Annotated in this window: 49 protein-coding genes and 2 pseudogenes (2 of these 51 running past the window's edge); 24 read left to right on the top strand and 27 right to left on the bottom strand. The window is 32.5% G+C overall.

Annotation, left to right across the window (positions count from 1 at the left end):
* The 5 genes in view from EAG11_RS19165 to EAG11_RS19145 are tightly spaced (at most 14 nt apart) and all read left to right on the top strand, a layout consistent with a single transcriptional unit that may run on beyond the window.
* Positions 1 to 28, top strand: the final stretch of a protein-coding gene (locus EAG11_RS19165) for a RidA family protein (RefSeq protein ID WP_129540592.1). The gene continues 440 nt to the left of window position 1, outside the view; 28 of the gene's 468 nt are visible here — the last part of the coding sequence; its start codon lies beyond the left edge, outside the window; it ends in the stop codon at positions 26 to 28.
* Positions 29 to 39: 11 nt separating this feature from the next.
* Entirely contained in the window at positions 40 to 1,071 is a 1,032-nt protein-coding gene (locus EAG11_RS19160) for a sugar kinase (protein ID WP_129540591.1), read from the top strand.
* 14 nt (positions 1,072 to 1,085) lie between these two features.
* Positions 1,086 to 1,733, top strand: coding sequence for a bifunctional 4-hydroxy-2-oxoglutarate aldolase/2-dehydro-3-deoxy-phosphogluconate aldolase (locus EAG11_RS19155; protein ID WP_129540590.1), 648 nt, complete (start codon positions 1,086 to 1,088; stop codon positions 1,731 to 1,733).
* A gap of 4 nt (positions 1,734 to 1,737) precedes the next feature.
* Entirely contained in the window at positions 1,738 to 2,853 is a 1,116-nt protein-coding gene (locus EAG11_RS19150) for a D-TA family PLP-dependent enzyme (RefSeq protein ID WP_129540589.1), read from the top strand.
* Between the two features lie 12 nt (positions 2,854 to 2,865).
* On the top strand, positions 2,866 to 3,936 hold the full coding sequence (locus EAG11_RS19145; RefSeq protein ID WP_129540588.1) for a dipeptidase: 1,071 nt from the start codon (positions 2,866 to 2,868) through the stop codon (positions 3,934 to 3,936).
* On the opposite strand, the gene EAG11_RS19140 is transcribed toward EAG11_RS19145, so the two are convergent.
* Positions 3,933 to 4,706 carry a DeoR/GlpR family DNA-binding transcription regulator gene (locus EAG11_RS19140; protein WP_129540587.1) on the bottom strand — a complete coding sequence of 258 codons (774 nt, stop codon included), beginning with the start codon at positions 4,704 to 4,706 and terminating at the stop codon, positions 3,933 to 3,935. The two genes, EAG11_RS19145 and EAG11_RS19140, sit on opposite strands and share 4 nt — an antisense overlap.
* Positions 4,707 to 4,907: 201 nt before the next feature.
* Here EAG11_RS19140 and EAG11_RS19135 point away from each other — a divergent pair, with 201 nt between their 5' ends.
* The gene (locus EAG11_RS19135; RefSeq protein ID WP_129540586.1) at positions 4,908 to 7,211 is read left to right on the top strand and encodes a family 20 glycosylhydrolase; all 2,304 of its coding nucleotides are present in this window, start codon (positions 4,908 to 4,910) and stop codon (positions 7,209 to 7,211) included.
* A 75-nt stretch (positions 7,212 to 7,286) separates the two neighbouring features.
* Here EAG11_RS19135 and EAG11_RS19130 read toward each other — a convergent pair whose 3' ends face one another.
* The 3 genes from EAG11_RS19130 to EAG11_RS19120 form a co-directional block, all read right to left on the bottom strand.
* Positions 7,287 to 8,033, bottom strand: coding sequence for a succinate dehydrogenase/fumarate reductase iron-sulfur subunit (locus EAG11_RS19130; RefSeq protein ID WP_129540585.1), 747 nt, complete (start codon positions 8,031 to 8,033; stop codon positions 7,287 to 7,289).
* Positions 8,034 to 8,125: 92 nt separating this feature from the next.
* Positions 8,126 to 10,126: a fumarate reductase/succinate dehydrogenase flavoprotein subunit gene (locus tag EAG11_RS19125; protein WP_129540584.1), complete on the bottom strand. Its 2,001-nt coding sequence runs from the start codon at positions 10,124 to 10,126 to the stop codon at positions 8,126 to 8,128.
* Positions 10,127 to 10,137: 11 nt separating this feature from the next.
* On the bottom strand, positions 10,138 to 10,803 hold the full coding sequence (locus EAG11_RS19120; protein WP_129540583.1) for a succinate dehydrogenase cytochrome b subunit: 666 nt from the start codon (positions 10,801 to 10,803) through the stop codon (positions 10,138 to 10,140).
* A gap of 319 nt (positions 10,804 to 11,122) precedes the next feature.
* Here EAG11_RS19120 and EAG11_RS19115 point away from each other — a divergent pair, with 319 nt between their 5' ends.
* Positions 11,123 to 12,484: a hydroxymethylglutaryl-CoA synthase family protein gene (locus EAG11_RS19115; RefSeq protein ID WP_129540582.1), complete on the top strand. Its 1,362-nt coding sequence runs from the start codon at positions 11,123 to 11,125 to the stop codon at positions 12,482 to 12,484.
* A 168-nt stretch (positions 12,485 to 12,652) separates the two neighbouring features.
* On the opposite strand, the gene EAG11_RS19110 is transcribed toward EAG11_RS19115, so the two are convergent.
* From EAG11_RS19110 to EAG11_RS19100, 3 genes are all read right to left on the bottom strand, one after another.
* Entirely contained in the window at positions 12,653 to 12,832 is a 180-nt protein-coding gene (locus EAG11_RS19110) for a hypothetical protein (RefSeq protein ID WP_129540581.1), read from the bottom strand.
* Between the two features lie 95 nt (positions 12,833 to 12,927).
* Entirely contained in the window at positions 12,928 to 13,281 is a 354-nt protein-coding gene (locus EAG11_RS19105) for a hypothetical protein (protein WP_129540580.1), read from the bottom strand.
* Positions 13,282 to 13,385: 104 nt separating this feature from the next.
* The gene (locus EAG11_RS19100; RefSeq protein WP_129540579.1) at positions 13,386 to 14,738 is read right to left on the bottom strand and encodes a polymer-forming cytoskeletal protein; all 1,353 of its coding nucleotides are present in this window, start codon (positions 14,736 to 14,738) and stop codon (positions 13,386 to 13,388) included.
* A gap of 524 nt (positions 14,739 to 15,262) precedes the next feature.
* Here EAG11_RS19100 and EAG11_RS19095 point away from each other — a divergent pair.
* From EAG11_RS19095 to EAG11_RS19075, 5 genes are all read left to right on the top strand, one after another.
* Complete coding sequence (locus EAG11_RS19095) at positions 15,263 to 15,961, top strand: hypothetical protein (protein ID WP_129540578.1); 699 nt, start codon at positions 15,263 to 15,265, stop codon at positions 15,959 to 15,961.
* Positions 15,958 to 16,470, top strand: a complete 513-nt coding sequence (locus EAG11_RS19090) for a hypothetical protein (protein WP_129540577.1) — start codon at positions 15,958 to 15,960, stop codon at positions 16,468 to 16,470. Before EAG11_RS19095 ends, EAG11_RS19090 begins: the two co-directional genes overlap by 4 nt.
* A 70-nt stretch (positions 16,471 to 16,540) precedes the next feature.
* The gene (locus tag EAG11_RS19085) at positions 16,541 to 16,948 is read left to right on the top strand and encodes a helix-turn-helix domain-containing protein (protein ID WP_129540576.1); all 408 of its coding nucleotides are present in this window, start codon (positions 16,541 to 16,543) and stop codon (positions 16,946 to 16,948) included.
* 711 nt (positions 16,949 to 17,659) lie between these two features.
* Positions 17,660 to 18,952 (top strand): aminopeptidase P family protein, encoded by a 1,293-nt coding sequence (locus EAG11_RS19080; protein ID WP_129540575.1) that lies wholly within the window; start codon positions 17,660 to 17,662, stop codon positions 18,950 to 18,952.
* Between the two features lie 104 nt (positions 18,953 to 19,056).
* On the top strand, positions 19,057 to 19,839 hold the full coding sequence (locus EAG11_RS19075) for an alpha/beta fold hydrolase (RefSeq protein WP_129540574.1): 783 nt from the start codon (positions 19,057 to 19,059) through the stop codon (positions 19,837 to 19,839).
* A 60-nt stretch (positions 19,840 to 19,899) separates the two neighbouring features.
* Here the strand turns inward: EAG11_RS19075 and EAG11_RS19070 are convergent, their stop codons facing one another.
* Entirely contained in the window at positions 19,900 to 20,274 is a 375-nt protein-coding gene (locus EAG11_RS19070) for a hypothetical protein (protein WP_129540573.1), read from the bottom strand.
* A gap of 16 nt (positions 20,275 to 20,290) precedes the next feature.
* Positions 20,291 to 20,620 carry a roadblock/LC7 domain-containing protein gene (locus EAG11_RS19065; RefSeq protein WP_129540572.1) on the bottom strand — a complete coding sequence of 110 codons (330 nt, stop codon included), beginning with the start codon at positions 20,618 to 20,620 and terminating at the stop codon, positions 20,291 to 20,293.
* 290 nt (positions 20,621 to 20,910) lie between these two features.
* On the opposite strand from EAG11_RS19065, the gene EAG11_RS21870 reads away from it, so the two are divergent.
* Positions 20,911 to 21,057, top strand: coding sequence for a hypothetical protein (locus tag EAG11_RS21870; RefSeq protein WP_164998740.1), 147 nt, complete (start codon positions 20,911 to 20,913; stop codon positions 21,055 to 21,057).
* A 60-nt stretch (positions 21,058 to 21,117) separates the two neighbouring features.
* Here the strand turns inward: EAG11_RS21870 and EAG11_RS19060 are convergent.
* The 9 genes and pseudogenes from EAG11_RS19060 to EAG11_RS19020 form a co-directional block, all read right to left on the bottom strand.
* Positions 21,118 to 21,855: pseudogene (locus tag EAG11_RS19060) on the bottom strand (PD-(D/E)XK nuclease family protein); the annotation flags it as partial.
* Positions 21,856 to 22,218: 363 nt separating this feature from the next.
* Positions 22,219 to 22,890, bottom strand: a complete 672-nt coding sequence (locus EAG11_RS19055) for an ATP-binding cassette domain-containing protein (protein WP_129540570.1) — start codon at positions 22,888 to 22,890, stop codon at positions 22,219 to 22,221.
* Entirely contained in the window at positions 22,887 to 23,192 is a 306-nt protein-coding gene (locus EAG11_RS19050) for a hypothetical protein (RefSeq protein WP_129540569.1), read from the bottom strand. The genes EAG11_RS19055 and EAG11_RS19050 overlap by 4 nt, the downstream gene beginning before the upstream one ends.
* Positions 23,192 to 25,954 carry a PD-(D/E)XK nuclease family protein gene (locus tag EAG11_RS19045; protein WP_129540568.1) on the bottom strand — a complete coding sequence of 921 codons (2,763 nt, stop codon included), beginning with the start codon at positions 25,952 to 25,954 and terminating at the stop codon, positions 23,192 to 23,194. Before EAG11_RS19045 ends, EAG11_RS19050 begins: the two co-directional genes overlap by 1 nt.
* Positions 25,955 to 26,018: 64 nt before the next feature.
* Positions 26,019 to 27,479, bottom strand: coding sequence for an OmpA family protein (locus EAG11_RS19040; RefSeq protein WP_129540567.1), 1,461 nt, complete (start codon positions 27,477 to 27,479; stop codon positions 26,019 to 26,021).
* Positions 27,480 to 27,591: 112 nt separating this feature from the next.
* On the bottom strand, positions 27,592 to 28,785 hold the full coding sequence (kbl, locus tag EAG11_RS19035) for a glycine C-acetyltransferase (RefSeq protein WP_129540566.1): 1,194 nt from the start codon (positions 28,783 to 28,785) through the stop codon (positions 27,592 to 27,594).
* A 70-nt stretch (positions 28,786 to 28,855) separates the two neighbouring features.
* Positions 28,856 to 32,014 carry an exodeoxyribonuclease V subunit beta gene (locus tag EAG11_RS19030; protein ID WP_129540565.1) on the bottom strand — a complete coding sequence of 1,053 codons (3,159 nt, stop codon included), beginning with the start codon at positions 32,012 to 32,014 and terminating at the stop codon, positions 28,856 to 28,858.
* Positions 32,015 to 32,100: 86 nt separating this feature from the next.
* Positions 32,101 to 32,697, bottom strand: a complete 597-nt coding sequence (locus tag EAG11_RS19025) for a lipoprotein signal peptidase (protein ID WP_129540564.1) — start codon at positions 32,695 to 32,697, stop codon at positions 32,101 to 32,103.
* An 89-nt stretch (positions 32,698 to 32,786) separates the two neighbouring features.
* The gene (locus EAG11_RS19020; protein ID WP_129540563.1) at positions 32,787 to 33,011 is read right to left on the bottom strand and encodes a hypothetical protein; all 225 of its coding nucleotides are present in this window, start codon (positions 33,009 to 33,011) and stop codon (positions 32,787 to 32,789) included.
* Between the two features lie 171 nt (positions 33,012 to 33,182).
* On the opposite strand from EAG11_RS19020, the gene EAG11_RS19015 reads away from it, so the two are divergent.
* Together EAG11_RS19015 and EAG11_RS19010 are read left to right on the top strand one after the other, a co-directional pair.
* Entirely contained in the window at positions 33,183 to 33,542 is a 360-nt protein-coding gene (locus EAG11_RS19015; RefSeq protein ID WP_129540562.1) for a roadblock/LC7 domain-containing protein, read from the top strand.
* A gap of 26 nt (positions 33,543 to 33,568) precedes the next feature.
* Positions 33,569 to 33,949, top strand: coding sequence for a hypothetical protein (locus tag EAG11_RS19010; RefSeq protein ID WP_129540561.1), 381 nt, complete (start codon positions 33,569 to 33,571; stop codon positions 33,947 to 33,949).
* A 129-nt stretch (positions 33,950 to 34,078) separates the two neighbouring features.
* Here EAG11_RS19010 and EAG11_RS19005 read toward each other — a convergent pair whose 3' ends face one another.
* The 5 genes from EAG11_RS19005 to gdhA form a co-directional block, all read right to left on the bottom strand.
* Entirely contained in the window at positions 34,079 to 34,459 is a 381-nt protein-coding gene (locus tag EAG11_RS19005) for a TraR/DksA C4-type zinc finger protein (protein WP_082001802.1), read from the bottom strand.
* A gap of 7 nt (positions 34,460 to 34,466) precedes the next feature.
* On the bottom strand, positions 34,467 to 37,868 hold the full coding sequence (ileS, locus tag EAG11_RS19000; RefSeq protein ID WP_129540560.1) for an isoleucine--tRNA ligase: 3,402 nt from the start codon (positions 37,866 to 37,868) through the stop codon (positions 34,467 to 34,469).
* Positions 37,869 to 38,126: 258 nt separating this feature from the next.
* Complete coding sequence (recO, locus tag EAG11_RS18995; RefSeq protein WP_129540559.1) at positions 38,127 to 38,840, bottom strand: DNA repair protein RecO; 714 nt, start codon at positions 38,838 to 38,840, stop codon at positions 38,127 to 38,129.
* A gap of 78 nt (positions 38,841 to 38,918) precedes the next feature.
* Positions 38,919 to 41,207 (bottom strand): T9SS type A sorting domain-containing protein, encoded by a 2,289-nt coding sequence (locus EAG11_RS18990; protein WP_129540558.1) that lies wholly within the window; start codon positions 41,205 to 41,207, stop codon positions 38,919 to 38,921.
* Between the two features lie 126 nt (positions 41,208 to 41,333).
* Positions 41,334 to 42,677, bottom strand: a complete 1,344-nt coding sequence (gdhA, locus tag EAG11_RS18985; RefSeq protein WP_129540557.1) for an NADP-specific glutamate dehydrogenase — start codon at positions 42,675 to 42,677, stop codon at positions 41,334 to 41,336.
* Positions 42,678 to 42,998: 321 nt separating this feature from the next.
* Here gdhA and EAG11_RS18980 point away from each other — a divergent pair, with 321 nt between their 5' ends.
* Complete coding sequence (locus tag EAG11_RS18980; RefSeq protein WP_129540556.1) at positions 42,999 to 43,793, top strand: glutamate dehydrogenase; 795 nt, start codon at positions 42,999 to 43,001, stop codon at positions 43,791 to 43,793.
* A gap of 71 nt (positions 43,794 to 43,864) precedes the next feature.
* Here EAG11_RS18980 and EAG11_RS18975 read toward each other — a convergent pair whose 3' ends face one another.
* Positions 43,865 to 45,007 carry a cystathionine gamma-synthase gene (locus tag EAG11_RS18975; protein WP_129540555.1) on the bottom strand — a complete coding sequence of 381 codons (1,143 nt, stop codon included), beginning with the start codon at positions 45,005 to 45,007 and terminating at the stop codon, positions 43,865 to 43,867.
* Positions 45,008 to 45,111: 104 nt separating this feature from the next.
* Here EAG11_RS18975 and EAG11_RS18970 point away from each other — a divergent pair, with 104 nt between their 5' ends.
* Entirely contained in the window at positions 45,112 to 45,855 is a 744-nt protein-coding gene (locus tag EAG11_RS18970; RefSeq protein ID WP_129540554.1) for a DUF3298 and DUF4163 domain-containing protein, read from the top strand.
* Between the two features lie 243 nt (positions 45,856 to 46,098).
* Here the strand turns inward: EAG11_RS18970 and EAG11_RS18965 are convergent, their stop codons facing one another.
* The 3 genes from EAG11_RS18965 to EAG11_RS18955 form a co-directional block, all read right to left on the bottom strand.
* Positions 46,099 to 47,241: an ATP-binding protein gene (locus EAG11_RS18965; protein WP_129540553.1), complete on the bottom strand. Its 1,143-nt coding sequence runs from the start codon at positions 47,239 to 47,241 to the stop codon at positions 46,099 to 46,101.
* A 135-nt stretch (positions 47,242 to 47,376) separates the two neighbouring features.
* A complete protein-coding gene (locus EAG11_RS18960; RefSeq protein WP_129540552.1) occupies positions 47,377 to 48,129 on the bottom strand; it encodes an SDR family NAD(P)-dependent oxidoreductase in 753 nt (250 codons plus the stop codon).
* 119 nt (positions 48,130 to 48,248) lie between these two features.
* On the bottom strand, positions 48,249 to 49,121 hold the full coding sequence (locus tag EAG11_RS18955) for an aldo/keto reductase family oxidoreductase (protein WP_129540551.1): 873 nt from the start codon (positions 49,119 to 49,121) through the stop codon (positions 48,249 to 48,251).
* A gap of 212 nt (positions 49,122 to 49,333) precedes the next feature.
* On the opposite strand from EAG11_RS18955, the gene EAG11_RS18950 reads away from it, so the two are divergent.
* From EAG11_RS18950 to EAG11_RS18920, 7 genes and pseudogenes are all read left to right on the top strand, one after another.
* Complete coding sequence (locus EAG11_RS18950; RefSeq protein WP_129540550.1) at positions 49,334 to 50,338, top strand: MoxR family ATPase; 1,005 nt, start codon at positions 49,334 to 49,336, stop codon at positions 50,336 to 50,338.
* Positions 50,339 to 50,415: 77 nt separating this feature from the next.
* Positions 50,416 to 51,279, top strand: a complete 864-nt coding sequence (locus EAG11_RS18945) for a DUF58 domain-containing protein (RefSeq protein ID WP_129540549.1) — start codon at positions 50,416 to 50,418, stop codon at positions 51,277 to 51,279.
* A 145-nt stretch (positions 51,280 to 51,424) separates the two neighbouring features.
* Entirely contained in the window at positions 51,425 to 53,056 is a 1,632-nt protein-coding gene (locus EAG11_RS18940; protein WP_129540548.1) for a hypothetical protein, read from the top strand.
* On the top strand, positions 53,056 to 54,057 hold the full coding sequence (locus EAG11_RS18935) for a VWA domain-containing protein (protein ID WP_129540547.1): 1,002 nt from the start codon (positions 53,056 to 53,058) through the stop codon (positions 54,055 to 54,057). The genes EAG11_RS18940 and EAG11_RS18935 overlap by 1 nt, the downstream gene beginning before the upstream one ends.
* Positions 54,058 to 54,131: 74 nt before the next feature.
* A complete protein-coding gene (locus EAG11_RS18930; RefSeq protein ID WP_129540546.1) occupies positions 54,132 to 55,166 on the top strand; it encodes a VWA domain-containing protein in 1,035 nt (344 codons plus the stop codon).
* Positions 55,167 to 55,217: 51 nt separating this feature from the next.
* Positions 55,218 to 55,993, top strand: a pseudogene (locus tag EAG11_RS18925) (tetratricopeptide repeat protein).
* A 103-nt stretch (positions 55,994 to 56,096) separates the two neighbouring features.
* Positions 56,097 to 57,671 carry the 5' portion of a BatD family protein gene (locus tag EAG11_RS18920; protein ID WP_129540545.1) on the top strand. 180 nt of this gene lie beyond the right edge of the window, so only the first 1,575 of its 1,755 coding nucleotides appear in the window; the start codon lies at positions 56,097 to 56,099; its stop codon lies off the right edge, out of view.

The following is a 57,671-nucleotide window of genomic DNA, read 5'->3' as shown; positions in this document are numbered from 1 at the left end:
GGTTGAAGCTATTTTTGAATTATACTAAATCCATTTGAAATGAAAACGGAATCTTCACAAACAAAAATTACAACATTTGGCGAGTTATTATTGCGGATGGGCGTAGCTCATGGCAATCGATTTACACAAGCCAAAGAAATGCAAATCCATATAGGTGGAGCCGAAGCAAATGTTTGTGTATTACTTTCACAATTAGGCATAAAAACCAATTACGTTACTCGTTTACCCAACAACGACTTATCTCAACTCGCATTAAACGAACTACATAAATACAAAGTAGACACTACAAATTGCATTTATGGAGGAGACAGAATTGGTTTATATTTCATTGAATCTGGCAACCAAATCAGACAATCCCAAGTGATCTATGACCGTAGCAATTCGGCTTTTGCAACAATCCAAGAAAATGAGATTAATTGGGACAAAGTACTAGAAGACACTACCCATTTTCATTGGTCAGGTATTAGCCCTGGTGTATCTAACGAAGCTAATTTAGTATGCAAAAAAGCAATATTAGCTGCTCATAGCAAAGGCATAACAATTTCTTCCGACTTTAACTATCGTACTAAACTATGGCAATATGGGAAAAACCCTTCGGAGATTATGCCTGAATTACTTTATTACAGTAGCGTAACTATTGCCGATTTAGATTCAACCGAAATATATTTCGGTATTAAAACAAACAAAAATGATTCAGATTCAGACCGGTTTATAAAAACTTATGAGCTGCTAAAAGAGAAAATGCCATATCTGAATACACTTGCCATGAGTTTCAGAAAATCAGAAGGTCAGACTCATTTATATTCAGGTATGTTGATACATAAAGACACATTTTATGAATCAAAACCATATTTAATACATTTAGTAACTGATCAAATCGGATCAGGAGATGCCTTCACAGCAGGATTACTCTATAGCCTTAAAAATAACCTGTCGGGACAGGAATGTATTGATTGGGCAACAGCTTGTGGCGTTATAAAACAGAGTATAACAGGGGATTTTGCCATAACTACACCAGAAGAAATAAATCATTTCATCAAGAATGGCACAAGCAATAGAATTAATAGATAAAACAAAGTTACAAAATGTACGATATTTTAAAAACGCAAGGAGTACTCCCTTTAGTTACACAAATTGGGATTAAAACTGCTGAAATAATACTAAAATCCGCTTCAGATTCAGGGATTAAAATCATCGAATTTGCAGCACGTTCACCAGATGCAAAAGAAATTTTTGCTCAAATGGTAAACTTCAGAAATACAAATAATTTAAATATTAAGTTAGCCGTAGGATCCATTTTAACTTTAAACGATGCCGAAACATACCATAAACTAGGAGCCGAATGTATAGTATGTCCACATACAGATCCTGAAATTGGTAATTATTGCTTCAAAAATAATCTATACTGGATTCCAGGAGCATCAACTTTAAATGAGATTATTCAGGCCAACAAATTAGGAGCCGAAATAGTAAAACTTTTTCCTGCAGATATGGTAGGAGGTCCAGATTATATAAAAGCGATAAAAGCCCCTTTTCCAAATTTAAAACTAATGCCAAGTGGTGGTGTAACTTTAGAAGAGAACAATTTAAAGTCTTGGTTTAAAACAGGTGTTGTTTGTGTAGGTATTGGCTCTCATTTGTTTTCGAAAGAAACTTTATCTCAGTTGGATTATAACAAATCCTATGAAGCTTTTAAAAACTTAATCACAGTAGTCGAAAAATCTAGAAAATAAAAACATGGGAAATAATTGGTGGGAAATAAATCAAAAAACACGTATCGACACTCCTTTTTTAGCACTTTATACCGACCGTGTTCGATACAATATTGAGCATTTAATTGAATCCGTAAAAGGAGATATTCAAAAATTGAGGCCACATATAAAAACACATAAATTAGGAGAAGTACTCGATCTGTACAAAACATACCAAATAAACAAGGTTAAATGTGCAACTATTGCTGAAGCAGAATTATGTGCAATTCACAATGTTTTAGACATATTATTAGCCTATCAACCCACAGGATTAAAACAACAACGCTGGATCACTTTATTACTGAAATATCCTAATCTTATTTTCTCTACTATTGTTGATAACCTTGAGACTGCAAAAGAATTATCAGAATTAGGTAAAAAGAACAATATAACATTAAAAATTTACCTAGATATAAATGCCGGAATGGACAGAACTGGTGTAAATTATAAAAGCAATTGGGATCATTTAATCTATGAAATAAATAAACTATCAAATATAGAACTTCTTGGATTGCACATTTATGATGGTCATCTAAAAGGCACAGTTGAGCAAAGAACAAAAGAAGCATCGGATACATTTAACCAAATAATCGATAAGCTTTCTATATTAGAACAAAAACTAAGTTACAAACTAAAGATAGTTGCAGGTGGATCTAATACATTCCCTTTTTATAGTAGTCAAAAAAATATCGAATGTAGCCCAGGTACATTTGTATTCTGGGATATAAATTATCAAACTAATTTATCAGAACAAAAATTCAAACCTGCGGCGGTTTTAGTTGGAACAGTAATTTCTAAACCCACAGAAAACACTTTATGTATAGATATTGGATATAAATCTGTCGCATCAGAGAATTCATTAGACAAACGCCTGACCATTTTAAACGACGACAAATTAACTCCAATATCACATTCAGAAGAACACTTAGTATTAGAAAACAAAGGAAACAAACCCTACAACTTAGGCGATACCATCTATGCTATCCCTTACCACATTTGCCCGACTTGTGCTCTTTACGAAACTGTTCAAATAGTGAATTCTCAGCAAGACATTCACGACCAGTGGGCTGTTCTTGCTCGCAACAGAAAAATAAACATTTAAAATAACAACATTATGTTCATATTTGACGCACACCTTGACCTAAGCATGAATGCTATGGAATGGAACAGAGATTTAAGAAATGATGTAGCCACATTACGCCATCTAGAAAAAGGAATGAATGACAAACCTGATAGAGAAAAAGCTACCGTTTCGTTTCCTGACTTAAGAAAAGGAAACATTGGTATTGTTGTAGCTACTCAGATTGCAAGATTTGTTAAACCCGATAGTAAAATTCCTGGATGGAACTCTCCACAACAAGCTTGGGCGCAAACTCAAGCACAACTTGCATGGTACAAAACTATGGAAGAAGAAGGAGAAATGTTCTCTATTACTGATAAGAAATCTCTTCAAAAACAAATTGAATTATGGAATGATGGGACTCCAAATGATAAGAAACCTATCGGATATATACTAAGCCTAGAAGGAGCAGATTCTATTATCGACATTTCATATGTTGAAAAAGCATATAATTATGGATTAAGAGCTATTGGACCTGCACATTATGGCCCGGGTCGCTATGCCAACGGGACAGATTCAACTGGAAAAATGGGAGCAAACGGAATCGAATTGCTTAAAGAAATGGAGCGCTTAAATATTATCCTTGATGCAACTCATTTATGTGATGATGCATTTTGGCAAGCATTAGAAAATTTTAATGGTCCTATCTGGGCAAGCCATAATAATTGCCGAAGCTTGGTAGATCACAACAGGCAATATAGCGACGATCAAATCAACGAGCTTATTTCTAGAAGAGCTGTGATTGGTGGAGCCTTAGATGCATGGATGTTAGTTCCTAACTGGCAAAGAGGTGTTTCTACTCCATTAAGCACACAATGCAATCTAGAAACTGTATTTAAACACATGGATCACATTTGTCAACTAGCAGGAAATACAAATCATATTGGTATAGGGTCAGATCTAGATGGGGCATTTGGCACAGAGCAAACACCATATGACTTAAACACTATAGCCGATTTACAAAAACTAGTTTTCATTTTTAGAAGTCATGGTTATACAGAGGAAGATTTAAAAAAAATATTCCACCAAAACTGGATCGACTTCTTATTGAAAAATTGGTCTTAAATTAGAATCAAACTCGGAACGGCCTGCTTATATAGTTTTAATTTTTCATCATCCGGATTTATCTCAGTTATAACATAATCAACCTCAGGTAAACTCGCGATTTTCATCTTTAAAACAGTATCTAATTTTTCTGATATAGTAAGTATAGCCGTTTTTCGAGAAGATTGAATCATTGCCTTTTTAACTTGAACAGTATCCCAATCTGAATCTGAAAAACCACCTTCAACATCTAGCGCATTTGTCCCTAAAATTAATAAATCAACCTTAATACTTGACAACTGATGATATACATCTCCACTAACACACATTTGACTATAAGGAGAAATACTTCCTCCAATCATAATGGCTTTAACATTTGGTTTGTCCAAAAGTTCAACAGCAGACAAAACAGTGACAGTAAAAATAGTAAGATTCAAATCATTAGGAATTAATCGAATGAACTCTCTAATAGTCGTTCCTCCACCAAGTAATAAAACCATCCCGTCATGAAGTAAATCAACTGCTTTTTTTCCGATAATTTGCTTAGATTCACCCGCATAAGTTTGTGATGCCGAAGAATGATGGTATGCTTTTGTCATAGCCCCACCTTTTACTTTTATCAATAATGACTCAGACTCAAGTTCATTTATATCTCTTCGTATAGTATCTTCTGAAACAAACAACCGATTAGAAAGTGTGTCAAAACTCACTCGGGTATGCAAATTAATCTCTTTTAAAATATGAGCTTTTCTTTCTTCCTTGGTATAATTCACCAATTCATTATCATTCATAAGATTCTATTTATTAGAACAAAAATAAGCAAATAATGCAATAATATTGCTAACCAAAATAAAAATAGAACAATAAAACAACACAATATTATCATTTACAATATATTAAATACCAAAACACACAATGCAATTTTTTTGCACAAAAATCAACTAATCCCATTATAAACTTTAAATTTGTTTTTAACCAATCAAAATCCAAACATGAAAAAAAACCTCTTATTCATTTTAATACTATGCTATTCTTTAGGAAATGCCCAAGAGTCATTAAATAATTCCACCATCATTCCAGCACCAAATTTCTACAAGGAAACGGGCGATAGCATTACTATAAAAGGTCAAATAAAAATTGTTTTTAAAAACAACAAGTACACACCTAAAGAACTTAAAACAGCTCAAATTTTTGAATCTGTTATAAACAAAAACACACCAAAAAATAAAGCTGCCATTCTAGTTCAATTTACAACAGAACCAGCTTCAACAAAAACAAACAAGGAAGCCTATAAAATAAATATTACCCCAAAAGGGATTTTTGTTACAGGTCAAGAACAAGGTTTATTTTATGCCGTACAAAGTTTACTTCAACTCTTACCAAATAATCCAACCGTTAATTCCCAGATAAAACTACCAACCGTTGAAATTATAGATCAACCCCGATATCAATACAGAGGTTTACATCTAGATGTTTGCCGACACTTTTTTTCTACAGAAGTCATAAAAGATTTCATTGCCCAAATGTCCTATTACAAACTAAATAATTTTCATTGGCACTTAACTGATGACCAAGGATGGAGAATTGAAATAAAAAAATACCCAAAACTCACAGAAATTGGTTCTAAAAGAGCACAAACACTTGTTGGAAATAAGTTTGAAAGATTTCCAAGATTTTTTGACAATATTCCATACGGAGGATATTATACACAAGAAGAAATTAAAGAAGTTGTAAAATTTGCTGAAGATCATTTTGTAAACGTAATTCCAGAAATTGAAATGCCAGGGCATGCGTCTGCTGCTGTTGCTGCTTATCCAAATTTAGCCTGTTTCCCCTCATCAGACTTAAAAGTAATTGAGTCTTGGGGCGTATTTGAAGATGTTTTTTGCGCAGGTAAGGAAGAGACTTTTGTTTTCTTAGAAGATGTTCTGAAGGAGGTAATGACACTTTTTCCTAGCGAATACATCCATATTGGTGGAGATGAATGCCCAAAATCAAGATGGGAAAAATGTCCAAATTGTCAAAAGAGAATAAAAGAACTAGGTCTAAAAAACGAACATGAACTTCAAAGTTACTTCATAAAACGTATGGAGAAATACCTTAATGCAAATGGAAGGCAAATCTTTGGATGGGATGAAATTTTAGAAGGTGGTCTCGCTCCTAATGCTACAGTTATGTCATGGAGAGGAGAATCTGGCGGAATAGCAGCAGCAAGAGAAAAACACAAAGTAATCATGACACCCGAGGATTATGTTTATTTTGACCATAATCAAGGATATTCATTACAAGAACCATTATCTGTTGGACGCTTAACAACCGTTCACGAAGTGTACAATTACAATCCCACACCAGTAGATAGCTTAACTATCGAGCAACAAAAATACATTTATGGTGTTCAAGCTAATATTTGGTCCGAATATGTTACAAGTCCAGCTAAGCTAAACTATATGCTTTACCCAAGATTATTTCCATTTGCAGAAATTGCCTGGACAGAAACAAAGAATAAAAATTACTCTAATTTAATGCTAAAAAGATTTCCACATCATATAGAAAAATTAGAATCTCAGAAAAGACTATACAAAGTCCCTACTCCATTTGGAATTCAAGATACTGCTGTTATAGCTTCCAAATATATACTGGAGATGCAACCAACTATTAAAAATGGGCAAATTTTCTATACCATTGATGGCTACAACCCTGATGAAACTGCTAGTAATTACAAAAAACCAGTTACTATTTACATCCCAAAAGGAGAATTTAGAAATATAAAAGTAGTACAAATAAGTCCAAGTGGAAGAAGAAGTTCTGTTACCACAATTTCCGTTAAAAATTCAGAAATCCAGCCTGCATTAACTATTAAGCCAACAAAAAATGGATTAAAATATTCTTACACAAATAAATTCGCGCAGCAAACACTAGAACTAGACACCATAAAATTTACTAAGTCTGGAATACATCAAGGCGTAATCGAGATGAAAAAATACAAATCAAAAGAGAATCTATATATGGGCTTAAAGTTTGACAGCTATATCTATATTCCCGAAACAGCACAATATGAATTTTCTACTATTGTAGATGATGGTGCCAAATTATTTATCGACAACCAACTTATTGTTGATAACGACGGAAGACATTGGATCAATGAAGCTTTCGGAGCAGCAAAACTCGAAAAAGGATTTCACAAAATAAACATCAGCTATTTCGATGCTGCTGGAAGTTCTGTTTTACAGTGCTTCATCCGTCAAGAAGGCAAAGAAAAACAAGAAATAAGTGCCTCTCAATTATATTACGAATAATAGGTATAACAAAAAAAACGCATTTGCCAAGGCAAATGCGTTTTTTATAAAAACTAAATTGAATTTTATTTCAGATTATCCTTTTAAACTTGCTGATAAATACTCACGGTTCATACGTGCAATATTTTCAAGAGAAATTCCTTTAGGACATTCTACTTCGCAAGCTCCAGTATTGGTACAGTTACCAAAACCTTCAGCATCCATTTGGTGAACCATGTTTAAAACACGATCCGTAGCTTCGATACGACCTTGTGGCAATAAAGCATATTGAGACACTTTAGCAGAAACGAATAACATTGCTGATGAGTTTTTACAAGTTGCAACACAAGCTCCACAACCAATGCAGGTAGCAGCATCAAAAGCCATATCTGCATCATGTTTGTTAATCGGAATTGTATTTGCATCAATCGTATTTCCTGATGTATTTACAGAGATAAATCCTCCAGCGTGTTGAATTCTATCAAAAGAAGTTCTATCAACAACTAAATCTTTAATTACCGGAAAAGCCTTTGCTCTAAATGGCTCGATAAAAATCGTATCTCCATCTTTAAACATACGCATGTGCAATTGACAAGTTGTTACACCTCTATCTGGTCCATGCGCCTCTCCGTTAATAAATAATGAACACATTCCGCAAATTCCTTCGCGACAATCATGATCAAATGCAACTGGCTCTTCTCCTTTATTGATTAATTGCTCGTTAAGAACATCTAACATTTCAAGGAAAGACATATCTGGTTCAATACCGTCGATTGGGTAATCTACGATTCCACCTTTATCTTCAGCGTTTTTCTGACGCCATATTTTTAATGTAAGTTTCATACTTTTTTAGTTTGAAAGTCATAAAGTCGAAAGTCGAAAGTCAATTAACATTCAGTCATTTAACTTTGAGACTTTTGTCTTTTAACTAATTGCTATTTATAACTACGAGTTACCAATTTAATATTATCGAAAACTAATTCTTCTTTATGCAATACTGCATCGCTAGGTTTTCCTTTGTACTCCCAAGCTGCTACATAAGCAAAGTTTTCATCATCACGTTGTGCTTCTCCATCTGCTGATTGGTATTCTTCACGGAAGTGACCTCCACAAGATTCATTTCTGTGTAAAGCATCTTTCGCAAACAATTCACCTAGCTCCAAGAAATCGGCAACACGTGTCGCTTTCTCTAATTCTTGATTAAACTCATTCGCTTTTCCTGGTACTTTTACATCTCTGTAAAATTCTTCACGTAAAGCAGCAATTTCTACAATAGCTTCATTTAATCCTTTAGCGTTACGAGCCATACCAACTTTATCCCACATAATTTTCCCTAATTTCTTATGGAAATGGTCAACAGAATGTGTACCGTTATTGTTAAGGAATTTCTCGATTTGGTCTTTTACAGCTTTCTCAGCTTCTACGAATTCTGGTAAATCTGTAGAAATAGGTCCCATCTTGATATCTGGTGACAAATAATCTCCGATAGTGTATGGTAATACAAAATATCCATCTGCTAAACCTTGCATTAAAGCAGAAGCTCCTAATCTGTTTGCTCCGTGATCAGAGAAGTTAGACTCTCCAATAGAGAAACATCCAGGAATTGTAGTCATTAAATTATAATCAACCCAAGTTCCACCCATTGTATAGTGAACCGCAGGATAAATCATCATTGGTGTTATGTATGGGTTTTCGTCAACGATTTTTAAATACATTTGGAATAAGTTTCCGTATTTATTTTCAACTACTTCAGTTCCTAATTTAATAACCAGGTTCTTATCATTAGCATCTAAACCTTTAACATAAGCTTGTTCTTTACCATAACGCTGTATTGCTGCAGCAAAATCAAGGTAAACAGCCTCACCTGTTTTATTTACTCCAAAACCTGCATCACAACGCTCTTTAGCGGCACGAGATGCAACGTCACGAGGAACTAAATTTCCAAATGAAGGGTATCTTCTTTCTAAGTAATAATCTCTTTCTTCCTCAGATAAATCTGTTGGTTTTTTCTTTCCTTCACGGATAGCTTTTGCATCTTCTAATTTTGCAGGCACCCAAATACGACCATCATTACGTAAAGATTCAGACATCAAAGTCAATTTTGACTGGTGATCTCCAGAAACTGGAATACATGTTGGGTGAATTTGTGTGTAACAAGGATTTGCAAAAAACGCTCCTTTTTTGTGAATTTTCCAAGCTGCAGTAGCATTACTTCCCATCGCATTTGTCGATAAGAAAAATACGTTTCCGTAACCACCTGAACCAATAACAACAGCGTGAGCTGAGTGTCTTTCGATTTCTCCTGTAATTAAGTTACGAGCAATAATACCTCTTGCTTTTCCGTCTACAATAACTAAATCTAGCATTTCGTGACGGTTGTACATTTTGATTTTTCCACGACCGATTTGACGGTTCATTGCAGAATATGCTCCTAATAATAATTGTTGTCCGGTTTGTCCTTTTGCATAAAAAGTTCTAGAAACCAAAGTTCCTCCAAAAGAACGGTTATCTAATAAACCACCGTATTCACGAGCCAATGGAACTCCTTGAGCCACACATTGGTCGATAATATTAGCCGAAACTTCGGCAAGACGATGAACGTTTGCTTCACGCGCACGGTAGTCACCCCCTTTTACTGTATCATAAAACAAACGGAAAACTGAATCTCCATCTCCTTGATAGTTTTTTGCTGCATTAATTCCCCCTTGTGCTGCAATTGAGTGCGCACGACGTGGTGAATCTTGAAAACAAAAAGCTTTTACGTTATACCCTAATTCAGCAAGAGTCGCCGCAGCAGAACCTCCAGCTAAACCAGTTCCAACAACAATAACATCTAAGTTACGTTTGTTAGCAGGGTTTACTAAATTAATATGATCTTTATAATCTGTCCATTTGTCCGAAATTGGGCCGTGTGGAATTTTTGAATCTAATGCCATTATAATTTATATTAATTATTGAAATGATGAAATAATGCGATTATTACGAAAAGAGCAGGAACTACTACCGCAAATCCATAACCGAATCTACTTAAAGATCTAGAGTACTTATTGTTCATCCCCATTGACTGAAGTGAAGAACTGAATCCGTGCCAAAGGTGGAAACCTAACAACACAAAAGAAATACAGTACAATCCTGTACGAATTGGATCATGAAATTTATGAACTAATTCTCCATAATACCTTGTAGCATCTGGTGCTGTACCTACTATATATTTATAGGTAACTTCAGGAAACCAAAAATCGTAAAAATGCAATACTAAAAATGCTAAAATAACAGCTCCAGAAATAATCATATTTCTAGAAGTCCATGAAGCATTAGCAGCTCCGTTGTATTTTGCATATGCAATTGGTCTTGCCGCGCTGTTTTGAAGTGTCAATACAAATCCCATTACAAAATGGAAAATTACACCGATTGCCAAAACAGGTTGCATTACATATTGAATCAGCGGATTGTATCCCATAAAGTGAGAAGCCTCGTTAAAGACATCTATACTTATAATAGAAATAAAATTTAAGGAAACATGCAGCGCTAAAAACGTGATTAAGAATATTCCCGAAAGAGCCATAGCCACTTTCTTTAAGATGGAAGCATTCAATAGTGCAGATTGTGCCATAAGAGTTTAAGTAGTTTGTTTTAAAAAATTATACAAAAATAACTTAAATACTAATGAACTACAACCATTTCGTTGTTATTTATAATGATTTTAAAGAGTTTTCGCAGACTTCTTTGCAATTAATTTAAAAACAACAAAATAAGTTTGAAAAGAATTACAGTATAGATAATTCTTGCTTTTTATGTAATTACCAAATTGCTATTTTTTTCAGCTTTTTAATTTATTTTCCTCAAAAGTGTCCTAAACCCGAATTTTATCTATTTAAAATAACCAAAGTCTGAAAGCTTAATTTTACCTTTATCGCCTCAAAAAAACCAGAATGAAAACAGGAATTGATGCTATTTCTTTTGATGTAGCCAACATACATTTGCCCATAAAAATTTTGGCTACAGCCAGAAATATCGAACCCGAAAAATTAGAAAAAGGCTTGGGTTTAATCAAAATGACCCTCCCAGACACTTATCAAGATACAGTCGTTTTTGGCGCAAATGCACTAACAAAACTAATTACTGAAAACCAAATAAACTTAAATGAAATAAGTCGAATTTACGTTGGAACCGAAAGCGCAATTGATAGTTCGAAACCTATAAGTTCTTTTTTGATTGCATTAATGGAACAAAAATTTGGTGAAGACACTTTATCTGAATGTGATGTTGTCGATTTTACTTTTGCTTGTATCGGAGGTGTTGATGCATTACAAAACTGCATTGACTTTATTAAACTAAACCCAACAAAAAAAGCAATTGTCGTTACAACCGATTTTGCTAAATACGATTTAAATTCAACTGGAGAATATACTCAAGGGGCTGGAGCACTAGCAATGTTAGTAACTTCAAACCCTAGAATTATTGCTTTCGATGAAAATTGGGCAACAAGTACAAAAGGTGTTTTTGACTTTTTTAAACCATACAGAAGCCTCTCAAAAGAAACAATTACACAAAACAAAAATAACGAATCTTGGTTTGACAACTTAGAATCTGAGATTGAGATTCATAAAGATCAACCCGTTTTTGACGGACAATACTCTAATCAGTGTTATATGGATCGTACTCGCAACGCATACTTTTCATTCAAGAAACTAAAGAATACTACAGAAACTTTATACAATACTTGGAGTAGCATTATCATGCACCTTCCCTACTCTTTTCAAGGAAGAAGAATGTTATCAGAAATTTATGCTTTAGACAGTACAGAAAAAATTATTGCAGAGAATATTGAACCCGCTGATTATCAAAACAAAATCAAAGAAGTTGGAAAATCAGATGCATACAAAACATTTGTAACTGAGAAATTGCAACCTGCAGAATTAGCTTCGTCATTAATAGGTAACCTTTACACAGGTTCTATTTTTATGGGACTATTATCGACTTTGGCTCATTTTTACGATACCAAAACAGAAATATCAGGAACCAAATTTGGGTTTCTTGCTTACGGAAGCGGTTCTAAATCAAAAGTTTTCGAAGGAACAATTCAGCCCGAATGGCAATCGGCTCTTACTGAAACCAAACTTTTTGAGACTTTAGAAAAAAGCACCGAAATTGATTTTGAAACTTATGAAAAGCTTCACAAAAAAGAACAAAAACAAAGCATCCGAACTCCTAAAAACGAATGGGTTTTAGATAGAATCGAAAAAGAAATCCCTAATTTAATTGGGGCAAGATATTATAAATGGGTTGATTAAATTATTCAAAAACCGAAGTCTTTTAAGCTTCGGTTTTTTTATATTACTTTTTTAAATCTAACCGCAAAGAGCACAAAGTTTTACGCTAAGTTCGCTAAGCTTTGCGAACTTTGCGCTTATCAGGCATTACACAAACAAACCTTGCACCCTTTGCGGTTAACCAACAAATCAATCTTTTTTATGTTGTTCTGTGTAATTTTGATTCCCTTTAAGAGCTTCATCGTGTACATTCATTCCGTTTGCCATTCCGAGCATGAATGCAGTAATGATTAAGATTATTTTTCTTTTTATCCAAAGTATTGGTTGCCTAGATTGCTCTAAGCGTATTTTATTATTACGTTTATACATTTTGTAAATGATGAATGATTAGACATTTTTTTATCATCATTATGCCTAGAATAGCATAAATGCCTAGAAAAATTCACTAAGCGTTGTATAAACTTTTAATAAGGGATATTGGAAGTTATTATTTCATTTATAAAAATAGACTGAGTTATAAATGAACTTATATTTTGATACAGAAACTTATGTTCTGCTAAAACAATCGCGACTTGAAAGCTAAAAACGACTGAAAACCCAACACATCTTAAAGGAATTAAAAAGAAAGTCTTCCCTAGAGATTTTACTTGATTGTAAACGTATAAACCAGAGTCTTTAAAATTTAATTCTCTGCTTTCGTTAATGAGCGAAGACTGATAATAATCGGCTGATTTTGATTGAAATTCCAAAGCACCATCACCTGCAATCACGACAAAAGCCAGAAAGAGATAAATCAGATATTTTAAATGCTTTTTCAATCTATTTTTATTTGAAATATTATTTTATTTCAGTCAAACGAAAATACAAATTCTGTAAGCTAAAACAATCAATTGTAACAAATCATCTTAGACAAAACACATATTTATAAATATTCACTCAACTCTAAACGCTCAAATTTAATCTTGTATTTTTGAACATATTTACTCCATTCCTCTTTGTTTTTACCACCATATACAGAAAAAGCATAATCAACTATTTCTTTACTAAAATGATTTCCAAAAACAGTATCTAAATATTCTATCCCTGAATCGATTACTTGTTTCAAAATAGATAATTTATCTATTTCATTTTCTTTACAAGCCTTATCAAGCCATAATCCTTTTCCAATTTTTACATATTCTTTGAGCAAACTTTCAGTAATAAACGCCGAAGGAACATCATTAATATCTGGTTGATGTTTTGCATTCTTAAAAACTAACAGAATCAATTCTTCAGAATAATATTCTTCTGGAATTAATCTTAACATTGTTCCATTTTCAGAGGCTTTAAAACAAAGTTCTTTAGTCATAAATTCATCCGGAATAACTTGAATTGCAAAACCATCTTTGCCAATTAATTTATCGCAGAATTCAAAAGTTATCAAACTCTTATCAATAAATGGCAAAGCGTGATAGGTAATATTTAACGCCAGATTACAAAGCTCCTCGGTTTTAAATTCTTTCGGAACCAATTTAAGATCTCTATAATTTGATAAAACACGACCGCGCCAATATTCATACGTTTTAGCAGGAGGATTATTTTGTTTTAAAATCAATTCTCCAAATTCTAATTCTCGTTTTAATTCTTCAAAAGTTTCTATTAAAGGATTATCAAGATGTTTTCGCAATTCTATCGAGATAATGTCCTCCCCAGAAACTTCATCGTATTCACATTCGTTTTCAGTATCAAAATCATCTGCTCTGTCATTATAATAAAACAGTTTGTTTTTACGCTCCGCAAATGTTGTATAATGATCTTCGACTATAAATACAGGAGCTTCAATTACACCGTCACATTTAAAATTACCGTGATTATAAGAAGTCATCACAACTTCCTGAGCCCTAACATTGCCTTTTATCTCAACATATGAACCACCTAATAACATACTTTGGCAATTAACATTACCCGCAATAAAAACGTAGGGTCCATAATCTCCTTCGGCATTTATTATAGTTCCGTTTGTAGAGAAATTTCCATTTATTAAAACACCTTCAATTCTTAACGTATCAATCCCTTTTAACAGTAGATTTAATAATTTGCACAACCATTTCTTTTCTTTATCCTCATAAAGGTCTAAATAAAAGTTGCCCTCAAAATCGACATCTTGATTTGCTACAAGAAAGAAATCCTGTTCATCCCATTCCTCAAAATAATCAAACCCTTCTCGCTCAACCAAAAAAGGATAGATTTCTTTAACTTCTTTAATGGTAACTAATTTAAAAACTGAATTATGCATTTTATGATTTATTAAGCCAAATCGCTAAGGATTTTTTCTTGTCAAGATTACGCAATTCTACTATAAAAATCAATAATCATCAGAAAAATTGCACTTTTAATCCGTTTGATAAAGTATTAAAACTATACGAATAGTTCTTACTGAAAAAGAAAAAGTTGCTCTTTTAAAGAAGTTATTGAGCGAAAAAATAATTTTACGGAAGATATATTTATAGAAAACCGAAGTTTTTATTAAGCTTCGGCTTCTTTACACTTATAGTTTAGCATAAATAATAGATTACAAATTTTACAATATTTATCTTTATTCACACATAAAAACCTTACAATTGTGTTTATTAGTAAAATTGTAATATATTTATCGTAAATATTATTTTCTCATGCTCGAATACTTTATGACAGCTACAAATCCTTAAATTAATACAAACTAACACTTTTTAGTATGTTTAGACAATCAAAAAGAAATCCATTTGATAAAAACGAATTTATGAAAGATGATATACAGGAAAGAAAAGATTTTTAGGAAAGATGCTGGAAGCTAGAAAAACTAAAAGTCGTTATGATTCTATTTTTTCTTCTCGTGATAATTTCTTTTCTATTGGTCCCAAAAGAAGTGCAACTGAAGGAGAGTTATATTTTGATAGCAATGACAATACAATTTATCGAGGAAATAGAGATGGTAGCTGGACTAAAGCTACTCAGTTAAGTGAAATTGTAGTTACAAATTTAATTGGAAGAATAGTTAAAAGCGATGGTATAAGAGTTTTTAGTTTTGGTGGAGATGCCGTTGCAGGAAGTGGAAATTTAAGAAATGATAGAGGTTCGGGATCAATTCCTTCCCCGGGACATGATTTAAATACCGCTTTTGATTTAGGTTACTTATTAGGGAAATTATTTCCAAATCCATCAATGATGATTCCCTGGCTTTTAGAATTTGAACTTCGATTAAAATATGGCGCTCCAAACAAGCAATCATCAGCTCCTAAAAATACAAATTCTACTGATCCAGAAATGATTATAATGTCATTATATAATTACAGTGCTACAGATGTATTTGGAGGAAACCATTCTCAAGTTCATGAAAAGAAAGTAAAAGATACAGCTGTAGAACCTTCTCAAAAAGGCAATATTGAACAGATGAATAGTAGAGCTTATAAAAAAGCTACACAAGAAAGAGATGCGAATAACCGTGAACTTCAAAAGAAACTAGATTATTATAAACAATGAAAAAGACAGCATTTTTTTTAATCGTAATATCTTTAATACTAATTTCTTGTAATAAAGAAAAAAAGACAGCAGGGAATAATAAAATTATTAATCATGAAATTAATATAGTTTTCCCTGATACTGTATTTCTTAATGAACTTTATAATGGAAAAATAAATTATAAAAATGATTTAGACAGTATAGATACTAGTTTAAGTAATGAAAAAAAATATAGATATATTGATTATTATTTTGTGAAAACTAAAAATATAAATTATACGGATGAACATTTAAAAAAAATAACAACCGATACCTTTACAGCTGAACATTACAAAAGCATTCCTTTGTATTCTATTCGATTTGATAGCTTAGGCATTAATTATATTGACGGCATAATTGTAGATGAAGTAAATATATCACACGGAGCCAAAGGTAAAAACAAAGAGCCTATGGATAGAATAATTACCAATGAATTTAGAGTCACCAAAAAAGTAGTAGTCATTGAGAAACCTAAAATTATAAAACCTTAGTGGCTTTTTTCTCCAAACGAAGATCAAAAATATAACTGAAATGTAAAAGAATTTTAAATATCTTTGAACTATGAGCACAGAAACAAAACCTAGACATATCGGAAGAAACATTAGCCGAATCAGAGAGCTTAGAGACATGAAACAAGAAGCTCTTGCACAAGCAATTGGCACTACGCAACAATCTATCTCTATTATTGAGGGAAGCGAAAGCGTTGATGATGAAAAACTAAAAGCAATTGCCGAAGCTTTGGGTGTTCCTGCCGAAGTGATAAAAAACTTTTCTGAAGAAGCTGTTTTTAATATTATTGGAAATACTTATCATAATGATTCTTCTTCTATAAAAAATAACAACTGTACTTTTAATCCGTTAGATAAACTTCTTGAAGCTTTTGATAAAAATGAAAAACTTTACGAACGATTGGTTCTAGCTGAAAAAGAGAAAGTTGCTCTTTTAGAAAAATTACTAAGCCAAAAATAATTTTTACGAAAATATATTTACACAAAAACCGAAGTTTTTTTTTAAAGCTTCGGTTTTTTTATGGATTTGATTATTGTTACGGGCACGGATTACAAATCCGCGCTATCGGGGGAGAATCTGAGTTACTAAGATTCTAAGAAGTCCTATTTACACGCAATTTTGTCATTTCGAGGGACGAGAAATCTTATCAAGTAGCTCGACAAAGATTGACGATTTTAATAACAGAGTTTCTCGTGAAGATTTCTCATTCCTCGAAATGACAATATTGTAGAGTTACTAAGGGAGATTGCTTCGCAAGAAACTCTGTCATCAAAATCATATAATTAATTCATCATTTTTTCTTTGCAAACAATTTTCCACAATACTGAGTTCGCGTGAGGGATTACTTCACATTATTTTATTTTAATTGGAGTTCAGTGAATTTCATTTGAGGCGTTATCCTTTTATGAAGCGATAGCGGAGTAAAAGATATAGCCGAAAGCCCGACCCGGAGGGACACGCCATTCTAAAAAGATTCTAAGATTCTAAGGTTCTGAGTTGCTATGTTGCTAAGATTTCGAAAAGAAAAAATCAGCTAAATCTCCCAAATCTGCGAGAGAAAAAGCAAAAGAAAAAACCCAAAAACAAATAAGAAAATTTTAATAAACCAATCCTTTTTAGTGTTTCTAAAATTAGTATTTTTGAGTATTCAAAGTATAAAACCAAATTAACATGAAATATCATCAAATAAACAACTCTCTTTTTATAAAAAATCGCGAAAAATTCATAGCTCAAATGAAGCCTAATAGTGTAGCGGTTTTTAATTCAAATGATATTTATCCAGTTAGCGCCGATAGCACATTACCATTTGCTCAACATAGAGATATTTTTTACCTAAGCGGAGTAGATCAGGAAGAAAGCATCTTATTACTTTTCCCAGATGCACCATATGAAAACCAACGTGAAATTTTGTTTTTAAAAGAAACCAATGACCATATTGCTGTTTGGGAAGGGGAAAAACTAACCAAACAACGTGCCTTTGAAGTTTCTGGAATCAAAACCGTTTATTGGTTACAAGATTTTGAAAAAGTCTTAAACGAAATGATGACTTATGCCGATACAATGTACATTAATACTAATGAGCATTATCGTGCAACTGTTGAAACTGAAACTCGTGAAGCTCGTTTTGTAAAATGGTGGAAAGAAAGATATCCAGCACATCAGGTTGCCAAAAGTAACCCAATATTACAACGCATTCGTTCGGTAAAAGAAAGCGAAGAAATCGATTTGATTCAGCAAGCGTGTAATATCACCGAAAAAGGTTTCCGAAGATTATTATCTTTTGTAAAACCAAATGTAACTGAATACGAAATCGAAGCGGAGCTTATTCACGAATTTATTCGCAATCGCTCTAAAGGTTTTGCTTATACTCCTATTATTGCTTCAGGAAATAACGCAAACGTACTGCACTATATCGAAAACAACCAACAATGTAAAGCTGGAGATTTAATCTTGCTGGATGTTGCTGCCGAATATGCTAATTATTCTAGCGATATGTCTCGTACAATTCCAGTATCGGGTACCTATACCGCTCGCCAAAAAGCAGTTTACAATGCTGTTTTACGCGTAAAAGATGAAGCTACAAAAATGCTTACACCTGGAACGCTTTGGAAACAATATCATTTAGAAGTTGGAAAAATAATGACTTCTGAATTATTAGATTTAAAACTAATTGACAAAGCCGATGTACAGAACGAAAACCCGGATTGGCCAGCCTACAAAAAATATTTCATGCACGGAACTTCTCACCACATGGGATTAGATACGCATGATTACGGATTGTTGCACGAACCTATGAAAGCCAATATGGTTTTTACAGTTGAACCTGGAATTTACATTCCTGCTGAAGGTTTCGGTATTCGTATAGAAGATAATGTTGTGATTCAGGAAACAGGAGAGCCATTTAATTTAATGCGTAATATTCCTATTGAAGCTGATGAAATAGAAAGCTTAATGAACGTTTAATTCAGTTCATTTTATTCATAAAAACAAACGGCTTTCAGAAATGTTAGCCGTTTTGCTTTTACATACATAACAAACTATTATTTTTGCAACATAAACTTATTTCATTGAAAAATATCCTCTTCAAAAATACCAATATCTCATATTCAGACACAGGAAAAGGCACAACCATCGTTTTGCTTCATGGTTTCTTAGAAAACAAGACCATGTGGAATCATTATGTTGATGCATTCTCTAAAAATTACCGCGTTGTCACTATTGATTTATTAGGCCATGGAAAAACAGAACCACGAGGTTACGTTCATACAATGGAGGACAATGCTGATGTGGTAAACGAAGTCCTATCTCATCTTAAGATCGAGAAGGCTATTTTAATAGGACACTCTATGGGCGGTTATGTCGCTTTGGCTTTCGCTGAATTATATACCGAAAAAGTACAAGGTTTAGTTTTATTAAATTCTACATCTAAACCTGATAATGCCGAAAGAAAACTAAACCGAACCAGAGCCATCAAAGCCGTTAAACTAAACTATACAGCTTTTATAAGTTTAGCTATAGGTAATTTATTTAGCGAAAACAACCGAGAAAGGCTTGCTACAAACATCGAACTCGTAAAAGAAGAAGCCTTAAAAACGCCGCTTCAAGGAATAATTGCCTCATTAGAAGGCATGAAGATCAGAAAAGATAAGGAGATTATTTTACATACAAATCTTTTCCCAATGTTATTGATTTTAGGAGAAAAAGACCCTGTTTTAAACTACGAAGAAAGTATTCAACAAATAGAAAATACAAATGTATCACTTGTAACTTTCCCTGATGGGCATATGAGCTCTATCGAGAACGAAACAGAATTGACTGCTGTTTTATTAGATTTTTTTAATAAGATTTAAAATAACAAAAGGCTATTTCAAAAAAAATGAAATAGCCTTTTTTATAAGTAAAAATAGAATCTATAATTTAGAAGATATATCTTTTTTAAATTTAGCCAAAACTGCTCTTGTCATACCTAAATTAGCTTTAGTTGAATCTACTGCTAAATAAATAAAATATTTTTCGTCATCAGAAACATCTATTATATGCAACTGATTCGTTAGAGTAATTAATATGTCATTGATTTTCTGGTTCAAGCCTAAAGCTTTAATAGCATTCATTTTAGCTTTAACGACTTCTAAGTTATAAGCCGAAGCTAATTCAGGATCAAAATTTGGGTCTAAAGAAAGTGAAGAATAAGACATTCCAGTTTCAACTTCTGTTACAGATACAGCGATAAAACCTGAAATGTTTTCTTTCAAATCATTTTGAAAGTTTTGTAAAAAATCTGACATGGTATTTATATTAAAATTAGTTATTATGTATAGTCTCCATCCTACGAAGCAAAAGCCCCATTTTACTAGTATCTTTTGAAAGCAAAGCAATACAATTATCATCTTGATCTTTGTTTGCAACTACAATCCCTCCGTCATTCTTAATCATGACCTGTTTAAGTCCTCCGATATTAATATCTTCCGACATTTCCAAGCACATTTTCAAAATCATACCAATCATTGCCGCAACGTTACCATCGTACTCCAGATTAACCGATTCAATTAAAATGCCGTCTATACTAAAAATCAATCCAGATTCGGCTCCCGTTTCAGTCACCAACGTGTTTAAATCAATACTTCCTTGCATATATCTTTGTTTTTTGAAGCGCCAAAGTTATTTTAATTTAAAAGAGTCGTGAACTAAACACTTGTTAAATAAAAGTTAATCATACCACCCTGATAACCCATTGTTTATACTTCAATCTTTTGGCAATAATAAATTATTTAAACCAACAAATACCAATAAAAACAACTAATAATCTCACAAAAATGACATACCAATACAAAAAATGAAATAATAATTCACGATTCGAGATAAAACTCATTACCAAATCATTATATAAGTTTTTTATATAAATTTGCCAAAAATTAAGTTCTATGAAAACAACTGATGAATTACGCTTTGACTTAAACGTCAAGCTAATGAAATTCCGAAGATTTCGCTTTATAAACGGTGAGATCACTTTGGGAGATCATAAACAAGAACAGGCTAAAAAAGGTTTTTTCAAAAAAATATTTAGCTAAAATAATTTACAACGAAAGCTTTTATCAAAACCGCCCCTTTTGATAAATCTTTTAGTATTTCTACACTATCTTTTCTTCAAAAGTTATTTCAATATTCAGAATTTCATTCAAAAGCAAAACTATTTGCTCCAGATAATCCCTCATTATCTCACTATTAATAATAGAATTAACATCTTTCTCTTCTTTAAATCCAAAAGGTAAAAAACCAGATTTTAAGTTCTTAAAGGAGATAATTCCAGCTTCAATAGGCAAGGCATATGCCAAAACCTGAATAATTTTATCATTTTTTATATCAGCTACAAGTCCATCCCAATTTTTAAGAATAACATTAGCCTTATCTACTTTACCTGTTTTATAATCAATAATCCTGATAATGCAATTACGCTGTTCAATTCTATTTACATTTCCTTTTATTAAAACCGGAAAAGCTAAACCTGGATGCGTCAATGTTCTTTCAAAGGTTTCTTCTATTGCAAGAATTTTAATTTCATCACCTTCTTTAATATTATCAAGTTCAACTTTCAAGAAATTTGTAACATTACGTTTAGCTACTTCAAAAGCCAAAAGATTACGCCCTTTTTTAATCTCACCTTCTTTATAAACTAACTTAAACTGTTTCAAGACTTCATTATCTAGTAATTTAAAACAATTTAAAATATCATTTTCAGAAATAAATTTGCCTACAAAAGGTACATAAAGCGCCTTCAAGGTTTCATGGATGATTGTTCCTAATGTATTTAAAGCAATATTCTCTTCAACTTCTTCGACCTCGCGGATTCGCAATATTTTTATGAAAAAAACTGAATCGAACCAGTGCCATTAAAGCCGTTAAACAAAACTATTCCGCATTTATAGGTTTGGCTATAGGTAATTTATTTAGCGAAAATAACAAGGACAGACTTGAAAACTCCGCTTCAGGGAATAATTGCTTCATAAAAAGGCATGAAGATTCGAAAAGACAAGGGAATTATTTCACATACAAATCTCTTCCCAATGTTATTGATTTTTAAGAGAAAAAGACCCTGTTTTAAACTACGAAGAAAGTATTCAGCAAATAGAAAATACAAATGTATCACTTGTAACTTTCTCTGATGGACACATGAGTTCTATCGAGAACGAAACAAAATTGACTGCGGTTTTGTTAGATTTTTTTAAAGATATTTAAATCATTTCAGAACTTAAATATCCTTTTTCAATGAGTTCGTTTTTATCTTTTAAATGATTTAGTTTTCCATTTTTAATTAAAACCAATCTTGTTGAAATACTAATTACATTTCTGTAATTATGGTCGGATATTATGATTCCTTTTTTACAGGAATTCATAACAATTAATTGATTAACTTTTTCAATCATCAAAGGAGATAATCCATTATAAGGCTCATCGAGTAAAACAAACTTTGATGAATTCTCTAATACAAGTTTTATTTCGAGATAACGTAATTCACCTCCTGATAAATGAGCAATCTTTTTGTCGGTTATTGCCTGTATCATTTCGTCATTACAAAATGAATTAATTCTTTCTTTTGCAATTGAGAGCCGAATCGCTTTTTTAACAGAAAAAATATTTGGAATAAAATTATCCTGACTCAAATAACTTATTTCATTCATTAATTCTTTAGTCTTTGTTTTGATAACACCATTAATCCTAACAAACTTAAAATTTGCGGATGTAATTCCGAAAATAATTTTAAGAAAAGTAGATTTACCTGAACCGTTTCTTCCCAAAAGCCCGACTATATCATTTGTTTCGCATTGTAAATAAACATCCGAAAGAATTATTCTTTCACCATAAGACTTTTGAACACTATCGATTTCTAAAACATTTCTTTTCAAAATAATCTACTTATTAGATTAAAAATAAAGATACCCACTATTAGAAACAATAGATTAAAACACCAAGAATAAAACCAAAGCCAACCTTTAGAAAGACCATTATTGAAATAAAATAAATATTCGTTTCTAGAATTATTTTCTTTTACTGCCAAGCTTATTGCAAAACCAAAACTCACAACCGAATAATTAAAAACAAGTAGCCCTCCAAAAAGTAAAGGCAAAATACTTGCTGCCAAATTAATGGCTATTGTGCTTTTAAAAAATTCAAAAGCATTCCCTAACTTCTTGATTGTTTTACTCATTATATTTTTTCTTCAAAAGGAATTGTAATATCCAATATCTCATTGAGCAACAACACAATTTGTTCCAAATAATTATGCATTATCTCATCATTAATAATCATATTAACGTCCTTTTCTTCTTTAAATCCAAAAGGTAAAAAACCAGATTTTAAGTTCTTAAAGGAGATAATTCCAGCTTCAATAGGCAATCCATTTGCATTGTTTTCATACATAAAGGCATATGCCAAAACCTGAATAATTTTATCATTTTTTATATCGGCTATAAGTCCATCCCAATTTTTAAGAATAACATTAGCCTTATCTACTTTACCTGTTTTATAATCAATAATCCGGATAATTCCATTACGTTGTTCAATTCTATCTACGTTTCCTTTTATTAAAACTGGAAAAGGTAAACTTGGATGTGTCAATGTTCTTTCAAAAGTTTCTTCTATTGCAAGAATTTTAATTGCATCACCATCTTTGATACATTCTAGTTCGACTTTTAAAAAATTTGAAACATTCCGTTTCGCTACTTCAAAAGCCAAAAGATTACGCCCTTTTTTAATCTCCCCTTCTTTATAAACTAACTTAAACTGTTTCAAGACTTCATTATCTAGTAATTTAAAACAATTTAAAATATCGCTCTCAGAGATAAATTTACCAATAAAAGGGTCATAAAGCGCTTTCAATGTTTCATGAATAATAGTCCCTAAAGTATTTAAAGCAATATTCTCTTCAACTTCTTCGACCTCGCGAATTCGCAATATTTTCTGAAAATAAAACTGAATCGGATTTCGAATATAACTCGTTAATGCTGATGGTGAAAATCCTGCACTTGCAATTTCTTTCAACCGTATCATTACAGCTTCAGATTTAGGAATAACCATTGGTTCATATGCTGTTTCTGGCAAAACTGCATTATAAATTTCATGAGTCAAATTGTGTTTTGGCTTTTTTTCGACCTCAAGCTGCGTTATAAAACGGCTTCTCTCACCTGCATCCAGTCCTTCACTTTCTGTATTATAGAGCAAGTAAATATTCTTAGCACGCTGTAATAAATGATAAAAGTGAAACGTATAAATGGCATCTTTCTCTTTAAATGTTGGCAAACCCAATTCACGTTTAACATCATAGGGAATAAACGAGTTCATAGATTTTCCCGCTGGAAATTTACCTTCGTTCATAGAAGTTACAATTACGGTATCAAAGTCCAGAACACGACTCTCTAAAACTCCCATGATCTGTAAACCGTTTAAAGGCTCTCCTTCAAACGAAACTTCGGCCACTTCTATAACTTGTTTATAAATAGCATAGAGTGTTTCTATTTTATCAATATGCTGGTGCTGAGAATAGTAATTAATCAACTTATTAATTACCTTAAAAATAGCAAAAACGAACGTCTTCGCAATTTTATCTTCTTCACTATCATTACTTAGATTCTCCTTTATCTGGAGTAAGAGTTTTGAAATATTGTTTAAAACTGCTACTGAACCGGAATCCCACTTTTGAAAAAGCAACAAAAACAAATCTGAATGATTCTCATTAAGCTCAATAATTTTAGAGTGAGTTATAAAAGTATAATTGTTTTGATTTATCTTTTTCACCAATCCTTTTACGTTGGCATATGGCTCAATCAAAGGATGTGTTAAGATATCTAAAACATCTTTATAATAAAAAACATAAGAAACACCATTTCTAGACAATGCATTAGTATGCATTTTAAACAGTTTTGCAATCAAAATTTGAGTTGGATTATTCTTACTTGAATACCCCATTGTAATATTTAAAGCTCCCACAGAAGATGGTAAAGCATATAAAAGTGGTACTAGTAAATTTTCATCACCTAATACTACAGCTACTTTATCTAATGATGAACCTGGATTATTAGTAATAATTTCTTCAATTATACTTCCTGTTATTTTTGCTTGTCCAATTGATTTTGGCGTACCAATAACTTGTATGTTTTTAGATTGAGAGAAATCATCTAATATCCATTCAAAGGGGTTTGCTTTATAATATTTCCAATCTTGTTTAAAACGTCTAACAAATAATCCTGCATCATGGTAGGGATCATTTAAAAAAGTTTTATCAATATCCCAATATATTTTAGCCTGCTCAGAAGCTATTAAATGCTGAATAATTTTTTCTTCCGCAGCATTTAAAGCATTAAATCCCGCAAAAACAAAATGCTGATTCTGAACTGAATTCGTAAAATGATCTATATTATTCACCGCTTCTCTATAAATCAATCCTTGATATCCAATTTGTTTATTAAGCAAATGAGTATATAAAGATTCGTAATAACTAGGTAGCAACTTCCAAAAATCTATATAATTCTCTAATAATTGAGTTTTATTTTCAACCTCTATTCCCCATTTTTTAATATCCTCAATATCCTTAAGATAAGAAAGTACGTGTGATGGATCTAATAAATATCTATCGATTTCATTAAAATCCTGCAATAATGTTTTCCCCCAATTAGCGAACAACTCAAAAGACTGTTGGTTTTTTTTCTCCGTAATTGACAAGTACACCTCATAAAACTCGAACAATAATTCTATTGAATCAATTGACCGTACGGAGGCTATATCCTGAATAAATTCTTCAATACTAATTATCTTCGGACTGATAACCGTATTCTGTATTTGTTTTTTTAAAGCTTCGACAAGAAAAATTTTGGCCCTTTTATTTGGTAGAACAATTGTAGTTTCAGCCAATTTGCCTAAATAATCTTCAATTATAACCTTTGCAATCTTATCTAAAAAGTAAATTTCTGTCATTGTATAAAAATAAAAAAAGCCATTCAATTAAGAATGGCTTTTTAAAATTATTTAGAAAAGTAAATTACAATTTACCTTCGTATTTAGAACCTATGTGTCTGATTTCAGTTCTTCTGTTTTCAGCTCTACCTTTTGCAGTTTTGTTACTTGCAACTGGTTGAGATGAACCAAATCCTTTTGCAACTAAATTATCTGGGCTTACACCTCTTTCGATTAATGCATTCATTACAGCATCAGCTCTTTCTTGAGATAATTTGTTGTTGATTTTAGCAGAACCTGTACTATCAGTATGTCCTTCGATGCTAAATTTAGCATTTGGATAAGCTTTAAGGATTTCTTTGATAGCATCTAATCTAGCTTGAGTAGTAGCATCTCCTTTTTTGAAAGTAGCTTTTCCAGTGTCAAAGAATACCGCTCTAGCTTGAACTTTAAGATCATCTAATACAGCAGTAGTTACTTCTGGACAACCTCTGTTACTAGCTGGACCAGCTACAGTAGGACAATCGTCATCTTTGTCAAGTACACCATCTTTATCAGCGTCTGGCCAAGGACATCCACCGTTTTCTTTAGGACCTGCAACAGTAGGACATTTGTCATCTTTATCAGCAACACCATCACCGTCAGTATCTGGACAACCTTTTAAAGCAGCTAAACCAAATGTATCTGGACAAGCATCATCTTTATCAGCAACACCATCACCATCTCTATCTGGACAACCATTTAAAGCAGCTAAACCAAATTCAGTTGGACAAGCATCACTTGCGTCAACGATACCATCACCGTCAGTATCTGGACATCCGTTGAATTGTTTTAAACCAGCAACATCTGGACAAGCATCATCTTTATCGTAGATACCATCTCCGTCAGTATCTTTACCTCCAAATTTGAAAGTAAGACCTGCTGAATGTTGAAAATGAGATGGAGCGTCTGGAATACCAGCAGCATCTTCTCTATCTCCAAAAGATTTTTTGTAAGTAGTAGCTAAAGATAAACCGATTGATTCAGAGAACCAAAAAGTCAAACCAGCTCCTGGGTTAACAGTACCAAAACTGCTATCTCCGAAGAAAGTATAACCTCCACCAACGCTTAACGAAGGATCGATTACTTTAGATTTAATTAAAGACATGAAGCTATATCTAAGTGTAGCATCAATACCATAATACATTAAGTCTCCAGGATTAGAAACTACATAACCACGAGAATCGTGACCAGGAGCAGCTGGATTAAACGTTACGTATCTATCAATTTTATTCACAGAACCTTGTAATCCTACAGAAAAATTATCACCAATGTATCTAGATACACCGATATAAGATACAGAAGGAAGAATGTTCCAGTTGTCTTTTGCTGCGAAAGCCTGAGAAAAATGTTGATCAGCCCAGTTATGTCCTCCACCAGCACTCGTTTTAGTGTCTACGGCATTAACTCCAAAAGAGATAGCCCATGGATTGTTACTGTCTTGTGCGTGAGAACTTAACCCCATCGCCATCATCACAGCAACTAAAAGTTTGTTAAGATGTTTCATACTTAATTTATTTAATTACAATTTAGTTAATTATAGACAAAAGTAATGCGTAAATTTTTAACTACAAAATGAAATGTTAAAAAAAAGCAATAAGAAATGCCAAAAGTGGGAATTATACAACTTTTAACAGTTTACCTACCTTAACAAATGCCTCTAAAGCTCTGTCTAGATGGTCCTTTGTATGCGCCGCAGACAATTGTACTCTTATCCTTGCTTTTTCCTTAGGAACTACAGGAAAGAAGAATCCTATTACATAAATACCCTCCTTTAAAAGTTCATTTGCCATATTTTGCGATAATTTCGCGTCATATAGCATAACGGGAACGATAGCCGAATCCCCATCTATTATATCAAATCCAGCTTTCTTTAAGCCTTCTTTAAAGTAATTCGTATTCCATTCTAATCTATCTCTTAATACTGTGTCTTTTTCTAGAAGCTCAAATACTTTAATAGAAGCTCCTACAATTGCTGGCGCTAATGAATTTGAAAACAAATACGGTCGTGATCTCTGACGTAATAATTCTACAATTTCTTTTTTAGCTGTAGTATACCCCCCCATAGCACCTCCTAAAGCTTTTCCAAGAGTTCCTGTAATGATATCAACTCTACCCATTACTCCTTTTGCCTCAAGAGTTCCTTTTCCTGTTGCTCCAATAAATCCAGCTGCATGGCATTCATCAACCATAACCATTGCATCATATTTATCTGCTAAGTCGCATATTTTATCCAATGGAGCTACAAGTCCATCCATAGAGAATACTCCATCAGTAACAATTAATTTAAAACGAGCTCCAGCATCATTCGCTTTTATTAGCTGCTGTTCTAAATCTTCCATATTACTATTCTCATAACGATAACGAGCCGCTTTACACAAACGAACTCCATCTATTATCGAAGCATGATTTAAACTATCCGAAATAATCGCATCATTTTCCCCCAACAAAGGCTCAAAAACACCTCCATTTGCATCAAAGGCTGCAGCATATAGTATCGTATCCTCTGTTCCATAAAAATCAGCTATCTTTTTCTCTAATGTTTTATGAATATCTTGCGTTCCACATATAAAACGTACAGATGACATTCCGAAACCATGCGTATCCATCGCATCTTTTGCAGCCTGAACAACTTCTGGATGTGAAGACAATCCTAAATAATTATTAGCGCAAAAATTCAAAACTTTCTCTCCAGTAGAAATAGTTATTTCAGCATCCTGAGCAGAAGTTATTATTCTTTCTTTTTTAAAAATTCCGTTTTCTTCAATCGTTTGCAATTCATTCTGCAAATGCTCCTTAATTTTTCCGTACATCTCTACTTATTTAATATGTTAAATTTTAACAAGTTAGTCAGTTTTAATTCTTAACACCTGACTAATTTTTTCACAAATTTACTACATCGATATCGGTTCCTATATACACCAATGCCTTTTTTAACACTTTAAACCCCATATTTTCAATAGCAAACTGATATTCTTCTACTTGTTGTTTATATTTTGGGTTAGCCGAACCTGTTTTATAATCTAAGAGATAAGCTTCTCCTTTAGGAGTAATAACAACTCTATCAGGCTTTAATATCTTTCCTTCTTTTTGAATAATAGTTTCTTCATTTAAAACTCTATTACCCCTTTCAAAACAAACACTGATTTCTGAATGATTTACAATTTCTTGAATCGTTTTCGAAACAATATCTTTTTGTTCAAAAGTGATTAATCCATCTTCTAATGCTTTTACAATTGCTAAATCTATATCTGACTGATATTTTACAAAAGCTAATATCTCATGAATTATATTCCCATATGATATAGCTTCTTGCTGATGTGTTCCCCACATTAATGCTTCGCGTTGGGCAATTTTAATACTCTTAGGATTTAAAACTTCAGAAACTAATGGAATTGTTTTGGCAGACGAAGAGTGTTTCTCTCCTGAAGACAATTTAGCCGAATTACCAAACTCATATTCCAATTTATTTTCATCATAAACTCCTAAATCAATTAAATATTTTATAAAAAAAGATGCCATATTACCAGGAAAATCACCATCTTTTCTAGGTTTTATTTCCTGAGAAATCACATACAACTGCTCTTCTGCCCGAGTCAATGCAACATACAAAACATTTACGTTATCAAGCAATTCTTCTTGCTTCTTTAAATTAAAAACAACAGCAGCATCTTCTCCAAATCCTGCCACAGCACTACTATTATCTATTAACACCTTTGGCAATCCAAAATCTTCTTCCTCTGCATTCAACCACAGCTTATCTTTTGGTTTCCGACTATAATCTTCTTCAGCAAAAGGCATAATAACAACCGGAAACTCTAATCCTTTCGATTTATGAATAGTCATGATACGAACCGCATTATTCCCTTCTGGAGAAGGAATACTGAATTTCTCTGCATTCTTATCCCAAAAACTTAAAAAATCTGAAATACCTGCTTGATTCCGAATATCGCGCTCCAAAACTATATCAAGAAAATATTGTACATAAGCATTATTATACTCTGGGCGTACAAATTTTGAAACAATAGTCTCAACTGCCTCATAAAGTGATTTCTTTCGAATACTTTCAAATGAAAGTGAAACGTCAAATTTTTCTAACCATTTTTCAAAAGCAATTTCATTTCTTTCTGCCATTCCTTCTGCTATAAAATCATGGATCGGCATTTTAACATCTGTATTCTTAGCCAAAAAGTGCAAAAAATTAGCTTTTGCTTCTAAATCAGCATTATTATTCAAGTATTTCAACAAATGAATTACCAATCGAACTTCTGTTGCATTCTGAATCATCAATGTCTCCGAAGACAATAAAGGAATTTTTTGCTCCGTTAAATAATTCGCAACGTCAATACCCTGACTTCTTTTTCGAGTCAGAATAACAATATCTTTATATTCAAACCCTTCACGCAATACTTTTTGAATTGTATTTAAAGTCGCCAAAACATATAAATCGGTCTTCTCCAATACTGCATCATCCTCAATTTGATCACTTTTATCTACAATTGGGAGAAACGAAATATTTACATATCCCCCTTTCTTAGCATTAGTTTTTTGATGACTATGATTTTCATACAGATCTTTATAATCGGTATTTTCAAACTCCGAAGAGATTAATTTAAAAAAGCCATTATTAAATTCGATAACCTCACTATAGCTACGATAATTGGTATCTAAATGTGTTATTTTTTTATCCGGATTATTAAATGGGTTTAAATCCTTACTCAGCTCAATAAACTGCTCCGCTTTCCCACCCCTCCAACGATAAATTGATTGTTTTGGATCTCCAACAATCATTAGAGTACCTTTTACTCCAAAATCATCCTGACCAGAAAGCGCATTATCGATTAGCGGAATTAAATTCTGCCATTGCATTTCGGATGTATCCTGAAATTCATCAATAAAAAAATGACGGTACCTTTCTCCCAAACGTTCATAAATAAAAGGCGCTGGCTGATTCTGAATTTCGCGATGAATAATTGCATTAAACTCAGAAATAGACAAAACATTTTGTTCTTTTTGAATCTTCTCCAACTCGTTACTCACCGTATTCAACAATGAAAGTGGCGTGATATTTTTAAGAAATGCTTTGTAAAAATCTCTTTTCTCAAAGTTCTTATAAGTCTTATCCAGAATCTGAAGTAATTCGGGAATGATATTCTCTATTAAAGCTCTGTCTTTGGCCGTTTTATTTATTGCGATATCATCAAACTCATGAAATGTTTTATTCTTGGGATTAAATTTACCATCTCGAATACTTTCTAGATGATTTGGGAATGTTCCTCTCGAAAAAGATTTTAAATCAATTCCATTTTTTTCAATTAACAAAAGTGCATTTCTAGCAAAAGCAACATTCTCCTCTTCTAGGTCTTTGCATAAAACCGTTAGTTTCTTTTTTATTTCAACAAACTCCCCAATTGATTTATCATGAAAATGTGTAATTTCATTTCGATTATTCTCATTTAAGATTAACCTTCCTGTTTCAAGAATTTCACGAGACACATCCCAACTTTTATCATCATCGGTTTTTTCCATCGTAAAATCGATCAATAACTTGGTCAACGTTTCATCCTGACCTGCTTGAGCGATAATGGCATCAACTGCCTCTATAAGTAAATTTTCGGTATCCAGAGTTACCTCAAAAGTCATCGGTAAATTTAAATCATGCGCAAAAGCACGGATAACCTTATGTGTAAATTTATCGATTGTAGAAATATCAAAAGCTGCATAATTATGAATAATATGCTTAATGATATTTTGTGATTTAGTTTTTAATTCAATAATCGAAAGCCCTGTTTCTCGAGCTAAATCCTGCATCAAATCAGTCGCTTTTCCAGATGGTTCGTCTTTCGCAAATTCCGACAAACTGCCCACAATACGGCTTTTCATTTCATGCACCGCCTTATTAGTAAATGTAATCGCTAGAATATTACGATATGCATCATTTTTGGGAGCTGAAAGAATAATTTTAAGATATTCCTTAACTAAAGTATATGTTTTACCAGAGCCCGCAGATGCGTCATATATAGAAAAAGAGGGTCTTTGCATTTTTTTAGTTTTTCCGTACTGTAAAAATAAAACATCCCGAGAACTATTCGGTTGTAAAAAACTAAAATTCTATAAAGTAAAATTAGTTAGTGCTTGTTAAATGCTTTTTTATTAAAGACAATTAAAATCCCAACTCCTGTAGAAATCGCCATATCGGCAAAATTAAAAATTGCATTAAAAAATTTAAATGGTTCTCCACCCCATATTGGCAACCAAGTTGGTAAATTCCCTTCCCAAATAGGAAAATATAACATATCAACCACTTTACCATGAAACAATGTTCCGTAATGTTCTGGAGCAAACAATGTAGCTAAGTTATTATAACTATCATCGAAAATCACTCCATAAAAAACTGAATCTATAATATTCCCTGCTGCTCCAGCCATAATCAAAGAAATAGCAACAATTAAATACGTTGAACTTTGTTTTTTTATAGAATCGTACAGCCAATACGCTATACCGAAAACTGCAAAAATCCTAAACACAGTCAAAATCAATTTTCCGTATTCACCTGGAATTTTTGTTCCCCAAGCCATTCCTTCATTTTCAATAAAAAGAATCTTAAACCATTTAAAGACTTCTACCTCTTCACTCAAAACAAAGTTTGTTTTAATGTAAATTTTAGAAACCTGATCAATAAGTAAAATAATGAAAATAAGTAAATACGCTTTTCGTAGTGACATTTTATAATTTTTTATTGGCGCAAAAGTAACAATTAAATCAAAAAAAACGCTCCCTAGGGAGCGTTAATTATTTCGTAACAAAATGTTCTTTATTTCCTTCCGTTATATCTAACTGGTTTTGACCCTTCATAAAAAAAGCTAGAGATTGAATCGAACAATCCTTTGGTTTCCTTTTTAACCTCACCGGATTTAACACTTTCACTCTGAGTACTTTTTGCACGAGCCACATTTAACTTAATCCTAATCTTTTCAAAATCCTTCATTCTATTATCAACATCGGACTTCACATCTCTAAATTTCAATACTTTAGCCATAACGTTTCATATTAAATTAAAAATTACTTGATTTTCACATTTACTTACAATAATACGCAAAAAAAATTATTTATTGAATAAATTAACGAGATAATACATGAAAAAGTTATATTTTTTTAATTAAATTAGCTTAATCAATTATTTTTTAACAACTCCCCAAACATCCTCACTATGAATGAAATCACAATTATCCTAAATGAGTTTTTAATTCAGACGAAATCATCATCAGCCCTAATATCAGGTGCAAAAGGGAAATTAATAACCTCCCTGCACTTAGATTATAGTGATAGCGTTGCTGCAATGAGCGATGCTATCTTATCTATGAGCGACAAATTCCTAACCGACTTAGCCAAGGGAGCTTTAAAACAATTATACCTTAAAACTACCGATGGTGGTGTCGTAGTAATGAATAAAATAAACAATTCTCACAGTGTTATTGTTTTCTCTAATGACGGAAGCAACCTTGGATTGTTTTTACGAAATATTGATGAATTGGCTACTAAACTTAGCAGCATCAGCCTTTTAAAATAATTAATAACCAATAAACCCCAAAAATTATGAGCAATGACTTCTTAAATGTGTTTTTAAATGAAATGAAAACCAACGTAAACGGATTTATAGCTGTAGCTGTAACTGAAATTGAATCAGGATTAAGTTTTGGAAACTTAACAATTGACCCAGGTTTTGACCCTGAATTGGCTGCTGCTTATAATCTCGAAGTTGTAAAAGCAAAATTGAGTGCCGTAAAAGCTTTAAATCTAAACCAGGACATTGAAGATATTTTGATTACACTTTCTAATCAGATTCACATTATCGATATTTCTCCAAACAAAAAATTCATGATCTACCTTGCTGCAGATTCTACCAAAGCAAATTTAGGAATGACAAGAGCTGTTTTAAGAAAACACAAATTAGAGCTAGAGAAAAATCTCGCATAGCCCATTAATATTTAAATTAAGCTATTTACGGATAAGCCAAAATTAACTTTCAAGTCTTAACTTCTCCCTATTATTACAAAAACAAAAACGCTCCTTAAAGTAGGAGCGTTTTTAATTATATTTAAAAAATTATCGTTGCAAATTTTTAGCTTCAATACTCATAGTAGCATGAGGAACAATTTTTAATCTTTCTTTACCGATTAATTTTCCTGTTACTTTACACACACCGTATGTTTTATTCTCTACACGGAATAACGCATTCTTTAAATCTCGAATAAACTTTTCTTGTCTGATAGCTAACTGTGAGTTTGCTTCTTTGGACATCGTTTCGCTTCCTTCTTCGAATGCTTTAAATGTTGGAGACGTATCATCTGTACCATTATTTAAATCATTCATATAAGCACTTTTAATCAAGTCTAAATCAGCTTGCGCTTTTTGTATTTTACCCAAAATGATCTCTTTAAATTCCGCTAGATCAGCGTCAGAGTATCTTGTAATTTCATCTACCATCTTATATTTATTTTGAAATTAATATCATTGTTTTAATATCATCAAACTCAATTTCTATACCGCTTTCTAATTCGTCTAAGAAAATCAAGCTATCAGTTAATGTCTCAGACTTAATATAGCCTTCATTTTTAAGAATAGCATTTTCTAATATACCACTTCTTTTTATTTGTACCTTTATTTTATCAGTTACTTCAAATCCAGAATCTTTACGAATATTTTGAATTCTATTAACCAATTCCCTTGCGATACCCTCATTTTTCAATTCTTCCGTGATTGTAATATCAAGCGCAACTGTTATTCCGTTTGAATTTGCAACCAACCACCCTTCGATATCTTGCGACGTTATTTCGACATCTTCTAATGATAAAGTTACACTTTTTCCTGCAATAACAATATCCAATGAACCCTCCTTGTCTAACTGACTGATTTGTTGCGCAGTAAAAGATTGTATCTCTTTGGAAATCAACCCCATATCCTTTCCGAAACGTGGCCCCAATGCCTTAAAATTAGGCTTAATTTGTTTTACCAAAACCCCTGAAGCATCATCTAAAAGAACGATTTCTTTCACGTTAACCTCAGCCTTCACAAGCTCAGAAACTGCCTCAATTTCACTACGTTGATTATCGTCAAGTACTGGTATCATTACCTTTTGCAATGGTTGACGTACCTTAATCATCTCTTTCTTACGAAGCGACAATACAAGTGATGAGATCGTTTGTGCTTTCTGCATTTTGCTCTCTAACGTTTTATTAACAAAGTTTTCAACGTATTTTGGAAACTCTGCCAAATGTACACTGTCATAATTTTCTGACTGTGCCGAAGTTGTTAAGTCTCTGTAAAGCTTATCCATAAAGAACGGAGCTATTGGAGCACTTAATTTACTTATGGTCAACAAACAAGTATAAAGTGTTTGATATGCCGCTATTTTATCATGCGCATACTCCCCTTTCCAGAAACGACGGCGACACAAACGAACATACCAGTTACTTAAATTCTCCTGTACAAAGTCTGATATTGCACGAGCTGCTTTTGTTGGCTCATAATCGGCATAAAAAGTATCAACTTCTTTGATAAGCGAATTCAACTCAGAAATAATCCATTGATCAATTTCTGGTCTTTCGTTTAACGGGATTTCTGCCTCAGCATATTTAAACCCATCAATGTTTGCATACAACGAAAAGAATGAATAGGTATTGTATAATGTTCCGAAGAATTTACGACGAACCTCAGCAATTCCCTCAAGATCAAATTTCAAGTTATCCCAAGGATTTGCATTCATAATCATATACCATCGTGTGGCATCTGGACCGTATTCTGCAATGGTTTTAAACGGGTCAATAGTATTTCCTTTACTCTTAGACATTTTTATTCCATTTTTGTCTAAAACCAAACCATTTGAAACCACATTTTTATAAGCTACTTTATCAAAAACCAAAGTTCCGATTGCATGAAGCGTATAAAACCATCCACGAGTCTGATCGACACCTTCTGCAATAAAATCAGCAGGAAAATCTTTATTCTCGTCAATTTTATCTTTATTCTCAAAAGGATAATGCCATTGTGCATAAGGCATTGCTCCAGAATCAAACCAAACATCTATTAAATCGCTTTCACGTTTCATTGGCTGGCCTGAAGCCGAAACTAAAGTTATTTGATCGACTACATTTTTATGCAAATCGATTAAATCATAATTAGATTCAGACATATTACCGATTTCAAAATCTTTAAAAGGATTTTCTGTTTGAAAACCTGCTTCGATAGATTTCTCGATCGCATTATACAATTCTTCGACAGAACCAATAAGAATTTCTTCTTTTTTATCTTCTGTTCTCCAAATCGGCAACGGAATACCCCAATATCTAGAACGAGATAAATTCCAGTCGTTAGCATTTTTAAGCCAATTTCCAAAACGTCCTTCACCAGTAGACTTAGGCTTCCAATTGATAGTTTCATTCAGGTCGAACATTCTATCTTTTACATCGGTTACTTTAATGAACCAAGAGTCTAGTGGATAATATAATAACGGCTCATCAGTTCTCCAACTGTGTGGATAACTGTGTACATATTTTTCTACCTTAAAGGCTTTATTCTCTTCTTTTAATCGAATAGCGATCTCAACATCTACAGAACGCTCTGGCGCCTGACCCGCATCATAATATTCGTTTTTCACATATTTACCGGCAAGTTCTCCTAAATGCGAAGTAAACTTTCCTTGTAAATCTACCAAAGGAACTGCAGTTCCAGTTTCGTCAAGAACCAACATTGGCGGTACTTCAGGTTTAGCTTCTTTTGCTACCTTAGCATCATCAGCACCAAAAGTTGGAGCGGTATGTACAATTCCTGTTCCGTCTTCGGTAGTTACAAAATCCCCTGAAATTACTCTAAATGCATTTTCAGCATTTTGATATGGCAATACGTAAGGTAATAATTGTTCGTAACGGATTTCAACTAAATCAATTCCTTTCGCTTCCGCTAAAATTTTATATGGAAGTTTTTTGTCACCTTCTTTTACATTGTCAAAATCTGCATCCTTTTCACTAACAAAAAATCCTTTTCCAAATTGTTTTCCAACCAAGTTCTTAGCCAAAACAACATTGATTGGCTCAAAAGTATATTGATTGAAAGTTTTTACTAAAACATAATCGATTTTTGGCCCAACTGTTAAAGCTGTATTTGATGGTAATGTCCAAGGTGTTGTCGTCCATGCTAAGATGTGGATATCTCCAAAACCTTGTAAAAACGAAGGCAACGTTTCTGGCAATGTCTTAAACTGTGCTACAATTGTAGTATCTGTAACATCTCTATAAGCTCCTGGCTGATTTACTTCGTGAGAAGACAATCCTGTTCCTGCTTTTGGAGAATAAGGCTGAATTGTGTATCCTTTGTATAACAATCCTTTATCGTAGATTTGTTTCAAAAGCCACCAAACAGACTCCATATATTTTGGTTTATAAGTTACATATGGATCTTCCATATCTACCCAATATCCCATTTTTTCGGTCAAGTCATTCCATACATCTGTATAACGCATTACGGTTTTTTTACACGCCTCGTTATATTCTTCAATAGAAATTGTTTTCCCAATATCTTCTTTAGTAATACCTAATTCTTTCTCAGTACCTAATTCTACAGGTAATCCATGAGTATCCCATCCAGCCTTACGTTTTACCTGAAATCCTTTTTGAGTTTTATATCTGCAAAAAATATCTTTAATAGCACGTGCCATTACGTGGTGAATTCCTGGCAATCCGTTTGCCGAAGGCGGGCCTTCGAAAAATACGAAAGGCACAGCACCTTCGCGAGTTGTTACACTCTTTTCAAATATATTTTCTTTCTTCCAAAAATCAAGTACTTCAGACGCTACAGTTGGTAAGTCAAGTCCTTTGTATTCAGTAAATTTTGTGCTCATTTTGTCCTTTTCTTAAATCGAAGTGCGAAAGTAAGGAATTTTGATTTTTTTAGCCATCAATTCACTAATTAAATTTGTTAATACATTTATAATTCCGCTTTTATCAAAAATAATTATTGATTTAAACTAAAATATTTTTCCGAAAATTAAAAATCACAAGACTTCAATCTTCAGAAAAATTTTTATCAATATAGAAGATTAAAAACCTCAATATTTTATAAAAATTACAGCGCAATATATAAAAATAGAAATGGGTTTTTAAGAGAATATTTCTTTCAAAACTTCTAGTGATTTAGGCCTCTTAAAACCATCTAAATGAAAACTATAATAATCTATCAAAATCTTTAAAAGCAATTGTCTTTCAATGACATGAAATACTTTTTGATCGTTATCAAACTTTAGCTCTATAAGCTTCTTAAACAGTGTTGTTTCATGGTTTGTCAACGCACCCAGCCCATGAAAAAGAGTAAACACACCTTCATTCATTTCAAAAAACGGCAAATCAACATCCGAAACATCGGGATAAAAGCCTAAATATTTAGTAGTTTCCAACATCAGAATCAAATGAAAATTGGTTATTTCATCATGCTGATCAAGCCAAAACAATGCTGTTTCTAAAAAAATAAAAAGGGATTCATTTTTTTCCTCTTCTTGAATAGAATAGTGTAAAATCTCCGACACAAACATTACGATCGTACTTTTGACAATATCAGTATGTATGGTTTGAAAAGGTGTTCCTATTTTTATTTCTTTAAAATTTTCTAATGTGCCTTTATTTTTATGTACAGCCTCAATCTCAAGAATTGTTAGTGGCTGAAAATAGGCGATTTTTTGGCTAGATTTTCGAGTAGAAAAAGCATCTCTAACAAAATAAGTTTTCAATCCATGAGAAAGCGTAAAACACTTAGCAATCAAGCTTTTTTCCTGAAATTTTATTGCCGAGATAACAATTGCTTTAGTTTTTACTTGCAAAATTTGATAATTAGATTTTTAGAGTTGTTCAGAGTTTTTAAATTTCTGAGAGTGAATACTCGCGCTGAATGCTAATGATTATCTTATAATCATTATTTTTTTTACTTTAGTTTCACCACCATCTTCTGCCGAAACAATAATTATATATACTCCAGAAGCTACTTTGTATTTTCCAAAAGCAGTTGTATCCCACTCGATTGTTCCCCCTTCGGAGGTTGTTTCATATACTAAATTACCTTCGATATCAGTAATTTTAATATTGGCTTTATCGAGTAATCCAGCAATTTTTACTGTTCCAAAAAACTCTGGACGTACAGGATTTGGATATACATACACATTATTCAAATTTTCATTGGCTTGGGTTGCAATTCCTTTATAAGAAATCATTCCTTTATTTGTTGCAATATACACCTCTCCTGTAGTACTATTTATCCCAATGTCATTAATTTGATTGCTTGGCAAAGGCGAATTATTTATAGTAAAATGATACTTTGTCTCTTGTCCATTTGGCGAAACTAAAAATACTCCAGAATCAGCGGTGCCTATCCATTTATTATTAGCCCCATCAACAACAATTGCAGTAATAAATTGCTCATAAAGTAATTCCTGAGCCAAACCATCATCCATAATAATTATCGGATTGGCTTTTAATTGATTTTCTGTACGAAAGTTATTTACATTACTCAAAACACGAAGCCCCCTTGTTGTACCGATCCAAAGCTGATCTTTAGCATCTACTGCAACTACTCTTGCATCTGGGGTTGGCAAATTACCTGTATCTAAACCTTGTGTAATTTTCTTAACTGTATTTGTACTTTCGTTAAAACCAATTACACCATCTTTATTTGTTCCAATCCATTTTGTACTGTTTTTATCAATAGCCATACTCCCAAAGCTTGTATCTTCTGCTTTAATAAGTGCAGTACTGATAGGAAAAGTTTGCCATTGTCCATTGGTTCTTAAAACCTTCAATCCGTTTCTAATCAAACTATTGGTTACCCATAAATTCCCTAATTTATCAAACGCAGTTCCATTTATTCTAACATCTATATAACCAGGTCCAAGAAATGTAAGGGTCTCCAATCCACTATTCGATTGATTGTATAAAACTGAGGGGATATCATTTTCTATTTTCAATAATCCTGAAAAAAACGAACTTGCATATACTTGATTCTCATTATTAGGATTAACAATAACTCTTGTCATTGATTTAGCCTGAAGCACTTTTTCGTATGGAATATTCAGCCATCCAGTAGTATTGAATTTACTAATTCCATAACTATCTAAAGGATATGGATTATAAGACGAATTATAATTTCCATAAACTGCCCAAAGAACAGTTGGCGTAACATTAATAGCAAAGATATCATTTCGTGATGGCCCCATTGGCATGGTGTTTTCAAAAAACGATGCTCCAGAAAGTGCAGAAACAAAAAGTCCATTTTCATCTGTACCAATGTATATATCATCTCCTACAGCAGTTGCACAAGTAAAACTTAACTTTGTTTTTGCAACATCGCTATTATTTATTTGACGCAATAAAACCATTTGATTATTGTATACGTAAACTGTATTTGCAGTGGTTATAAACAAGTTATGATTTCTAACTCTCATATCTTTCACTGGTAATGGAAGCGATATAAAACCAATAAAAGTACCCGAAACTGAATCATAACTATTAACTCGTCCCAAAGTATTAATTGCAATAAGTTTTGTATCGTTTGCTTCAATACTTGACCAATTACCTCCTGTAACAACAGCCCATTGGCTGTAATCAACTAAATTAGCATTTGTAACACTGCCTTTCCTAATACCACTATTAGTAGCAGCGTAAATAAATCCATTATAGATTGTAGCTTGTCTCACATTAATCTGCACTCCATTATCTCCAATAAAATAAGTGTCTCCAAATTGCAATGTTTTTAAATTAAACTGAACAATTCCAAAATCACACGAAACATAAACCATCCCATCATGTTCAACAAAATGATTGATTTTTTTAAGATTAGCAGGAAGTTGTTTATTAATGATATCAACCACTTTTAAGATACTCCCATCAGCTTCATTGACAACTGTCATCAATCCATTTTCATATCCAATAAGTGTTTTACGAAATAACTCACTATGATATAAAGATGAAATTGTTTGTCCCGAAAGACCATCTACAGTATTTATAGTCTTAATAATATTTGTCGCAGTATTTTTAGAGAACAATGCGTTATCTGTAGCTGCATAAATTGCTACAGGTGAATCTGAGATATCTTTAATATGATTATAAGAAAAATACCCTTGCCATAAGAGTTTATTTTGTGCAAAACCTGATTGCATTAGCAACAAAACCAAAACGTAAAGAAACTTTTTTTCCATTATTTACACCTATAGTTGGTATCACAAATATAACACAAACGATAGTATTTGGATTTCAATATGGTATAAATAAAAAATGCCTCCTATTCGAAACTCGAATGGAGGCATTTTTATTTATTTAAAAAACTACACTACTCCTTGAGCAAGCATAGCGTCTGCTACTTTTACAAATCCAGCGATATTAGCACCTTTTACATAATTTACGTAACCATCTTCACCAACACCGTATTTCTTACATTGGTTATGAATTCCTACCATTATATCTTTTAGTCTAAGATCTACTTCTTCACTAGTCCAGTTCAAACGAATTGAGTTTTGCGTCATCTCTAATCCAGATGCAGCAACTCCACCAGCATTAGCTGCTTTTCCAGGTGCAAAAAGAACTTTCTTACTTACAAATTGTTTTATTGCTTCAAGTGTGCATGGCATATTCGCGGCTTCTGTAACACATAAAACTCCATTTGCAATTAAATTCTTAGCATCTTCTTCGTTTAATTCATTTTGAGTAGCACAAGGAATAGCAATATCAACTTTTACTTCCCAAGGGCTTTTTCCTTTATGGAATTGAGCATTTGGATATTTCTTAACATACATTTCTGCTCTGTTATTTCCACTAGCTCTCATTTCAACCATATGTTCGATTTTCTCTCCAGAAATTCCTTCTTCATCATAAATGTATCCATCAGGTCCAGAAATTGTAACCAACTTTCCTCCTAATTCATTTATTTTCAAAGCCACACCCCAAGCAACGTTTCCGAAACCTGAAATTGCAACTCTTTTTCCTTTAATCTCATGTCCAATAGTACGCAACATTTGATCTGTAAAATATACAACTCCGTATCCAGTAGCCTCTGGTCTAATTAATGAACCACCGTAAGCAATTCCTTTACCAGTTAAAACTCCTGTAAACTCATTTTTGATTCTTTTGTATTGACCAAATAAGTATCCAATTTCTCTAGCTCCTACACCAATATCTCCTGCAGGAACGTCTAGATCTGGTCCGATATGACGACATAATTCAGTCATAAAAGATTGACAAAAACGCATAATCTCACCGTCAGATTTTCCTTCAGGATCAAAATCAGCACCACCTTTTCCACCTCCCATAGGAAGTGTTGTCAAACTGTTTTTGAAAACTTGTTCAAAAGCCAAAAACTTTAAAACTGATAAATTTACTGTATGGTGAAATCTAATTCCACCTTTATATGGTCCGATTGCTGAATTCATCTGAATTCTAAATCCTCTATTAACTATAATTTCTCCTTTATCGTCAACCCATGGCACTCTAAAAATAATAGAACGTTCTGGCTCTGCAATTCTAAGAAGTAAATTCTTCCCATCGTATTTTTTTTGTTCAGCAATGAATGGAATTACTGTCTCAGCAAATTCTCTAACTGCTTGAATGAATTCAGGTTCGTTTGGATTTTTTGACTCTACAAGAGCCATAAATTCATTTATTTTTTGTTTCATTTTATAAAAAATTATCAAATAAATTAATCTTAATTATTTACTCAACCAAACAACAAAAAATTCACATAAAAGTTCTCTTTTGTTATTTTCCACAAATATACATCTAATAAAGAAATTGGGCTTAAAATTTCACAAATTATAAGTAGAATTGTATTATTAATACCAATTTTTTAAAATACATCTTTTTAACGCAATGACTTACACGAAAACGTTATAGTATTAAAGCAAAAAAGACACACTCCTTACTAATTATATTTTTTCAAAATTTCATAATTTCATAGAGATATTTATATCTTTGTTAGTATAAGAAAATTAAACCAGATGTTAAGAAACACAATAATATCATCATTAATTTTGTTTATTTTCTCTTACAACTCAATTGCACAATCTAGATTAGCACATGAAATCGGTATTATTGCTGGCCCTATTTCATTTAAATCAGATTATGGACAAAGAGATGACTACTCAACTAATGTTGGGAACACTGGTTTCGGTATTGGTCTTGTTCATTTTCTAAACTTTTCATACAACTCTAGGCGTGAAAATTATTTCAATGAACACTTTAAAGTTCGTTCTGAAATTTCATTCAACAAAACTGGTTTAGAACATTTTGGAATAACCGTAGATGGTAACTCTAACGACATAGGCGTTATACAACTTAAAGCTATGCGTGGAAGATCAACTTTGGCTAATTTGGGTTTTCAATTAGAATACTCTCCATTCATGAAAATACATGATTTTAAAAATACCCTTGGAGGATTTAGTCCCTACATAAGTGCAGGTGCTCAATTTAGTTATTACAACTCAAAAGTAAGTTCAACATTAGGCCCTTTAGGGAATACTTCAACTACTTTTTACAAATACCTTACTCCTTCTGATGGACATCAATACGGATTTTCTAGTCAAAGTGGCACTGTTCTGTCTGTTACTTATGGAGCTGGAGTACACTATAAATTAGCTCCTTTACATGATTTATTATTCGAGGCAAGATTCCAATATTTCAACTCCGATTGGATTGACGGATTAAATCCTAACAAGAATATTTACAAAGAAAACAAATCCAACGACAATCAGATTTGGTTTAATTTTGGATATGTATATTATCTGGATTTTTAAACTCGCTATATAAAACAAAACCCCAAACATTTATTAAATGCTTGAGGTTTTATATTTGTAAACAATTTTTATCATTCTAAAGCTTGCTTTAAATCAGCAATTAAATCTTCTGCATCCTCGATACCAACACTTAATCGAACTAAATCATCTGTGATTCCAACTTCTGCTCTCTTATCTGCAGGAATTGAAGCATGAGTCATTAAAGCAGGATGATTTGCCAAAGATTCTACTCCACCTAAAGATTCTGCCAGAGTAAACACTTTCAATTTTTCTAAGAAATTAATTGAATCTTCTTTTTTACCAGAAACAAAAGTAAATGAAACCATTCCTCCGAAAGCTTTCATTTGTTTTTTGGCAATTTCATGAAATGGATGGCTCGGTAAACCTGGATAATAAACTGTTGCTATTTTAGGATGATTACTTAAAAATTCAACTACTTTTTCTCCATTCTCACAGTGTCTTTGCACACGTAAATGAAGTGTTTTAATACCTCTCAAAACCAAGAAACTATCCATTGGCCCAAGAGTTGCACCTGTAGCAAATTGTTGAAAATGTAATTGGTCCCCCAAAGCTTCATCTTTTACGATTAAAGCTCCTGCAATAACATCTGAATGTCCTCCTAAATATTTAGTTGCAGAATGCATTACAATATCTGCTCCTAAATCAAGAGGCTTTTGTAAGTAAGGTGTTGCAAAGGTATTATCTACTGCAAATAATATTTTTTTATCCTTAGTGATTTTAGCTATTTCTTCAATGTCTGCTAATTTCATTAATGGATTTGTTGGTGTTTCTACCCAAACCAACTTTGTATTTTCGTTTATTAAAGATTTAAATTTTGCAATATCATTCATATCCACAAAATGGAATTTTATTCCTGAATCTTTATAAATACGAGTAAACATACGATATGTTCCACCATATAAATCGTCCATAGCAATAATTTCATCACCTGCCTTAAAAGAACGCAAAATACAATCTGTGGCCGCTAATCCAGATGAAAAAGCTAATCCACGTGTTCCGTTTTCAATACTTGCCAATGCATTCTCAAGAGCAGATCTAGTAGGATTCGATGCTCTACTATATTCATAATCTCCTAGAGGTTGCCCTGGACTTGTTTGAATAAATGTCGATGTTTGATACACTGGAGGCATTACTGCTCCTGTACTTGGGTCATGATGTTGCCCACCATGTATAACTTTTGTATTGAATTTCATATCTTTATATTTTTGTAACACTAAAATGTTCTACAAATTTACCCTTTAATTTATTTTAATCAAGTTACAAGTTGATACCTTTGTAATTAATTAACATTTTCAAGATGAAACATTACACCTTTTTACTCGTAACCCTTTTTATTTTATCAAGTTGTACTAGAGAACTTTCGTTCAAAGAACAAACATTTGAAAAGAAGTCAAGTTTGCCTTGTAAAAGTAATTGTCCACAAATTAGTATAAAAATCCCAATTGCTCAAAATGTCCCAATCGTATCAGATAGCATTAATAAAAAAGTTTTTTCTATTTTAAAAGAAATCGTTTATTTTGGAGAAAAACCTTTTGAATCAACAGACTACAATGAACTAACAACTTCCTTTATTGGTTCTTATGAAGAAATGCGTAAAAAATTCCCTGATGATACATTCGGCTGGGAAGCCAAAATTGAGGGCAATGTAGAACACCAGTCAGATAGTATTTTAAATATAAAAATAAACCATTACACCTTTACTGGTGGCGCTCACGGTTATCAAGGATATCGTTCTTTATTGTTTAATCCTAAAACTGGAAAGACAATTACAAACAATCAATTATTTAAAAGCGAAAAAGACTTTAAGGCTTTCGCCGAAAAAGAATTCAGAAACAAATATAAAATTCCTGCCACTGGAAGTATCAATGCAACGGGTTTAATGTTTGAGAATGAAAAATTTAATCTGCCTTTGAATATTTTTTATACAAAAGAAGGATTACTACTTTATTATAACTCCTATGAAGTTGCTTCATATGCCGATGGCCCAAAAGAATTAGTACTACCTTATGAAAAGGTAAATGACTATTTAGTTTTTAAATAATTCTTGTTTGAATTTTAAAATTAGGTCTCTATAAGTTAGACGCACTACGGCGCGTCTCTACGGAAAATTTCACTAGATGCCATTTGTAGGATTTTGCAAAAAACTTCAGACGCACTGCAGTGCGTCTCTACAGAAAATCTTTGCGAAACAAACTTACTAATTCTCATCTACAAAAAATTAGATACATTGCGGTGCGTATCCACAGAAACCTTTGAACCTTTGCCTCTTAGAACCTCAGTACCTTTATTGAACATCATATTTCATCTTTCGTAAAATTCGTAAAGCTTCCTTAAAGGACAAATAAACTTGAGTAAACGGTTTTAAAAGAAGCTTAGCATCAATTAATTTTTGCTTAGCATCTTCAAAACCATTAAGATAGCAGATCATAAAAGTAGAGGGCAAGTTCTCTAAATCTATCATTTCCCGATTAGATAAAACAAGTCCTTTTTGTAATTTAGCCAGTAAAGCAATATTGGAATTGTATATATGAAATAGCATTTTTCTATTAAATTCTGGTGGTTGAAAAAGTATTTCTCTATCAATTTTATAGTAACCATTATCAAAAAAATGAATTGTTTGCTTTTCTAACGGATAATAACTTGTTTTGTCATTTAGTCCTAGTGGGACATATTCCAAAATAGTAAAACTATCTTCATCATAAGTAATCGTAACCACATCCTGAGCCGAATAAAACAACTTAATTTGCTCATTTATTAGTTCAATATCAACCCGAGATAAAAATGTTTTGTCACGAGACTTATTCGGAACTCCTGCCCAACAAATCACAAATAACTCCTTAAAAACTTTATACTTTGGCGACATATCCTTATGTCTAAAATTCATAAAATCAATTACACCATCTAGTGTATATTCTATACTATTACGTGAATTATTTTCGATCCCGATTACTGTTTCGGTATTCTGATAATTTTTCTCAACTTCTCTTCCTTCAACTGGAACCGAATTACTTCCTCGCCTAATAAAAACACTATTGGCAATAATAGTGTGAATTCCTTTTTTGAAATATGATATTTTACTTTTGGGTTTAATTGTAACCAATCCTATCACTTTATCTTTTGGAAGATTAGGAAAAGGCACATTTTCATATTGAATTTTTGGTGGATTTTCAAGAAAAGCATTGACCAGATTCTGAATTCGACTATCGTCAAAAAAATCATCACCTACAATCTCATTGTCCTGATCCTCAACCCCTACAACTATATAAGAATTATTAGTTGGATTAGAATTAGATAACGCACAAATATGTTTTAAAAACTTTGCCTTCCCTTCACGAGAATGCAAATTTAATTGCCTTTTTTTATCATAAAAACTACTCTCATCATTATGTGCGAGTAGATTTTTTATTAAAAGACGTTTATTGATCATTATTTTTAGACTTCTTAGATTGTTAGAATTTTAGACTTCTTAGACTGTCGGACTTTTTGAATCTTTAACTTCTTAGATTACTTGGATTGCATAAACTTCAAATCTAAGAAGTCTAAGTTAGTCTAAAAATCTAAGCTAGTCCCTTTTTACTATCGTTGATGAAGCTTGAGCCGTACTCATAACAACTAAATCCGCAATATTTACATGATAAGGTCTTGAAACCACAAAATGAATAATATCAGCAATATCTTCTGCTTGTAAAGGAGCAAACCCTTTATAAACATTTGAAGCCCTATCTGCATCTCCTTTAAAACGCACTTCGCTAAATTCAGTCTCAACCATACCTGGATGAATTGCGCCTACTCTAATTCCGAATGGATTTAGATCTATTCGCATTCCTTGACTAATCGCATCAACAGCATGTTTTGTACCACAATACACATTCCCATTAGGATACACTTCTTTGGCTGCAGTTGAACCAATATTAATAATATGCCCCGATTTCCTTTCAGTCATTTGCGGTATAATTGCTTTAGAAACATACAAAAGTCCTTTTACATTTATATCTATCATAGCATCCCAATCGTCTAAATCACCTGTCTGAATTGGATCCAATCCGTGAGCATTTCCTGCATTATTAATAAGGATATCGATAACAGAAAATGATTCTGGCAAGGAACCAATAGACTCTGAAACGGCTTTTTTATCACGAACATCAAATGCTAATATATGTACTTCAGTATATTCCGAAAGCTCTTTTTCCAATTCCGTCAATCGATCAATACGTCGTCCGCAAAGCACCACTTTGTAGTTGTTTTTTGCCATTAATTGTGCAGTGGCTTTACCTATACCACTTGTGGCTCCAGTAATTAGAACTGTTTTTTTCATTCTTGTTTTTATTTTATTGCCACAGATCAGAAGATTAAAATTATTTCTTATAATCTGTGGCAAATGTTTTTTTAATCGATTTAGCTGAATACTAAAAACTGTAAACTAAACACTAAAAATTAAGGCACATCATCTCCCATACTTTCTGTCCAAATAGCAAACCAATCTTCTTTTTCTAATTGTAATTCCACTGCTTTCATCAACGCTTGAATTCTGGCCACATTTACTGTTCCAGCAATAGGAATCGCTTTTGCAGGATGGCTTAAAATCCAACTTAATAAAATAGTATCTGAACCTAAACTATATTTAGAAACCAATGTTGCTAATAACTTCTTTAATCTTCGTGTTTTTTTATTGTCTTCTCTAAAAATAGTACCTAATGGATTCCAAGACATTGGACGAATTCCATGCATTTGCATATAATCAAAACTACCATCTACCATCGGCTCGTAATTTGTAGCCGAAAATTGTACTTGATTATAACTAACATCAATTTTTTGACGGATTAATTCAGTCTGTGAAGTTGTAAAATTTGACAAACCAAAATCAACAATTTTACCTTCTGTTCTAAGCTTTTCAACAGCTTCTGCAATTTCATCAGCTTGCATTAAGGGGCTAGGTCTATGCAATAAAAAAACATCTAAATAATCCGTTTTTAGGTTCTTTAAAGAATTTTCTACAGACCAAATGATGTATTCTTTCGAATAGTCGTAATGCTTAATTGTATTTTTTCTGTTTTCGGCAATCATTTGAATTCCACACTTAGAAATCAGTTGTAATTTCTCTCTTGAAATTTTACTTCCTGCGAATGCTTTTCCAAAGTCTGCTTCAGTGGTATACGAACCATAAATATCTGCAAGATCAAAAGTGCTTATTTTATTCTCTAAACATATTTGGATAAGATTTTCCATTTCGTTGGGAGTTAGATTTTTATCCCAAACTCCCCAATTCATAGTGCCCACAATTATAGGCGATAATAGTGTTTTGCTCATGGTAATATAACATTATTTGTAGTAATAAATCTTGCTTTGTAAAGCATAATCATCAAAGTTCTTAAAAATATAAAAATAGATTCACAATTCATCCTTAAAATTAGATCTTTGCCCGAAGTTTTAACCATTCTTTAACATCTTACTTCTCAAAAAATATTCAATTTGCACTCTCAAAAGTAAGGCATTAAATTCAAGGTTTTAAAAATATTTATATGGAAGAAAATACAACGACTTTAGACATTAGAGCGATCAATGAAAAAATTGAAAGAGAAAGTGCTTTTATAGACCTTCTCACAATGGAAATGAACAAAGTTATTGTGGGTCAGAAACATATGGTCGAACGTTTGTTAATCGGGCTTCTTGGTCAAGGCCATATTTTGTTAGAAGGAGTACCTGGATTAGCAAAGACTCTTGCGATAAATACGCTGTCACAAGCAGTGCAAGGTTCATTCAGCCGTATTCAATTTACACCTGACTTATTACCTGCCGATGTTGTTGGTACAATGATTTACAACATTAAGCAAAATGAATTTTCTATAAAAAAAGGACCAATTTTCGCTAATTTCGTTCTTGCCGATGAAATTAACCGTGCTCCAGCCAAAGTACAATCAGCACTTTTGGAGGCGATGCAAGAAAAGCAAGTAACTATTGGTGACACTACTTTTAAACTAGATCGTCCGTTTTTAGTACTAGCAACTCAAAACCCTGTTGAACAAGAAGGAACATACCAGCTTCCAGAAGCGCAAGTCGATCGTTTTATGCTTAAAACGGTAATTGATTATCCTAAAATGGATGAAGAACGTTTAGTAATTCGCCAGAATCTAAAAGGAAGTTACGAAAAGGTAAATGCTGTTGTTTCTGTAGATCAAATTTTACGTGCACAAGAAGCTGTTCGTGAAGTTTATATGGACGAAAAAATAGAGAAATACATTCTAGATATTATTTTCGCAACACGTTACCCTGAAAAATATAAATTAGCCGACTTAAAACCACTTATCAGTTTTGGAGCATCTCCACGTGGAAGTATCAACTTAGCCAATGCCGCTAAATGTTACGCTTTTATTAAACGTCGTGGCTATGTAATACCAGAAGATGTTCGTGCAGTTGTACATGATGTATTACGCCATAGAGTAGGTATTACTTACGAAGCAGAAGCAGAAAACATAACTTCCGTTGACATCATCAATAAAATTGTAAACGAAATTGAAGTACCTTAAAATTTGTTTAATGTTTCAAGTTTCATGTTGGGATAACTAACATGAAACTTGAAACTTTTAAACTTTAAACAAATAAAATGGATACAAAAGACCTCTTAAAAAAAGTACGTAAAATAGAAATAAAAACCAAAAGATTGAGTAATCATATCTTTTCGGGAGAATACCATTCTTCATTCAAAGGACGAGGAATGACTTTTAGCGAAGTGCGTCAATATCAATATGGTGATGACATTCGTGCTATTGATTGGAATGTAACAGCACGTTATAATGAGGCCCATGTAAAGGTTTTTGAAGAAGAACGCGAACTTACCATGGTGCTTATGGTGGACATTTCGGGTTCTGAAAATTTCGGTTCAAAAAGTCAATTTAAGAAAGATATCGTAACCGAAATTGCCGCAACAATGGCTTTCTCAGCAACACAGAATAATGACAAAATAGGATTGATTTTATTTTCGGATATAATCGAATTATATATTCCACCTAAAAAAGGAAGATCTCATGTATTACGTATCATTCGTGAATTAATCGAATTTGAACCTAAAAGTAATAAAACTGATGTCGCTCAAGCATTAAAGTTTTTATCAGGAACACAAAAAAAGAAAGCTATCGTTTTTGTAATCTCCGATTTCATGTCAGATGATTATGAGCATACATTGAAAATTGCTTCTAAAAAACATGATATTACAGGCATTCGAGTATATGACATTCGAGAAGAAAAGATACCAAATATCGGAATGGTTTCTATGCTTGATGCCGAAACTGGCAAAACACAATTAATCAATACAGGCTCAAAAACAATACGCGCAAACTATGAAAAACATTATCATAGTAAAGTGAATTATTTTAAAGAAACGTTCAGCAAATCGGGGGCTGGTGTTGTAAACACCCGTGTCGATGAAAGTTATGTAACCAAATTATTAGGCTATTTTAAATCGAGATAAAGAAATTAGATTATTAGACTTCTTAGATTATTGGATTTAAACAAAATCTGAAGACATAAATTAAAAAATAAAATTCGCTTAAATATGTACCTTCAACGTCTTTTTAAGCATTCATTTTAGACTAAAATCTGAAATCATTAATCAAATGAAATTAAAACTTTACATATTTTTATTCTTACTATCCGCAACTGTTTTTGCACAACAAAAACAGATTGAGACTAGTATAGATACGACTAAAAATAAAATTGGAGCTGAATTTAAGCTAACCCTTAAAACTACGGTCGATTCTAAATCGAAAGTTGTTTTTCCTAAACTTAAAAACATTGGCGCACTTGAGGTAATTAAATCTTATCCTATTGATACTGTCAAAAAAGAAGACCGTTATGAACTGATTAAGAAATATGGTTTAACACAATTTGATTCTGGAAGATATACCATTCCAAGTATTCAAATTCTTATTGATAAAAAACCTTACCTATCCGATTCTATTCGAGTAGAAGTTGCCAATGTGAAAGTTGATACGTTGCAACAAAAAATGTATGATATTAAAGACATTACTAAAGTTGAAAATCAAATTGGTGATTGGTGGAAATATCTTTTGGCTCTTGTTTTAATTATAGGAATTGGTGTTTTGGTATATTGGTTTATCAAAAAAAGACAACAGAAAAAAATAGAAGAAGAAGTTTATAAAACTCCTATCGAAAAAGCAACTAGCTTGCTTAATACATTAGAGAAAAAAGAACTTTGGCAAAAAGGAGAAGTCAAAGCTTATTATAGTGAATTGACCGATATTGCTAGAAATTATATTGAGGAAGCCATAGAAATTCCTGCAATGGAAAGCACAACTTCTGAGTTAATACAAGGTATTAGAGCCGCTTCTTTAAAAAAGAAAATGACACTTACGCCAGAAACAGTTGAGAACCTTGAACGTGTACTGAAACAAGCCGATTTAGTTAAGTTTGCAAAATCTAAACCATTGGATTTTGAAATTACTGAAGACCGAAATAAAATTCAAAAAGTAATCCTTACTCTAGACAGCGCAATTCCTGTAGAAGTAGTTGTTGAAGAAGATACTTTATTAAACGAAGCTCAAAGACAAAAACAAATAAAACTTCAATTACTAAAAAAACGCAACAAACGTATTGCTTTATCTGTAGCTACCGTTTTATTCCTGATTATTATTGTTACTGGATATTTTATTGCCACTAAGGGATTTACTTATGTAAAAGATAATATCATCGGACATCCATCTAAAGAATTGTTAGAAGGAGAATGGGTAAAAAGTGATTATGGAAATCCAGGTATATTGATTGAAACTCCTAAGGTTTTAAAACGAATGGATTTAACCAAAACCTTACCTAAAGAAGGATTGGCTTTAATCAAAGAAATGCAATCTTTTGGATACGGAAGCTTGGTTGATAATTTCTCATTGATGATTTCAACTTTAAAATACAAACAAGAAACTCAAATTGATTTATCAAAATCATTAGAAGTTACCATCAAAACTATCGAAGCGCAAGGAGCTCGAAACATGATTGTAAAAGAAGAGGATTTTGAAACTAAAGAAGGAATTCGCGGAATTAAAGGATATGGAACTTTCTCAAGCATAGATGAAGGTAGCAAATCAAGTACTAAAATGTATTATGAAATTCTTTTATTTAGCCAAGAAGGCGGATTACAACAAATAATGATTTTTCACGAAGAAGGAGATACTTATGCTAATGATATTGCAGACCGTATATTAAACTCTGTGGAACTAAAAAAAGCAACTAATTAATGGATAAAATAACTTTTTTAAACCCTGAGTTTTTCTGGTTGTTTCTTTTGATTCCCATTGCAATTGCTTGGTTATTCTGGAAAAGAAATCAGCAATCAGCAACATTAAAAATGAGTTCATTACAAGGTTTTAAATCTTCAGAATCATTATTAGCGAAACTAAAGCCTTTCTTGGGTGTATTTCGAATTTTGGCATTAAGCTCATTAATAATTGCACTTGCAAGACCAAGAACTGTAGATGTAAGCAACAAAACGAAAACTACAAAAGGGATAGATATTGTAATGTCAATAGACGTTTCTGGAAGTATGCTTGCAAGAGATTTAAAACCAGATCGTATGCAAGCCCTTAAAAAGTTAGCAGCTGAATTTGTGAACGAAAGACCAAACGACAGAATTGGAATCGTTTTATATGCATCTGAAGCGTATACCAAAATACCTGTAACAAGCGATAAAGCAATTATCCTTGAAGCTATTAAAAGCATAAAATACGATAATGTTTTAGTTGACGGAACTGGAATAGGGATGGGATTAGCAACTGCCGTAAACAGACTTAAAGACAGCAAAGCCAAAAGTAAGGTAATTATATTAATGACCGATGGTGTTAATAATGCCGGATTTATAGAACCTGATACTGCAGCAGATATAGCGAAACAATACGGGATTAAAGTATATACAATTGGAATTGGAACTAACGGAATGGCCGAATTTCCATATGCAATTGCTCCAAATGGTCAGTTTTTATTCAGAATGATGAAAGTAGAAATTGATGAGCAAATGATGAAAACTATTGCAAACAAAACAGGAGGGAAATATTTTAGAGCTACAAGTAATGAGAAACTTGCCTCTATTTATAATGAAATTAATAAGCTGGAAACAACCGAAATCGAAGAACTAAAATTTTATGATTACGATGAAAAATTCCGCCCTTTTGTAATATTAGCGGGTTTATTGCTATTATTGGAAGTTGGATTACGAAATACTGTTTACAGAAGCTTTATATAATATTTCGGTATTCAGTTACAGCCACAGTAAATAACTGGAAGCTGAAACTAGAAACTGAAAACTAGAATTAGAAAATGGAATTAGACGAAAAAAAATATTTATACCTTCTTATACTGCTTCCCATTTTGGCTTGCATTTTCTTTTTCAATATGTATTGGAAAAGAAAAAAACAACGAGAATTTGGAGATTTGGAATTAGTAAAAAAACTAACCCCGGAGCATTCTGTTTTTAAACCATTTTTAAAGTTAGGAGTTATCCTTTTAGCTTTAGCAACATTGATTTTAGGATTGGTTAATCCTAAAATTGGGACAAAAATGGAAACTGTAAAACGAGAAGGAATCGATATTGTATTTGCAGTAGACGTCTCTAAGAGTATGCTTGCAGAGGATGTTGCTCCAAGTCGTTTAGAAAAAAGTAAACAACTGGTTTCTCAAATTGTTAACCAATTAGGAAATGACCGAATAGGAATTGTTGCCTATGCTGGAAGCGCTTTCCCTGTTTTACCAATTACAACTGATTATAGTGTTGCCAAAATGTTCTTGCAAAGCATGAGCCCAGATATGGTATCATCACAAGGAACATCTCTTGACGAAGCTATAAAACTATCAGCGACTTATTTTGATGAAAAAAGCAAGACGAGTAAGCTGCTAATTTTGATTTCTGATGGCGAAGATCATTCTGAAGGAGCCGAAGTGGCAGCTGAAGAAGCCAATAAGTTAGGAATGAAAATCATTACTATTGGTATCGGAACTGAGAAAGGAGCTACAATCCCATTGAAAAAGAATGGTGTTGTTGAAAGTTACCAAAGAGATAATAATAACGAAATAGTTATTACAAAATTAAATCAAGAAGGTTTAAAAGCTATTGCAAAAGCAACCAAAGGCGGTTATGTTTACGGTGGTAGCACCAAAGAAGTCTTAGATTATGTAAAAAATGCTTTAGACAATATCCAAAAAACAGAATTTGAAGCTACACAAATGGCCGATTTCCAATCTCAATTCCAGTGGTTTATTGGTATAGCTTTTGTTTTATTGTTCATTGATCTATTCTTATTAGAAAGAAAAACAAATTGGATAAAAGAGTTGAACTTATTTAACGAAAAAAAATAATTGTTTCAAGACAGTTAATATCTTTTGAAACAAAAAAACAAAAAAATTAGAATGAAAAATTTACTTCTATATATTTTATTAACGCTTTCTTTGACCATTTCGGCTCAAGAAAAGGATAAAGCGTTGCCAAAAGCTAATGAAGAATATAAACAGAATAAATTTGTAGATGCTGAAGCTAATTATAGAATTTCGCAATCTAAATTTCCAAATCGTACCGTTGCTCCTTACAACCTAGGAAATGCTATTTATAAGCAAAATCAAGCAAGCGAAGCTAAATTTGCTTACGCAAAAGCCATAAAAAATGCCAAAACCCCCTCTCAGAAACACAAAGCTTATCATAACCTTGGTAATGTATTCATGAAAGAGAAAGACTATAGTCAAGCAGTTGAAGCCTATAAAAATGCGCTACGTAACAATCCTTCAGACGATGAAACACGCTACAACTATGCATTGGCAAAAAAAATGTTAAAAGAAAACCCTCCTAAAGAAGATAAAAACAAGGACAAAAATAAAGATAAGGACAAGGATAAAAAAGACGACAAAAAAGACGGCGATAAAGATAAAAAGGACGACAAAGGAGACAAGGACAAAGATAAAAAGATGACAAGGGCGATCCTAATAAAGATAAAAAGGATGGAAAAGATGACAAAGGTGATCCAAAAAAAGAAGACAATAAAGGAGAACCAAAACCAGCACCTGGAGACATATCAAAAGAACGTTTACAAAATCTTTTAAATGCTGTAAATAACGAAGAAAAGAAAATTCAAGATAAAGTAAATGCTCAAAAAGTAAAAGGAGCTCCTAAAAAAACTGAAAAAGACTGGTAAAATAAAGTTGAATCGTTTAACTGTTAATTTGTTTATTTGATAGGCAACAAACAGTTAGACGATTAAGCAGTTAAACGATTTAAAAAAAACGATTAAACAGGTAATGAAAAGATATTTAATTCTATTACTATTAAGTTTCCAAGGGCTTATGGCTCAAGTACAATTTGAAGCCAGAGTAAGCAAAACTACGCTTGGTTTAAACGAAAGACTTCGAATTGACTTCATTATGAACGTTGATGGAGATAACTTTGTTCAGCCTTCATTTGATGGTTTTCGAATTGTTGCAGGTCCAAGCCAACAAATTAGTCAATCATGGGTAAACGGAAAAAGTTCATTCGAAAAAGTTTATTCTTATTTTTTATTACCAAACCAAAAAGGAAGCCTTGTTATAAGACAAGCTGCAATAGAATATAACGGTCAGATATACAAAACTTCACCAATAAAAATAAATGTTACTGCAGCCGTAGCACAAGAGAGAGATCCTAATGACCCACAACAAATATCAGCAGATGATAATTTATACCTAGTCGCAGACATCTCTAAAACGACTCCATATGTAAACGAACCAATTACTGTCGTTTATAAATTATATTTCAGTAACAATATTGGTATTTCTGGTTTCAAAGAAGTAAACAAACCAAAATACAATGATTTCTGGAGTCAGAACATCGATATAAAACAACTTGTTGCTGAAGAAGGTATGTTTAAAGGCGAAAGATATCGTTATGTTGTACTTAAAAAGGCAGTATTATATCCTCAAAAATCAGGGAAATTATCTATCGAACCTTTATCATTAGACATTGATGTACAATTGCCTACCAACCGAAGAAACATGTTTGGTCAGGTTATTATTACTGAAGGAAACAAACGTGTATCTGCAGGAACTAAAACAATTTATGCAAAAGCACTTCCTGAGACTAATAAACCAGAGGGCTTTTCAGGGGCCGTTGGTCGTTTTGATTTTAAAGTAACTCCATCTAAAACAATATTAAAAAACGGAGAAAGCTTAGAGTTAGTAGTTAGTGCTACTGGTAGTGGAAACATGAAATTATTTTCTTTACCAAAACCTGTGGTACCAAATGCTTTGGAAATATACGATCCTGTACATGATGAAAAAGTAAATACAAGTCTTAGCGGTATGACAGGAAAAATTTCTGACACTTACACCATTGTTCCACAATACAAGGGAGATTATGCAATAAAACCAATGCAATTCTCTTATTTTGATTTAAATACTGGAAGCTATAAAACGATTACTTCTCCAGAAATAATGGTAAATGTTCTCGATGGTCCAACTCCTGCTGACGCAAATGTAGCATCTGGCCCAACCGCAATAAACAAAGCTCCTGGCCACGATCAATTCAAATATATCAAACTAAAAAGCAATTTCACCTCAGTGGTAAAAGATGATTTCTACGGCTCTAAGTTATATTATACATTATTGTTTTTACCATTCTTGATTTTACCAATTATTATTTTGGCTAAAAAGAAAAAAGAAGCACTAGATAGCGATATCACTGGAAACAGAATTAAAATGAATAATAAATTAGCCAAGAAATATTTATCACAAGCTAAAAAACAAATCAATAATAAAGAAGCATTTTATATTGCACTTGAAAAAGCAATGCACAATTTCTTGAAAGCTAAATTACATATTGAAACTTCAGAAATGAGCAAA

This window comes from Flavobacterium sp. 140616W15 (genome assembly GCF_003668995.1).
Classification (GTDB): Bacteria; Bacteroidota; Bacteroidia; order Flavobacteriales; family Flavobacteriaceae; genus Flavobacterium.
The sequence above is the reverse complement of the archived record's forward strand: the minus strand, read 5'-3'. Positions and strand labels throughout refer to the sequence as shown.

Excerpts from the sequence above, each read along its gene's own strand:
- EAG11_RS19160 (WP_129540591.1), top strand. The coding sequence starts at position 40 with ATGAAAACGGAATCTTCACAAACAAAAATTACAACATTTGGCGAGTTA.
- EAG11_RS19155 (WP_129540590.1), top strand. The coding sequence starts at position 1,086 with ATGTACGATATTTTAAAAACGCAAGGAGTACTCCCTTTAGTTACACAA.
- EAG11_RS19150 (WP_129540589.1), top strand. The coding sequence starts at position 1,738 with ATGGGAAATAATTGGTGGGAAATAAATCAAAAAACACGTATCGACACT.
- EAG11_RS19145 (WP_129540588.1), top strand. The coding sequence starts at position 2,866 with ATGTTCATATTTGACGCACACCTTGACCTAAGCATGAATGCTATGGAA.
- EAG11_RS19140 (WP_129540587.1), bottom strand. The coding sequence starts at position 4,706 with ATGAATGATAATGAATTGGTGAATTATACCAAGGAAGAAAGAAAAGCT.
- EAG11_RS19135 (WP_129540586.1), top strand. The coding sequence starts at position 4,908 with ATGAAAAAAAACCTCTTATTCATTTTAATACTATGCTATTCTTTAGGA.
- EAG11_RS19130 (WP_129540585.1), bottom strand. The coding sequence starts at position 8,033 with ATGAAACTTACATTAAAAATATGGCGTCAGAAAAACGCTGAAGATAAA.
- EAG11_RS19125 (WP_129540584.1), bottom strand. The coding sequence starts at position 10,126 with ATGGCATTAGATTCAAAAATTCCACACGGCCCAATTTCGGACAAATGG.
- EAG11_RS19120 (WP_129540583.1), bottom strand. The coding sequence starts at position 10,803 with ATGGCACAATCTGCACTATTGAATGCTTCCATCTTAAAGAAAGTGGCT.
- EAG11_RS19115 (WP_129540582.1), top strand. The coding sequence starts at position 11,123 with ATGAAAACAGGAATTGATGCTATTTCTTTTGATGTAGCCAACATACAT.
- EAG11_RS19110 (WP_129540581.1), bottom strand. The coding sequence starts at position 12,832 with ATGTATAAACGTAATAATAAAATACGCTTAGAGCAATCTAGGCAACCA.
- EAG11_RS19100 (WP_129540579.1), bottom strand. The coding sequence starts at position 14,738 with ATGCATAATTCAGTTTTTAAATTAGTTACCATTAAAGAAGTTAAAGAA.
- EAG11_RS19095 (WP_129540578.1), top strand. The coding sequence starts at position 15,263 with ATGCTGGAAGCTAGAAAAACTAAAAGTCGTTATGATTCTATTTTTTCT.
- EAG11_RS19090 (WP_129540577.1), top strand. The coding sequence starts at position 15,958 with ATGAAAAAGACAGCATTTTTTTTAATCGTAATATCTTTAATACTAATT.
- EAG11_RS19085 (WP_129540576.1), top strand. The coding sequence starts at position 16,541 with ATGAGCACAGAAACAAAACCTAGACATATCGGAAGAAACATTAGCCGA.
- EAG11_RS19080 (WP_129540575.1), top strand. The coding sequence starts at position 17,660 with ATGAAATATCATCAAATAAACAACTCTCTTTTTATAAAAAATCGCGAA.
- EAG11_RS19070 (WP_129540573.1), bottom strand. The coding sequence starts at position 20,274 with ATGTCAGATTTTTTACAAAACTTTCAAAATGATTTGAAAGAAAACATT.
- EAG11_RS19065 (WP_129540572.1), bottom strand. The coding sequence starts at position 20,620 with ATGCAAGGAAGTATTGATTTAAACACGTTGGTGACTGAAACGGGAGCC.
- EAG11_RS21870 (WP_164998740.1), top strand. The coding sequence starts at position 20,911 with ATGAAAACAACTGATGAATTACGCTTTGACTTAAACGTCAAGCTAATG.
- EAG11_RS19050 (WP_129540569.1), bottom strand. The coding sequence starts at position 23,192 with ATGAGTAAAACAATCAAGAAGTTAGGGAATGCTTTTGAATTTTTTAAA.
- EAG11_RS19045 (WP_129540568.1), bottom strand. The coding sequence starts at position 25,954 with ATGACAGAAATTTACTTTTTAGATAAGATTGCAAAGGTTATAATTGAA.
- EAG11_RS19040 (WP_129540567.1), bottom strand. The coding sequence starts at position 27,479 with ATGAAACATCTTAACAAACTTTTAGTTGCTGTGATGATGGCGATGGGG.
- kbl (WP_129540566.1), bottom strand. The coding sequence starts at position 28,785 with ATGTACGGAAAAATTAAGGAGCATTTGCAGAATGAATTGCAAACGATT.
- EAG11_RS19030 (WP_129540565.1), bottom strand. The coding sequence starts at position 32,014 with ATGCAAAGACCCTCTTTTTCTATATATGACGCATCTGCGGGCTCTGGT.
- EAG11_RS19025 (WP_129540564.1), bottom strand. The coding sequence starts at position 32,697 with ATGTCACTACGAAAAGCGTATTTACTTATTTTCATTATTTTACTTATT.
- EAG11_RS19020 (WP_129540563.1), bottom strand. The coding sequence starts at position 33,011 with ATGGCTAAAGTATTGAAATTTAGAGATGTGAAGTCCGATGTTGATAAT.
- EAG11_RS19015 (WP_129540562.1), top strand. The coding sequence starts at position 33,183 with ATGAATGAAATCACAATTATCCTAAATGAGTTTTTAATTCAGACGAAA.
- EAG11_RS19010 (WP_129540561.1), top strand. The coding sequence starts at position 33,569 with ATGAGCAATGACTTCTTAAATGTGTTTTTAAATGAAATGAAAACCAAC.
- EAG11_RS19005 (WP_082001802.1), bottom strand. The coding sequence starts at position 34,459 with ATGGTAGATGAAATTACAAGATACTCTGACGCTGATCTAGCGGAATTT.
- ileS (WP_129540560.1), bottom strand. The coding sequence starts at position 37,868 with ATGAGCACAAAATTTACTGAATACAAAGGACTTGACTTACCAACTGTA.
- EAG11_RS18990 (WP_129540558.1), bottom strand. The coding sequence starts at position 41,207 with ATGGAAAAAAAGTTTCTTTACGTTTTGGTTTTGTTGCTAATGCAATCA.
- gdhA (WP_129540557.1), bottom strand. The coding sequence starts at position 42,677 with ATGAAACAAAAAATAAATGAATTTATGGCTCTTGTAGAGTCAAAAAAT.
- EAG11_RS18980 (WP_129540556.1), top strand. The coding sequence starts at position 42,999 with ATGTTAAGAAACACAATAATATCATCATTAATTTTGTTTATTTTCTCT.
- EAG11_RS18975 (WP_129540555.1), bottom strand. The coding sequence starts at position 45,007 with ATGAAATTCAATACAAAAGTTATACATGGTGGGCAACATCATGACCCA.
- EAG11_RS18970 (WP_129540554.1), top strand. The coding sequence starts at position 45,112 with ATGAAACATTACACCTTTTTACTCGTAACCCTTTTTATTTTATCAAGT.
- EAG11_RS18965 (WP_129540553.1), bottom strand. The coding sequence starts at position 47,241 with ATGATCAATAAACGTCTTTTAATAAAAAATCTACTCGCACATAATGAT.
- EAG11_RS18960 (WP_129540552.1), bottom strand. The coding sequence starts at position 48,129 with ATGAAAAAAACAGTTCTAATTACTGGAGCCACAAGTGGTATAGGTAAA.
- EAG11_RS18955 (WP_129540551.1), bottom strand. The coding sequence starts at position 49,121 with ATGAGCAAAACACTATTATCGCCTATAATTGTGGGCACTATGAATTGG.
- EAG11_RS18950 (WP_129540550.1), top strand. The coding sequence starts at position 49,334 with ATGGAAGAAAATACAACGACTTTAGACATTAGAGCGATCAATGAAAAA.
- EAG11_RS18945 (WP_129540549.1), top strand. The coding sequence starts at position 50,416 with ATGGATACAAAAGACCTCTTAAAAAAAGTACGTAAAATAGAAATAAAA.
- EAG11_RS18940 (WP_129540548.1), top strand. The coding sequence starts at position 51,425 with ATGAAATTAAAACTTTACATATTTTTATTCTTACTATCCGCAACTGTT.
- EAG11_RS18935 (WP_129540547.1), top strand. The coding sequence starts at position 53,056 with ATGGATAAAATAACTTTTTTAAACCCTGAGTTTTTCTGGTTGTTTCTT.
- EAG11_RS18930 (WP_129540546.1), top strand. The coding sequence starts at position 54,132 with ATGGAATTAGACGAAAAAAAATATTTATACCTTCTTATACTGCTTCCC.